The organism is Desulfobaculum senezii (assembly GCF_054657395.1).
Map to the genome: position 1 here is coordinate 57,672 of NZ_BAAHYU010000003.1, position 57,671 is coordinate 115,342.

The 57,671-nt window shown below is 60.1% G+C and carries 45 protein-coding genes and 4 tRNA genes (2 of these 49 cut by a window edge); 15 read left to right on the forward strand and 34 right to left on the reverse strand.

The annotated features are described in order from the left end of the window. On the reverse strand, nt 1-353 hold the 5' portion of the coding sequence (locus ACYQ2T_RS09410; protein ID WP_459900155.1) for a hypothetical protein. 70 nt of this gene lie to the left of the window's left edge; the window shows 353 of its 423 coding nt (coding positions 1-353); its start codon is at nt 351-353; its stop codon lies off the left edge, out of view. A gap of 81 nt (nt 354-434) precedes the next feature. Here ACYQ2T_RS09410 and ACYQ2T_RS09415 point away from each other — a divergent pair, with 81 nt between their 5' ends. The 4 genes from ACYQ2T_RS09415 (at nt 435) to ACYQ2T_RS09430 (ending at nt 4,841) form a co-directional block, all read left to right on the forward strand. Continuing rightward, nucleotides 435-1,346 (forward strand): ParB/RepB/Spo0J family partition protein, encoded by a 912-nt coding sequence (locus tag ACYQ2T_RS09415; RefSeq protein ID WP_404844055.1) that lies wholly within the window; start codon nt 435-437, stop codon nt 1,344-1,346. Nucleotides 1,347-1,414: 68 nt separating this feature from the next. After that, complete coding sequence (rfaE1, locus tag ACYQ2T_RS09420) at nt 1,415-2,452, forward strand: D-glycero-beta-D-manno-heptose-7-phosphate kinase (protein WP_459900157.1); 1,038 nt, start codon at nt 1,415-1,417, stop codon at nt 2,450-2,452. Nucleotides 2,453-2,986: 534 nt separating this feature from the next. Next, a complete protein-coding gene (locus tag ACYQ2T_RS09425) occupies nt 2,987-3,910 on the forward strand; it encodes an IS110 family RNA-guided transposase (RefSeq protein WP_459898067.1) in 924 nt (307 codons plus the stop codon). A 406-nt stretch (nt 3,911-4,316) separates the two neighbouring features. Further along, nucleotides 4,317-4,841: a chemotaxis protein CheD gene (locus tag ACYQ2T_RS09430; protein ID WP_459900159.1), complete on the forward strand. Its 525-nt coding sequence runs from the start codon at nt 4,317-4,319 to the stop codon at nt 4,839-4,841. Here ACYQ2T_RS09430 and ACYQ2T_RS09435 read toward each other — a convergent pair. The 6 genes from ACYQ2T_RS09435 to acs all read right to left on the reverse strand — a co-directional run bounded on the left by ACYQ2T_RS09435 (nt 4,838) and on the right by acs (nt 11,125). Beyond that, nucleotides 4,838-5,227 (reverse strand): DnaJ family domain-containing protein, encoded by a 390-nt coding sequence (locus ACYQ2T_RS09435; protein WP_459900161.1) that lies wholly within the window; start codon nt 5,225-5,227, stop codon nt 4,838-4,840. The genes ACYQ2T_RS09430 and ACYQ2T_RS09435 overlap by 4 nt on opposite strands. A gap of 567 nt (nt 5,228-5,794) precedes the next feature. After that, nucleotides 5,795-6,493: an amino acid ABC transporter permease gene (locus tag ACYQ2T_RS09440; RefSeq protein ID WP_459900163.1), complete on the reverse strand. Its 699-nt coding sequence runs from the start codon at nt 6,491-6,493 to the stop codon at nt 5,795-5,797. A gap of 1 nt (nt 6,494) precedes the next feature. Next, nucleotides 6,495-7,256 (reverse strand): amino acid ABC transporter ATP-binding protein, encoded by a 762-nt coding sequence (locus ACYQ2T_RS09445; RefSeq protein ID WP_459900164.1) that lies wholly within the window; start codon nt 7,254-7,256, stop codon nt 6,495-6,497. Beyond that, nucleotides 7,256-7,969 (reverse strand): amino acid ABC transporter permease, encoded by a 714-nt coding sequence (locus tag ACYQ2T_RS09450; protein WP_404844049.1) that lies wholly within the window; start codon nt 7,967-7,969, stop codon nt 7,256-7,258. The genes ACYQ2T_RS09445 and ACYQ2T_RS09450 overlap by 1 nt, the downstream gene beginning before the upstream one ends. Nucleotides 7,970-8,063: 94 nt before the next feature. Next, nucleotides 8,064-8,816, reverse strand: a complete 753-nt coding sequence (locus ACYQ2T_RS09455) for an ABC transporter substrate-binding protein (RefSeq protein WP_459900165.1) — start codon at nt 8,814-8,816, stop codon at nt 8,064-8,066. A 323-nt stretch (nt 8,817-9,139) separates the two neighbouring features. Continuing rightward, nucleotides 9,140-11,125 (reverse strand): acetate--CoA ligase, encoded by a 1,986-nt coding sequence (acs, locus tag ACYQ2T_RS09460; protein WP_459900167.1) that lies wholly within the window; start codon nt 11,123-11,125, stop codon nt 9,140-9,142. 245 nt (nt 11,126-11,370) lie between these two features. On the opposite strand from acs, the gene ACYQ2T_RS09465 reads away from it, so the two are divergent. Then, nucleotides 11,371-14,142 (forward strand): bifunctional acetate--CoA ligase family protein/GNAT family N-acetyltransferase, encoded by a 2,772-nt coding sequence (locus tag ACYQ2T_RS09465; RefSeq protein WP_459900169.1) that lies wholly within the window; start codon nt 11,371-11,373, stop codon nt 14,140-14,142. A gap of 633 nt (nt 14,143-14,775) precedes the next feature. Here ACYQ2T_RS09465 and ACYQ2T_RS09470 read toward each other — a convergent pair. The 7 genes from ACYQ2T_RS09470 to ACYQ2T_RS09500 form a co-directional block, all read right to left on the reverse strand. After that, nucleotides 14,776-15,237, reverse strand: coding sequence for a pyridoxamine 5'-phosphate oxidase family protein (locus ACYQ2T_RS09470; protein ID WP_459900171.1), 462 nt, complete (start codon nt 15,235-15,237; stop codon nt 14,776-14,778). A 324-nt stretch (nt 15,238-15,561) separates the two neighbouring features. After that, nucleotides 15,562-15,945, reverse strand: a complete 384-nt coding sequence (locus tag ACYQ2T_RS09475; protein WP_404844044.1) for a 4Fe-4S dicluster domain-containing protein — start codon at nt 15,943-15,945, stop codon at nt 15,562-15,564. Nucleotides 15,946-15,959: 14 nt separating this feature from the next. After that, entirely contained in the window at nt 15,960-17,036 is a 1,077-nt protein-coding gene (locus tag ACYQ2T_RS09480) for a hydrogenase large subunit (RefSeq protein WP_459900172.1), read from the reverse strand. A 9-nt stretch (nt 17,037-17,045) separates the two neighbouring features. Beyond that, a complete protein-coding gene (locus ACYQ2T_RS09485; RefSeq protein WP_404844042.1) occupies nt 17,046-17,417 on the reverse strand; it encodes an NADH-quinone oxidoreductase subunit C in 372 nt (123 codons plus the stop codon). Nucleotides 17,418-17,432: 15 nt separating this feature from the next. Continuing rightward, nucleotides 17,433-17,879: an NADH-quinone oxidoreductase subunit B family protein gene (locus ACYQ2T_RS09490; protein WP_404844041.1), complete on the reverse strand. Its 447-nt coding sequence runs from the start codon at nt 17,877-17,879 to the stop codon at nt 17,433-17,435. 3 nt (nt 17,880-17,882) lie between these two features. Next, a complete protein-coding gene (locus ACYQ2T_RS09495; protein WP_404844040.1) occupies nt 17,883-18,737 on the reverse strand; it encodes a respiratory chain complex I subunit 1 family protein in 855 nt (284 codons plus the stop codon). Then, entirely contained in the window at nt 18,737-20,626 is a 1,890-nt protein-coding gene (locus ACYQ2T_RS09500) for an NADH-quinone oxidoreductase subunit 5 family protein (RefSeq protein WP_459900174.1), read from the reverse strand. The genes ACYQ2T_RS09495 and ACYQ2T_RS09500 overlap by 1 nt, the downstream gene beginning before the upstream one ends. A gap of 226 nt (nt 20,627-20,852) precedes the next feature. On the opposite strand from ACYQ2T_RS09500, the gene ACYQ2T_RS09505 reads away from it, so the two are divergent. Next, complete coding sequence (locus ACYQ2T_RS09505; RefSeq protein ID WP_459900176.1) at nt 20,853-21,128, forward strand: hypothetical protein; 276 nt, start codon at nt 20,853-20,855, stop codon at nt 21,126-21,128. A 953-nt stretch (nt 21,129-22,081) separates the two neighbouring features. On the opposite strand, the gene ACYQ2T_RS09510 is transcribed toward ACYQ2T_RS09505, so the two are convergent. From ACYQ2T_RS09510 to ACYQ2T_RS09545, 8 genes are all read right to left on the reverse strand, one after another. Further along, nucleotides 22,082-22,157: transfer RNA gene (locus ACYQ2T_RS09510), tRNA-Phe, on the reverse strand. Nucleotides 22,158-22,274: 117 nt separating this feature from the next. Further along, nucleotides 22,275-23,111, reverse strand: coding sequence for an outer membrane beta-barrel protein (locus ACYQ2T_RS09515; RefSeq protein ID WP_459900178.1), 837 nt, complete (start codon nt 23,109-23,111; stop codon nt 22,275-22,277). Between the two features lie 92 nt (nt 23,112-23,203). Then, entirely contained in the window at nt 23,204-24,373 is a 1,170-nt protein-coding gene (locus ACYQ2T_RS09520) for a M23 family metallopeptidase (protein WP_459900179.1), read from the reverse strand. Nucleotides 24,374-25,617: 1,244 nt separating this feature from the next. After that, nucleotides 25,618-26,394: a tetratricopeptide repeat protein gene (locus ACYQ2T_RS09525; protein ID WP_459900181.1), complete on the reverse strand. Its 777-nt coding sequence runs from the start codon at nt 26,392-26,394 to the stop codon at nt 25,618-25,620. Next, on the reverse strand, nt 26,384-28,861 hold the full coding sequence (gene gyrA, locus ACYQ2T_RS09530) for a DNA gyrase subunit A (RefSeq protein ID WP_459900183.1): 2,478 nt from the start codon (nt 28,859-28,861) through the stop codon (nt 26,384-26,386). The genes ACYQ2T_RS09525 and gyrA overlap by 11 nt, the downstream gene beginning before the upstream one ends. Nucleotides 28,862-29,008: 147 nt before the next feature. Continuing rightward, a complete protein-coding gene (gyrB, locus tag ACYQ2T_RS09535) occupies nt 29,009-31,408 on the reverse strand; it encodes a DNA topoisomerase (ATP-hydrolyzing) subunit B (protein WP_459900184.1) in 2,400 nt (799 codons plus the stop codon). After that, on the reverse strand, nt 31,408-32,565 hold the full coding sequence (gene dnaN, locus ACYQ2T_RS09540) for a DNA polymerase III subunit beta (protein WP_404844032.1): 1,158 nt from the start codon (nt 32,563-32,565) through the stop codon (nt 31,408-31,410). The genes gyrB and dnaN overlap by 1 nt, the downstream gene beginning before the upstream one ends. 118 nt (nt 32,566-32,683) lie before the next feature. Next, entirely contained in the window at nt 32,684-34,003 is a 1,320-nt protein-coding gene (locus tag ACYQ2T_RS09545) for a DnaA ATPase domain-containing protein (protein WP_459900186.1), read from the reverse strand. A gap of 255 nt (nt 34,004-34,258) precedes the next feature. Between ACYQ2T_RS09545 and ACYQ2T_RS09550 the strand changes: the two genes are divergently transcribed. Further along, nucleotides 34,259-35,434 carry a homocysteine biosynthesis protein gene (locus ACYQ2T_RS09550; RefSeq protein ID WP_459900188.1) on the forward strand — a complete coding sequence of 392 codons (1,176 nt, stop codon included), beginning with the start codon at nt 34,259-34,261 and terminating at the stop codon, nt 35,432-35,434. Further along, nucleotides 35,374-36,207 carry an ATP-dependent sacrificial sulfur transferase LarE gene (gene larE / locus ACYQ2T_RS09555; RefSeq protein WP_459900190.1) on the forward strand — a complete coding sequence of 278 codons (834 nt, stop codon included), beginning with the start codon at nt 35,374-35,376 and terminating at the stop codon, nt 36,205-36,207. Before ACYQ2T_RS09550 ends, larE begins: the two co-directional genes overlap by 61 nt. Before the next feature lie 74 nt (nt 36,208-36,281). Here larE and ACYQ2T_RS09560 read toward each other — a convergent pair whose 3' ends face one another. From ACYQ2T_RS09560 to ACYQ2T_RS09570, 3 genes are all read right to left on the reverse strand, one after another. Beyond that, complete coding sequence (locus tag ACYQ2T_RS09560; protein WP_459900192.1) at nt 36,282-37,178, reverse strand: RluA family pseudouridine synthase; 897 nt, start codon at nt 37,176-37,178, stop codon at nt 36,282-36,284. A gap of 25 nt (nt 37,179-37,203) precedes the next feature. Next, nucleotides 37,204-38,238, reverse strand: coding sequence for a TRAP transporter substrate-binding protein DctP (dctP, locus tag ACYQ2T_RS09565; RefSeq protein WP_459900194.1), 1,035 nt, complete (start codon nt 38,236-38,238; stop codon nt 37,204-37,206). 168 nt (nt 38,239-38,406) lie between these two features. Further along, the gene (locus tag ACYQ2T_RS09570) at nt 38,407-40,092 is read right to left on the reverse strand and encodes an FG-GAP-like repeat-containing protein (protein WP_459900195.1); all 1,686 of its coding nucleotides are present in this window, start codon (nt 40,090-40,092) and stop codon (nt 38,407-38,409) included. Between the two features lie 282 nt (nt 40,093-40,374). On the opposite strand from ACYQ2T_RS09570, the gene ACYQ2T_RS09575 reads away from it, so the two are divergent. Then, nucleotides 40,375-41,670, forward strand: a complete 1,296-nt coding sequence (locus tag ACYQ2T_RS09575; protein ID WP_459900196.1) for an NOL1/NOP2/SUN domain family protein — start codon at nt 40,375-40,377, stop codon at nt 41,668-41,670. A 734-nt stretch (nt 41,671-42,404) separates the two neighbouring features. On the opposite strand, the gene ACYQ2T_RS09580 is transcribed toward ACYQ2T_RS09575, so the two are convergent. Beyond that, nucleotides 42,405-43,574 (reverse strand): THUMP domain-containing class I SAM-dependent RNA methyltransferase, encoded by a 1,170-nt coding sequence (locus ACYQ2T_RS09580; protein ID WP_459900198.1) that lies wholly within the window; start codon nt 43,572-43,574, stop codon nt 42,405-42,407. Nucleotides 43,575-43,785: 211 nt separating this feature from the next. On the opposite strand from ACYQ2T_RS09580, the gene ACYQ2T_RS09585 reads away from it, so the two are divergent. Beyond that, on the forward strand, nt 43,786-44,550 hold the full coding sequence (locus ACYQ2T_RS09585; protein WP_459900199.1) for a class I fructose-bisphosphate aldolase: 765 nt from the start codon (nt 43,786-43,788) through the stop codon (nt 44,548-44,550). A gap of 98 nt (nt 44,551-44,648) precedes the next feature. Here the strand turns inward: ACYQ2T_RS09585 and ACYQ2T_RS09590 are convergent, their stop codons facing one another. Continuing rightward, the gene (locus ACYQ2T_RS09590) at nt 44,649-46,439 is read right to left on the reverse strand and encodes a chloride channel protein (RefSeq protein ID WP_459900200.1); all 1,791 of its coding nucleotides are present in this window, start codon (nt 46,437-46,439) and stop codon (nt 44,649-44,651) included. Nucleotides 46,440-46,442: 3 nt separating this feature from the next. Beyond that, complete coding sequence (locus ACYQ2T_RS09595; protein ID WP_459900201.1) at nt 46,443-47,384, reverse strand: bifunctional riboflavin kinase/FAD synthetase; 942 nt, start codon at nt 47,382-47,384, stop codon at nt 46,443-46,445. 191 nt (nt 47,385-47,575) lie between these two features. On the opposite strand from ACYQ2T_RS09595, the gene ACYQ2T_RS09600 reads away from it, so the two are divergent. Beyond that, a tRNA-Leu gene (locus ACYQ2T_RS09600) sits at nt 47,576-47,662 on the forward strand. A 64-nt stretch (nt 47,663-47,726) separates the two neighbouring features. Here the strand turns inward: ACYQ2T_RS09600 and ACYQ2T_RS09605 are convergent. The 6 genes from ACYQ2T_RS09605 to ACYQ2T_RS09630 all read right to left on the reverse strand — a co-directional run bounded on the left by ACYQ2T_RS09605 (nt 47,727) and on the right by ACYQ2T_RS09630 (nt 54,317). Next, entirely contained in the window at nt 47,727-50,252 is a 2,526-nt protein-coding gene (locus ACYQ2T_RS09605; protein WP_459900203.1) for a Lon protease family protein, read from the reverse strand. Between the two features lie 17 nt (nt 50,253-50,269). Further along, the gene (locus ACYQ2T_RS09610; protein WP_459900205.1) at nt 50,270-50,674 is read right to left on the reverse strand and encodes an Hsp20/alpha crystallin family protein; all 405 of its coding nucleotides are present in this window, start codon (nt 50,672-50,674) and stop codon (nt 50,270-50,272) included. A gap of 736 nt (nt 50,675-51,410) precedes the next feature. Then, nucleotides 51,411-51,497: transfer RNA gene (locus ACYQ2T_RS09615), tRNA-Leu, on the reverse strand. A gap of 102 nt (nt 51,498-51,599) precedes the next feature. Further along, on the reverse strand, nt 51,600-52,040 hold the full coding sequence (locus tag ACYQ2T_RS09620) for a hypothetical protein (RefSeq protein WP_459900206.1): 441 nt from the start codon (nt 52,038-52,040) through the stop codon (nt 51,600-51,602). Between the two features lie 379 nt (nt 52,041-52,419). Continuing rightward, nucleotides 52,420-52,506: transfer RNA gene (locus ACYQ2T_RS09625), tRNA-Leu, on the reverse strand. Nucleotides 52,507-53,123: 617 nt separating this feature from the next. Then, the gene (locus tag ACYQ2T_RS09630) at nt 53,124-54,317 is read right to left on the reverse strand and encodes a class I SAM-dependent rRNA methyltransferase (RefSeq protein WP_459900207.1); all 1,194 of its coding nucleotides are present in this window, start codon (nt 54,315-54,317) and stop codon (nt 53,124-53,126) included. A gap of 387 nt (nt 54,318-54,704) precedes the next feature. On the opposite strand from ACYQ2T_RS09630, the gene ACYQ2T_RS09635 reads away from it, so the two are divergent. The 4 genes from ACYQ2T_RS09635 to pyrE form a co-directional block, all read left to right on the forward strand. Beyond that, nucleotides 54,705-55,088 (forward strand): rhodanese-like domain-containing protein, encoded by a 384-nt coding sequence (locus ACYQ2T_RS09635; protein WP_404844014.1) that lies wholly within the window; start codon nt 54,705-54,707, stop codon nt 55,086-55,088. A gap of 617 nt (nt 55,089-55,705) precedes the next feature. Beyond that, nucleotides 55,706-56,002 (forward strand): FmdB family zinc ribbon protein, encoded by a 297-nt coding sequence (locus ACYQ2T_RS09640; RefSeq protein WP_404844013.1) that lies wholly within the window; start codon nt 55,706-55,708, stop codon nt 56,000-56,002. Nucleotides 56,003-56,096: 94 nt separating this feature from the next. After that, a complete protein-coding gene (purB, locus tag ACYQ2T_RS09645; RefSeq protein WP_459900210.1) occupies nt 56,097-57,389 on the forward strand; it encodes an adenylosuccinate lyase in 1,293 nt (430 codons plus the stop codon). A 3-nt stretch (nt 57,390-57,392) separates the two neighbouring features. Further along, nucleotides 57,393-57,671, forward strand: partial view of an orotate phosphoribosyltransferase gene (pyrE, locus tag ACYQ2T_RS09650; RefSeq protein WP_459900212.1) — the start only. The gene runs 282 nt beyond the window's last position; 279 of the gene's 561 nt are visible here — the first part of the coding sequence; its start codon is at nt 57,393-57,395; its stop codon lies beyond the right edge, outside the window.

The following is a 57,671-nucleotide window of genomic DNA, read 5'->3' on the forward strand; positions in this document are numbered from 1 at the left end:
ATGCGGGACGAACACTGCTGGCACTCAAAGGTGACCAACCCGCCAAGGTTCGCCGCCTTCAGGCGGAACACGCGGGGGTCGTCGCTCTCCCAATCCTCTGTGGAAGCACCGCAGTGCTCGCAGTGGACTTTGCCATCAGGAGGATACGGAAAGTCCCAGTACTCCTTGAGCATGTTCAAATCGTCAACCGGCTCAGGAATAACCGCATCCTCAAAACATTCCGGATACAGCTTGTGAAGAAGCGGCTCAATGTGCGCATCCAGGCTGTTCCAAAGTTCAGGACTCATCCACACGCCAAGGCTCTTGCCCTTGTCGTCGTAGAGAAACTTTACGTTATCATCAAGACGGGACATGGTTCCTCCATAGGGGGTATGTTGTGACCAGCAAATGCCAAGTGATGTATTGCAACCCCCGCAATGTCAAGGAGTAGGAATATGGCTGCACTGCAAAGAGGACTCGGCCGCGGCCTGGACGCACTGCTCTCCGGCTTTCAGGAAGATATGGAAGCACCGGAAGTCGTCCTCGTCCCCATTACCAAAATCCGAGCGAATCCCAACCAGCCGCGACGCGAATTCGAAGACGACGCGCTGGAAGAATTAGCCGCCTCCATTCAGGCAAACGGGGTGCTGCAACCTGTACTGGTACGCCCCATCGATGAGGAAGGCCAGCATATGTACGAGCTCGTCGCCGGTGAACGCCGCTGGCGCGCCTCGCAAATCGTTGACCTGACGGATATTCCCGCCATCATTAAGCGCATCTCCGACGAGGAAAGCCTCGCCATCGCGCTTATTGAAAACCTTCAGCGTGAGGACCTCAACCCCATCGAAGAGGCCCTCGGCCTGAAGCGACTGCAGGATGAATTCGGCCTCACGCAGGATGACCTCGCGAAGAAGGTCGGCAAAAGCCGTCCCGCCATCGCCAACCTGCTGCGCCTGATCCAACTGCCACAGGCCATTCAGACCGATATTCAAAAAGGCCTCATGAGCGGCGGCCACGGGCGCTCGCTCCTCGCCATCACCGACGAGGACGCACAGGAAGCCCTGCGCCAGCGCATTCTGGACGAAGGCCTCTCCGTGCGCGAATGCGAGGCCATCGCCGCTTACTTCAAGCGCACCGGGCATCTGCCCGAGGCCACCGGCACCCCCAAGGCCAAAGGCAAAAAAGGCCAGCCCAAGGAAGTGCTCCCGGTCATCACCGAGCTGAATACCAAGCTCAAGGAGACGCTGAACCTCAAGGTCAACATCTCCGGCGACACCGAGAAGGGACGCCTTACCGTCTCCTACAGCGATCAGGAAGAGTTCCTCTCCCTGATGCAGCGCCTCGGCCTCGACGTCACCCTCGATTAACTCCACCGGCCCGGCCAGAACCACACGTTCCAGCCGGGCCAGTTTTTGCCCCAGAGCATAGATTACACATGAACGACACCACGACCATTTCCCCAGAAAGCCTGCTTCATGCCCTCGACGCCATGGCGCACAAAAAGGTCCTCATCGTCGGAGATCTCGTCCTCGACCACTACGTCATGGGCGCCGTCGGGCGCATCTCCCCAGAAGCCCCCGTCCCCGTCGTCGAAGTCGGCAGCGAACGCTACATCCTCGGCGGCGCAGGCAACGTGGCGCGAAACATCAAGACCCTCGGCGGCCAGCCCGTCATCATCGGCGTCTGTGGACGCGACGCCGAAGGCGACCTCATGACCAGCCTGCTGCAACAAGACGGCATCACCGCACGCACCGTCTGCGACGACACGCGGCCAACAACCAAAAAGACCCGCATCATCGCCCAGCAGCAACAAGTCGTCCGCGTCGACTGGGAAAACGCCGCGCCCGTCTCCGAGGCCGTGCTCACCCAGCTCATGGACTCCCTGCGCCATGAAGCCGCAGACGCCGAAGTCATCATCCTCTCCGACTACGGCAAAGGCCTCATTACCGACGTGTTCATGCAGCAGCTGGGCGCCATGCTCAGTGCATTGCCCCGTCGCCCAAAAGTGCTCGTCGATCCCAAGATGCGCAATTTTCATCTCTACAAGAACGTCGACCTGCTTACCCCAAACACCAAGGAAGCAGGCGAAGGCGCGGGCTTTCCCATCACCACCCAGCCCGAAGATACCCTGCGCGCCGGTCGCGCCATCTTCGAACGCCTCGGCAACAAAAACCTGCTCATCACCCTCGGCGCCGACGGTATGGCGCTCTTCGAGGGCCCGGGCCACGTTCGGCGCATCCCCACAGCCGCGCGCCAAGTGTTCGACGTCACCGGCGCAGGCGACACCGTCATCGCCACCCTCGGCCTCGCCCTCGCCGCAGGGCTCGACCTGCTCACCAGTTGCGTGCTCGCCAACTACGCCGCAGGGATGGTCGTCGCCCAAGTCGGCACCGCCGCCGCCTCTGCCGATGAACTCCGCGCCGCACTCCAAGACTACGACGACACCCCCGTCGAGACATGGCTTGATGAGTAACAGCAATTACTGCTCGCGCATTAAAGCCGCCGCACTGCCTACAGTGCCGCGGCTTTTTTCTTTCGCAGCGCCAAGCTGCCAGCAGCAATCGCCAGCCGAAGCGACAAACCCATTTTTTGCCGCCTCACGCGGATGCTGTGGCGCTTTTACGTTGCTCGCAGGGCGTAGGTCATATTTTTTCAAAAAACGCTTCATTTGCGCCCGTCGCAGTGGGGGGCAGTGCGGGTGGTGAATGCGTTCGCCCCTCCCTCATGGGGAGCGGTGGGCGAACGGGGCGCGAGGGGCCGGGCTTTGGATGCCTCCGGCGGCTTAAGGGCTACCGCCCTTGTATATTGACCCTCAAGCCAAAGGCGGAGAAAAAAGAAAGCCGCCTCCATGACTGGCATGAAGGCGGCTGTTGCGGCAGACCGTACGCCCTTGAGTTACGAGCTCGTTCTTAAGCTGGGTCGCCGCAATATGTAGTACAAACTCGAATGATTGTTAGAGCACAAAGCTCGAATTTGCAAGGAAGAGTGAACTACGATGAAACGCACCATGGGCATTGACGTATCGAAGGCCAAGCTTGATGTCGCCATTTCTGGTGACGACAGCACGTCCACTGTTGAAAATAACCCTTTGGGTTTTCAGCAAATCGTTGAGACGGCAGAAGCGCATAATGTTGAGCTCGTCATCGTGGAAGCGACAGGTGGATATGAGTCTGACGCCGCAGATTTTTTGATGGAGCAAGGCATTCCCGTCGCTGTTGTGAATCCTCGCCGTGTGCGTGACTTTGCCCGGAGCCTCGGAGTGTTGGCGAAGACGGATCGTATTGATGCTCTTGTTCTTGTTCAGTTTGGGGAAGTCGTCCCTGTCCGGGAAAATCAAAAAGTCCGGGCAACTCAGCGTAAGCTGGAAGCTCTTGTTAACCGTCGCCGGCAGGTCGTCGAAATCCTTTCCCGGGAGCGCGTTCGCTTGCAGCGAGCTTCGTCTGATGTGCGCCCTTACATTGAAGACGTTATTGCGACTCTGAGAACGCAAGAAAAGAGCTTGTCACTTGAAATCAAGAAACACATTCTCAGTGACAAAGATTTTTGTGACAAGGCAACTTTGCTTGAAACCATGAAAGGGATTTCGTCTGTAACCTCTGCGACTCTTCTTGCTTTCTTTCCTGAGTTGGGGACGTTAACGCCGAAGCAAGCAGCTTCTCTGGCAGGCCTGGCTCCATTCAACAGGGATAGCGGCAAGAAAACGGGGCAACGCTGCGTTTGGGGTGGGCGAATAAAAGTACGTAGCGCCCTTTACATGAGCGCAATCTCAGCGACTGTCTGGAACCCTGCAATTCGAGCCTTCTACCAGCGTCTTTGCGATGCGGGCAAACCTAAAAAGGTCGCCCTCACTGCCTGTGCAAGGAAGCTTCTCGTGATTTGTAATGCGATTTTACGGACGGGAAAACCTTGGGATCCTGCACTTAACGCTTGATTGCCAATACGATTGCTTAAGAATCCCTTTTGCGCACAGGCCGGGTGCGTGTGGAAGGGGCGGTCGTCACCCCTGTACGGCTCTCGGGGCTGTGTCTGTTTTTTTGGGGGTGGGGTATGGAGGAGGGGGCTACGCGGTGAGAATCCCTGTTTGGAATGTGAGAATGAAAAGAGACATGGCAGGAGGCCTCGCCTATCCACCCCGTATTTTTCGGGCGGCTTCCGCCCGAAAAATCCTAAGGATTGTTAAGGAAATTATTTCCTTAACCCGCCGGAGGCCCTCTTCTTTCTTCCCCCTTAGCCCTGTGCCTATGCCTCACCAAAATTTGATTGGTCACATGAAGGCGCGGTGTTATGCTAAAAAGTGACGCATTTTGTGGTGTTCACATCTGACCTGGAAGGGTGCGGTGTTTCGGAGTCTTCTGGAGCGGTATCCCGGGCTGACATTTCACAACCTTGGGGTTGGTGAAGGGATGGCGCTGTGTGAGCAGGCAGCGGTGACGACGGTTTTGGGATCGTGTGTTGCTGTCACGCTCTTCTGCCCGCACATGCGTTGCGGGGGGATATTTCATGCGCTGTTGCCAACGCGTGGCGAGCGCAGTGTCCGCCGCGAGGGCGATGTGTATCGGTTTGCGGACGAGGGAACGCATCGGCTCATTGAGGAGATGGTCAACCTTGGTTGCACAACGTCGAATCTGGAGTGCAAAATGTTCGGCGGCGCAAACTCGTTCTTTGCGGACCAGTACGCCGTCGGCACCCGAAACGCAGAAAACGCTCTCAGCGTCCTCCAGCGTTACGGCATCACCCCCAAGGCGCAGGACATCGGTGGCGTTCGCGGCAGGAAGCTCTTCTTCCTCACGCACACCGGAGAAGTCTACCTGAAGCGCCTCACAGGCTCAGCCGAAAACGACGCGGCAATTGAGGAAACCTAGTCGCTGTCCTTCTTCGGCACGCTGACGCGCTGCACAATCTCGTTGTAATAGTCGTCCTGCACCTTCAAGGACATGGACCGGGACGCCCCAAGGCGGCTCATCAAGTAATTGAGCTTGCGCATCTGGCGGCAGCGCTCCTGCTCGTCCTCGGCATGGTGAAGCAAGTCCGCCGTAGACCGAATATCCCGCTCCGCGTCCACCTCCGGCGGCAGATGCCCGGAATTCTTGAGCACCTTGTACGCCATGCGCAGGTCCTCCGGCACCATGGAATCATCCTCAAACACCAACGGCTTGCCCTTGCCCGCAAGGTCATCAAACTCGCCGCGCTCCTGCGCCTCGCGAATGCGCTCCTCCGCAAGCTGATCAAACAACGCAAATACACTCATCGTTCCATCTCCTTCCTGCGCAGGATACCCATCACTGCGGGGGTTGCCAAAAACCTTTTTGGGCTTTTGGGCCATGACTTTTTTGGGCCTGCGGCGGCTTTCGGAATGGGGAAAGAGGGCCTCCGGCGGGTTAAGGAAATAATTTCCTTAACAATCCTTAGGCTTTCTCGGGCGGAAGCCGCCCGTGAAATAGGGGTGGGCGGAGGAGATCTTCTGTCTTATCTCTTTTCTTTCTTGCACATTCCCAACAGGGATTCTCACCGCCCATCACACAACGCCAAAGCCCCCCCAAAAAAATTCTCCATCCACACGGACGAGAGCTACACAGGGGTGACGACCGCCTCATCCACACGCTCCCGGCCTGTGCGCAGATGGGATTCTTAAGGGCGGTCGCCCTTAAGCCGCCGGAGGCCCCACAAGCCCGGCCCCGTACGCCCCACATTCGACCACGACCACCCCTCACCTCACCCCGTCCAGCCACCGTTAGCGGACCGCATCTCTCCACCAATAAAAAAGCCCGCAACGCCAAGACGTTGCGGGCTCCCTGAGAAAAGGGCAGTGCCCCGGCTAGTCGCCGGTGGATATGGCGTTGAAGCCGGGGATGGAGGTGCGTTTTTCGAATTCACGCAGCCCCCATGTAGCGAGGGTGACGAGCAGCAGATAGTAGAGCCCGACCACGGAGAACACCTCGATATTGCGCCATGTGGCCTTGGCGATCTCACGGCCCATGCCAGTAAGGTCGTTGACGGTGATAATGGACGCCAGCGAGGAGTATTTGATGAGGTAGATAATTTCGTTGCCACAGCCGGGCAGAGCGCGGCGCACGGCCTGCGGGAGCACGATGTGGACGACGGTCTGAAAGGGCGTCATGCCGAGGGCTTCGGCGGCTTTAAGCTGGCCGGACTTAATGGACATGAGGCCCATGCGTACATACTCGGACTGATAGGCGGCGCTGCACATGAAGAAGCCGATAACGGCGGCCTCCATGGGGTCCAGCACGAGGCGGAAGCCCCCTACGGAGATGTAGGGCAGGGCGAAGTACCAGAAGTAGAGCTGCACGACGAGGGGCGTCCCGCGGAAGATGGCGACGTAAACGTCGGCCAGCCAGCGCAGGGGACGCGGACCGTAGACGCGTATGGTTCCCGTGAGTACGCCGAACACGACGCCAAGGGCCGACGCGGGGATGATCAGCTTGAGGCTGACCAAAAGCCCAACGTTCAGGCCCGGAACGACGCGTTCCATAACGAATTGCAGGAAAGCGTCCATGTTACAGGGTCTCCCCGGTCAGTTCGTTGATCTTGGAGCAGAACTCCTGCGTGCGGGAGGCGGAGCCTGCGCCGAGTAGCTCTGCGGGGGAGCCGTGCTCAATGATTTCACCCTGCTGCATGAATATGAACTCATCCGCAAGCTGGGAGGAGAACGTGATCTGGTGGGTGGCCATGACCATGGTCATGCCGTTCTGCGCAAGGTCGCGAATAACGGCGAGCACCTCACCGATAAGCTCGGGGTCAAGGGCGGAGGTCGGCTCGTCGAGGAGGAGCACTTCCGGGTCCATGGCAAGGGCGCGGGCGATGGACACGCGCTGCTTCTGGCCGCCGGAAAGCTGGGCGGGATACAGGCCTGCACGCCCGGCAAGGCCCACGCGTTCCAGCTCGGCCATGGCGCGGTCGGTGGCTTCGCGCTTGTTCATGCGGCGCACTTTGGTCAGGGCGATGCGCACGTTCTCCATGGCGGTAAGATGATCAAACAGGTTGAAGTCCTGAAAGATCATGCCCACTTTTTGCCGGTAGTCGTTAAGCACCTTGCGGTTGGTGTAGTCCACTTCCTCACCACTTAGCCAAAAGCGGCCGGTATCGGGCGTGATGAGAAAGTTCATACACTGGAGCAGGGTACTCTTGCCGCCGCCGGAGGGGCCGATAAGCACCTTGAGGGAGCCGCGCCCCAGCTCAAGGCAGGCGTCGCGCAGAACGTGGTTTTCGCCGAAGGACTTATTGAGTCCTTGCACCTTTAATATGACAGAATCAGACATTAGAAGGATCCCTCCCGGGAGTAGCCCGGAATCCGTACTTTCACTTCAAGCCGACGCAGGGCCTTGAGGCCGAACCACGTCAGAACAAAGAACAACAGCCCCGCAAACACGGCGAGCGGCAACGGCTGATGCGTTGTGGACGCCACGGAGCGCGTTCTGGACATCAGTTCCATGACGCCGATGACGAACGCCAGGGCCGAGTCCTTGAGAATGATGGAAAATTCATTGGACCAGCCGGGAATGGCCAGCCGGAGCGCCTGCGGCAAAATGATGGACACGATGGCGTCGCGGTCGGACATGCCGAGGGCGCGGGCGGCCTTGAGCTGGCCGGACGGCAGCGACTGAATGGCTCCGCGGAAAATCTGGGACTGGTATGCGCCGCTGGTGAGGCCCAGCACAATGACGGCTGCCGCAAACGCGCTGTCGAGGCCGATGGCTCGCAGGGCGGGGAACACTTCCGTCAACGTGGCGAGAATGCCGAAATAAAAGAGGTAGAGCATCACCAGAATGGGCACGCCGCGAAACAGCCAGACATACAGCCCAACAAGGCGCCGCACCGGGCGCGAGCCGTACACGTGCCCCACAGCCATGGGGATGCCGAGGCACAGCCCAAGGGCCAGCGCACCAATAACAAGACCTGCCGTCCACCAAATGCCGGACAACAGGTACGGAAGCGCATCCAATATCGCAGCGAATGCCTTGGTAAAATCCATAGTCGTATCGCTTTGTTAAAAAGGAAAAAACCGCCCGGAACGGTCAACGGGACCGATACCATCCGGGCGGCTCAAAAGTGAGAACGTTTTCAGGCTAGTGGATGTTCCACTTGGCCTTCAGCTCTTTCCAGTAGGGATCGGCCATGAGCAGCTTCAGACCTTCGTTGAGCTTTTCGCGCAGGTCGCCGTCGGTCTTGCGGACGGCGTAGCTGTACACTTCGCTTTCAAGGTCAAAGGTGCCGCAGATGTGGTAGGGCTGATCCTTCATCATCTCGTAGGCGATGGTGCTGTCCATGGCGGAACCGTCAATGCGGCCGATGGGCAGGTCCTGCATGGAGAGGTCGGTGGAGTCGTACTTTTTCACCGTAAAGTCCATGCCGTCCTTCTTGGACAGGGCATCAAGATAGGCGGCGGTGTTGGTGCCACGCTGCACGCCAACGGTCTTGCCGGAGGTCAGGAAGTTTTCCAGATCGCCCTTGATGTTGTCGCGCACCACGAGCACCTGCGTGACTTCGTAGTAGGGGATGGTGAAGTCAACGACCTTGGCGCGCTCCTTGGTGGCGGACATGCCACACGCGATAAAGTCGAGCTTTCCGGCGTTAAGCGCGGGGATGATTCCGTCCCAGTCCATGGGCTGATGGCGCACTTCAAAGCCCATCTTGTCGGCAATCCAGTTCACGGCGTCCACATCGAACCCTGCGGGATCGCCGTGCTTGTCAACGTAACCGAAAGGCGGAAAGCCAAAATCGATTCCATTGACGTAAACTTTGTCGGCAGCGATGGCGCCGCTTGCAAGCATCAGGGTCAACATCAGGCCAAAAATACCAGCAATAAGCTTCTTACCCATGGTTTCCACTCCTTTTGTGCCCGCATACCCCCCGGGCAACTGAACAGTTATCCACTCCCTCAATCCCGGTTCTGCGTAGAAACCGGAACTCTTGCGAATACCAAACCAGTGCAGGTCGGGCAAGCCCGAATAGTAGGGGCAAATTGGGACGGAATCACAAGGTGATAGTGGCCTGACAGACCAAGGCGAGGCCGAACGGCGTAGGGTGGCGACCGGGTAGCGGTAGGGCGGCACACGAGGCGAGCGGCGCCGGCCCCCACAACATGCGAGGGCCGGATGCCCTATGCATCCGGCCCTCAATGCGGGAGTGCTGCTGCCTCGCGCTAGGCGAGCAATTCGTCGCGACCTTCCAGCAGGTCCGTGATGACACCGGGGTCGGCAAGGGTGGAGGTATCGCCGAACTCGTCGGTGATGCCTGCCGCAATCTTGCGCAAAACCCGGCGCATGATCTTGCCGCTTCGGGTCTTTGGCAGTTCGTCGGCGAACTGGATGACCTCTGGTGAAGCGATGGGGCCGATCTCCTTGCGCACCCACCCGCGCAGTTCGGCCATAAGCTCATCGGTGGGTTCCGAATCCGCGGTGAGGGTGACGTAGGCGTAGATGGACTCGCCCTTGATTTCATGCGGCATGCCGACCACGGCGGCTTCGGCCACGGCGGAGTGCGCAACGATGGCGGACTCGATTTCGGCGGTGCCCATGCGGTGGCCGGAGACGTTGATCACGTCGTCCAAACGCCCCATGACCCAAAAGTAGCCGTCATCGTCCGTCCGCGCGCCGTCGCCGGACTCGTACATGCCGGGGAAGCGCTCGAAGTAGGTGCTCTTAAAGCGCTCCGGATCGCCGAAGACGCCGCGGAGCATACCGGGCCACGGCTTGCGCACCACAAGGTGCCCGCCTTCGCCGGGGCCGACGGGCGTGCCCTCGGCGTCAACGATGGCGGCGTCCACACCGGGCAGGGGCCGGGTGGCGGAGCCGGGCTTGAGGGGAGTCGCGTAGGGCATGGCGGAGATGAGAATGCCGCCGGTTTCGGTCTGCCACCATGTGTCCACGATGGGCAGATTCTTTTTGCCGACGTTCTCGTAGTACCACATCCATGCCTCGGGGTTGATGGGCTCGCCAACGGACCCGAGGATGCGCAGGGAGGACATGTCGCGCTTGTCCGTCCACTCCGTGCCCTCGCGCATGAGGGCGCGGATGACGGTGGGCGCGGTGTAGAAAATGTTGACCTTGAACTTCTCCACAATCTGCCAGAAGCGGTCCGGCGCGGGGTAGCTGGGCACGCCCTCAAACATCAGCGACGTGCCGCCAAGGCACAGCGGGCCATACACGATGTAGCTGTGCCCGGTAATCCACCCGATGTCGGCGGTGCACCAGTAGACATCATCGTCGGTCAGGTCGAAGACGTGCTGCATGGTGCTGGCGGTGTAGGTCAGGTAGCCGCCCGTAGTGTGCACAACGCCCTTGGGCTTGCCGGTGGACCCGGAGGTGTAGAGGATGAACAGGGTATCCTCGGCCTCCATGTGCTCCGGCTCGCAAAAGCCCTGCACGTCCTCGGCGGCCACTTCCTCGTGCCACCACGAGTCGCGGCCGTCGGTCATGGAAATGTCGTTGCCCGCGCGCTGCACCACAACGCACTTCTTGACGGTGGGACATCCGGCAAGGGCTTCGTCGGCGTTGGGCTTGAGGGGAATAGTGCGCCCTGCGCGCAGCACAGCGTCGGCAGTGACGAGCACTTTGGCCTCGCAGTCGTTGACGCGGTTTTGCAGGCTGATGGCGGAGAAGCCGGCAAAAACAATGGAGTGCATAGCCCCGATGCGCGCGCAGGCCAGCATGGCAATAGCCAGCTCCGGCACCATGGGCAGATACAGCGCCACGCGGTCGCCCTTGCCAACGCCCATCTTACGCAGCACGTTGGCGAACTTGTTCACCTCGGTGTGCAGCATCTGGTAGGTGAACACGCGCACGTCCTCGTCCGGCTCACCCTGCCAAATGATGGCGGCCTTGTTGCGGCGGCCATTCTTGATGTGCCTGTCCAGGCAGTTGTAGGCGACATTCAGGGTGCCGCCTTGGAACCACTTGATGTCCGGGGTGTGGAAGTCATACTCCAACCCCTTCTGCGGCGGCGTGAACCACGAAATGAGTTCCTGCGTCCGCTTCATCCAAAAGCCCTCGGGGTCATCCATGGATGCGGCGTACAGCTCTTCATATTCCTTCATGGACGCGACCCACGGCGTGCCGTCCCCGCGCTGGAAGGGTTCAAAGAGCCTGTTTTCCTGCATCATGCTTTCAATCTTTTCCTGATCAGTCATATGCACTCCCTTGCTCTGGCCTTGAAAAAAGACAGTCCGCGGCATGTGTGGAGACCGTTGCAGCAGTTCGGACTCCATCGTTTATTGAATACACGCTTTTATAGGCCTTGAGAATTTCAGTGGACATGTTTTTTTGGTAAACGGCAGAAAAGAATGGTATGAGCGGAACTTAGAGGCTTCTATCGGCCACCGCCCGGCGGTCGGCGGTCAAACACGACAGGTGAACGGAAAAGAGCGTAGCCACGATGAACCTGACCAATCTGCACACCATGTTCCGGCCCAACTCCGTCGCCGTTATTGGCGCAACGGATACGCCCGGTACGCCCGGCGCGGTCATCCTGCGCAACCTCAAGGACGGCAAGTTCATCGGTCCCATTATGCCGGTGCACGAATCCCTCTCGGAAATAGCCGGACTGCCTGCTTTCCGCTCCATCGACACGCTCCCCCTGACGCCAGACGTGGCCATCATCTGCTCCGCGCCCGAAACGGTGCCGGACTATGTGCTCCAGCTGGGACACCGCGGTGTGGCCGGGGCCATCATCCTCGGCACCGGCTTTGCGGACCTGCCGCCGGACGCCCACCAAATGCTGGAAGGCGCCATTCTCAGCGCCGCCCGGCGCACGGACCTGCGCCTCTTGGGCGTGGGGAGCATGGGGTTTCTGAACCCCATCATCGGCATCAACGCCAGCCTTGCCCACTGCGACGCCCAGCCCGGGCGCATTGCCTTTGTCACCCAGTCCGACTCGCTGTTCACCACGGTTCTGGACTGGGCGCACGTGCGCAATATTGGCTTTTCACAATGCATTTCCCTTGGCACACGGCTGGACTTCGGCTTCGGCACGGTGCTGGACTTCCTCAACGCGGACCCGCACACCCGCGCGGTGCTCCTGTACGTGGAGGACATTGAAAACGCGCGGCACTTTATGTCCGCCGCGCGGGCCACATCGCGCAACAAGCCCGTGGTGGTCATTAAGGCAGGGCGCACGCCGCAGGCCGCGCGCGAAATGGCGCGCTTTACCACCCGCGCCCTTGGCGCGGACGCGGTGTACGACGCCGCCTTCCGCCGCGCGGGCATGCTGCGCGTCTCGGACACCGAAGCGCTGTTCGACAGCGTGGAAACCATTGCCCGCTCCAAGCCCTTCAAGGGCGAACGGCTGGCCATTGTGGTCAACGGCCTAAGCCCGGGCCTCATCACGCTGGACCGCTTTGTGGAGGGCGGGGGAGAGCTGGCGGAAATCGCGCCTGAAACGCGGAACAAGCTGGCCGAATTGCTCGTTGATGAACCCATGCCCGGATGCCGCGCAGAAGGGTGCGTGGGCAATCCCGTCAACATTGCCGCCAACGCACCGCCAGAGCGCTACGCCGATGCGCTGCGCATCCTCCTCAAGGCGCCCGGCGTTGACGCCGTGCTGCTGCTGCATTTCCCTTCGGCCCTTGTGGACGGCAAGGAAGCGGCGCAGGCCGTGGCCAAGGCCGCCAAACGCGCCAAACGCCTTGTACTGACCAGCTGGGTGGGCGGCGCAAACACCGAGGACGCACGCGAAGTCTTCAACGAAGCGGGCATCCCCGTCTACTCCACGCCGGACAAGGCCGTCCGCGCGTACTTGAACCTTGTGCACTACCGCCGCAACCAAGACATGCTGGTGGAAACCCCTGCCTCACTGCCGACGTCCTACCAGCCGGAGACGAGCACCGCCCGCCGCGTTATGCAGGCCGCGCTGGACTCCGGGCGCGACAGGCTCACCGTGCCCGAGGCCATGGACATCCTTGCCGCGTACCAAATTCCCGTCCCGGAAACACGCCTTGCCTCCACGGCGGAGGAGGCCGCAGAAGCGGCGGAGGCCATTGGCTTCCCCGTTGCGCTGAAGATTCTCTCCCCGGACCTTGTGTGCAAGTCCAAGGCGGGCGGCGTGGCCCTCGACCTCGACACCCCGCAGGCCGTGATGGACGCCGCGCGCGCCGTGGCCTACCGCGTGTGCTCGGCGCAGCCGGAGTGCTGCATCTCGGGCTTTATTGTCCAGCGCATGGGCCGCAGACCCCGCGCGCACGAGCTGTATATCCATGTGGGCACGGACCCGGTCTTTGGCCCGTATATCAGCTTCGGGCAGGGTGGGGCGGAATCGGAAATCCTTGCGGACTCCGCCGTGGCGCTGCCGCCGCTGAACATGACCCTCGCCAAGGAACTCATCTCGCGCACCTTTATCTGGAAGCTCCTGCAGGGGCACGCGGATCGGCCAGCGGCGGACATCGACGCCCTGTGCCTGACGCTGAACAAGGTCTCGCAGCTGCTCATCGACCTGCCGGAAATCACCTCCATGGAAATCAATCCCCTGTTTGCCGACGAGCAGGGCGTGCTGGCCCTTGATGCCGACGTGGTGGTGCACGAGGACGAAGAGGAAACCGGCACCGCGCGCCTTGCCATCCGCCCCTACCCGCGCGAGCTGGAGGAATGCATCACCCTCAAAAACGGCATGCGCATCACCCTGCGCCCCATCCGCCCGGAGGATGAGCCAGCGCACTGGGACTTCCTGTCCAAGCTCTCCATCGAGGACATCCGCTACCGCTTCTTCGGCCATATCCGCGAACTGCCGCGCTCCGAAATGATCCGCCTGACGCAAATCGACTACGACCGCGAAATGGCCTTCATTGCCTCGCGCGAGTCCGACGGCGACGCGCCGGAGACCCTTGGCGTGGTGCGTGGCATGACCAAACCGGACAACTCCGCCATGGAGTTTGCCATTATCATCCGCTCGGACATCAAGCGGCAGGGGCTGGGGCGCATTCTGCTGGACAAGCTGGTGCGCTACGCCACCTCGCGCGGGACCAAGGCCATCATCGGCGAAGCCCTGCTGGAGAACAAAGGCATGGCAGGCCTTGCCGCCGCCCTCGGCTTTGAGGTGACCAAGAACTATCAGGACGACGTTTTTTCCTTCAATATGCCCCTTGTGCGGCCGGAAGACGATGACGGCGAACACGAACCCGGCGACGAGGAGAAAACCCCGGAGCAGGGCGACTAGGCGCATCTACACCCTCGGCTGCTGGGCCACAGGAGGTCCGCCATGTCGCGGCGGGAGCCCTTGTATATTGCCCCCCTGAGCCAGAGGCGGAGAAAAAAGAAAGCCGCCTCCATGAATGGCATGAAGGCGGCTGTTGCGGCAGACCGTAGGCCCTTGTCACAGCGCCAGCGGATTCCTCTGAGCGGCACGCCTCCATCCTCACCCAGCCCATGCCGCCGCATATGGCGCCACCGCTTGCCGCACCACACGGTCCCACCGTCCCGGGCTTCCGCCGTTTCCCGCCCCTTTTCTCTAAAAGGGATGACAGAGGGCAGGCACAGCCCCATTTCTCCGCCGCGCGCAGGCGCGGTCCGCTCCTACGCCTCGCCCCCAACCGTTTCTTCGCCGCTCTTCTCTTGAAGCGGGAACACGGGTCGCCCAAGCCTCTTCTCCTAAACAGTCACACGCCATCCTCCCGGCAAAGCCCAGGGACGCCCCACAGCAAACAGGCTATCAGCCCATGCCACGCCTGGTTTCCCGGCCGCTATGGCGCATCCTTTTCACCCGCGCATCGTCCAGACAAAACACCGCCCCGTCCCGCCACTGCATGCAGGGCGAAACGGGGCGTTCTGTGTACTGGGGCTATCGCGTAGGCTACGTGCTAGACGCGGCCTCACGCGGCGGTTCAAGAGCGTAATGAAACTGCTCGGCAACGCCGGACAACAGCTGGAAGGACGCAATATCCACGCGGAAGACAACGCAGTCCGGCTGGCTGAGAAAGTGCTCCAGCCCCGGATTGACGCGTTCCAATTCCGCGGCGGCCTTGGCGCGTTCCTGCGGGTGGTCCACGGCGCTGGCCGTCCCGCGGACCGTGAGCGCCTGAATGCGCGAGCGGTCGTCAGGGGACTTGAGGCGGGTATCCACAAGCAGGCTCACGGCAGGGCTCTGCTGGATATTCCGCCACTTGGCGCTGTCCTTGGACGTAACAAGGTACATGGCGCGGGGCGGAATGGGCACAACATAGGTCATCAGCGAGGTGTGCGGGCCATCAGGCCCAGCTGTGGCGAGGACGCACAGGGAATGGCCGGTGAGCACGGCAACACAGTGTTCAAGCATAGCGGGGAACCTCCGGTGGATGCAGGGCAGCGGAGCCGTCTGGACCATGGCACATGCCGCCACACTACAGGGCATGCGGGGCCTTGGCCGCCAATCACGGCGCGGCGTGGGAGAGGGCGGGATAAAGCGCTTTGCGCGCCCCACAGCACCCCGCCACACGCGCCCGCCGCGGCCACGGCGGTCCAGACACGAGGAGCCTACCACACTCCGGTGCAGGAGCGAAACGCCCCGGACAAAAAGCTTGCCCATGCAAACAACGCGGCCCCTCCTGCGCGTACGCGGGAGGGGCCATGTCGTGTCGACAAGACGACCACAGGGAGGCCGTTACGAGACCTTGGGGTCAGCCTTGGGCGCCGCCTTTTTCTTGGGCTTGGGCGGCGTTCCCTGCATATTCACCATCGCCTTTTGGGCGGCGGGCTTTTTATGGTCGTTGGTCATGGACAGGCTAGACACGGGACAGCTCTGCACGCAGATGCCGCAGCCTATGCAGGCATACGGGTCCAGGTCCCACGTTCCGGCCTTGCGGTCCACGGTGATGCACTGGGACGGGCACTTCTTGGAGCACAGGGTGCAGAAGGTACACGTCTCCATATTGTTCACCAGTTCGCCGCGGTATTTCTTAAACGGCTCGCGAACCTCAAAGGGATACAGGCGCGTGGCCTTTTTGGTGAAGAGGTTCCTCAGCACTGTCGGCGTCATATTCATCATAGCGGTGTCCTCCGTTATCGTTCCGTACACGAGATGCACGGGTCGATGGACAGAACCACGACGGGTACATCCGCCAGTTCAATGCCGCCCACCATGGCGAGCAGGGGCGGAATGTTCGCGAATGTGGGGGTGCGGATGCGCACGCGGTCAAGGTACTTCTTGCCGCTGGCCTTAATGTAATAGAGCAGTTCGCCGCGGGGCTGTTCCGTGCGGTGCACGATTTCGCCCTCGGGGTGGCCCTTGAATTTCGTAGCCAGATCGCCCTCAGGCAGGCGCGAGATGGCCTGACGCACAAGGTCGATGGACTGCAGCGTTTCATCAAAGCGAACCGCGCTGCGCGCCCAAGAGTCACACTCCGTGTAGACCACTGGCTCAAAGTCGATGCGGTCAAAGCACTCGTACTTGAGCTGGCGGCAGTCCTGCGCAATGCCGGAGCCGCGCAGAGTCGGGCCGCATGCGCCGGTTTCGATGGCCATTTCCGGCGTCAGGACGCCCTTGCCAACGGTGCGGGACTTCACGGTGTAGTCGTTCAAAATGGTGTTGGTCAGCTCGCGGATGGCCTTTTCGGCCTCGTCCAGCTCGCTGAGAATCCAGCGGCACTGCTCGGGAGACAGGTCCTGACGCACGCCGCCAACCACGTTCACGGACACGATAACGCGGTTGCCCGCGGTGGCTTCGTTGATATCCATGATCTTTTCACGGATTTTCCAGAACTGCTGGAACAGCGCCTCAAAGCCGAAGGCATCCGCAAACAGGCCCAGCCACAGCAGGTGGCTGTGCATGCGGTGCAGCTCGGACCAAATAACGCGCAGATGCTGTGCGCGGTCCGGCACTTGCAGCCCAAGGAGCTTTTCGAGGCATTCGCAGTAGGTCATGGCATGGATGCAGGAGCAGATGCCGCACACACGTTCCACCACCTGAATCATCTGGTGGTAGTCGCGGATCTCGGTCAGCTTCTCCAGACCTCTATGCACAAAACCCAGTGCGGGTACAGCTTCCGTCACAATTTCGTCTTCGACCACCAGCTTCAGGTGGATCGGCTCCGGCAGGACCGGGTGCTGGGGACCGAAGGGGATTACCGTCTTGGCCATGTCGAATCCTTACTGTTTGGTGATCTTGACGTTATTGGTCAGGGGAACCTGCGTGGTGGATATTTCTTCATCCAGCAGCAGCGAGCGGTTGAAGTCCAGCACCAGCCCGTCGAAGTCGAGGGCGAACTGGTCGCGCATCTCGTTTTCGGAAAGCATGGCGCAGAAGTAGATGCCGCTGATGCTGGGCACGGGTTTGGCCTTTTCGGCCATCATGCGCAGGTTGACGAGCTCCAGGTCCTTGTCCATGTGGTAGAGGATGTCCACAGTGTCGTCGTCCACCTCGGTGCAGGACATGGCGACCAGCCGGTAGCCGTCGTTCTTGAGCATCAGTATCTCATTGGCGACGGTCTCTTTCGTGACCTCTTTCAGATTCTCAATCACAGCTTTCTCCTGAGACTATGCCTTCTGGGCTTCGACCTTTTCGGCGAACTTCTGCAACCCCAGCACAACGCCATCAATGATGGCTTCCGGTTTGGCCGGACAGCCGGGTACGTAGACATCAACGGGGATGACCTTATCAATGCCCCCCAGCACGTTGTAGCACTCGCGGAACACGCCGCCTGTGGTGCCACATGCGCCAATGGCGATAACCGCCTTGGGGTCGGGCATCTGGTCATAGATGTTCTTGAGAACCTTCTTGTTGCGGTGGTTGACCGTGCCCGTCACAAGCAAGATGTCAGCATGCTTGGGGTTGCCCACGTTGACGACGCCAAAGCGTTCCACGTCGTACAAGGGGGTCAGGCAGGCCAGCGTTTCAATATCACAACCGTTACAACTCCCGCAGTCGAAGTGCATGATCCACGGGGACTTGATGCGCGACTTCTCGATGAATGACTTGATCATGACTTAACTCGCGGCGTGCAGCCAGATGAGGTTCACGAAGGACATGGCCAGGCCAACGCTCCAGACGTACTTGAGCATCCAGCGCCAGGTCATGCGGGCCATAGTGTTGTCGATGACGATTTCCGCAAAGTACACCGCCACCAAAAGCAGACCCATGCCGTACCAGCTGGTGGTCCAGAACAGGGCGCAGATGCCAAGGACAAAGATGGTTTCGTACCAGTGGGCCAGCTCGATCAGGCCAAGGAACGGGCCGGAGTACTCAGTGAGCACGCCCTTCACCAGTTCCTGATGGCCGTGGTGCGAGGTGGAGAAGTCAAAGGGCGACTTTCTCAGCTTAATGGTCAGCGCGTAGCCCAGCACGATGAACATGAGCGGCAGCTTGAGCAGCAGAGGCTGCTGCGTCGCCATGATGTCGCTGATGTTAAAGCTGCCCGTCACCATAAAGATGCTGACGAACACGAGGATGAGCAGCGGCTCGTAGGTGAGCACCTGAATCAGCTCGCGCTGGGCGCCAATCTGCGAGTAGGGCGAGGGCACACTCATGGCGCCCATGACAAGGAACACCGCGCCAATGGCCTGCACGAAGAAAATCAGCAGCAGGTCGGACTGGACGAAGAAGAGCACCACGGACAGGGCAGCGGCCACAAGGTACACCCACGCGCAGAACACCTGCCACACGTTGGCAACCATCTTCTCCTTTCCAAACAGTTTGGCCACATCGTAGAAGGCCTGCATGATGGGCGGTCCCTGCCGGGACTGAAACCATGCCGTGACCTTGCGGTCCAGACCGGCGATGAGGCCGCCGATAAGCGGCGCAACAACAAGACCAATCAGTGCGAGTATGATTTTCGTGATCATTACAGCGCCCCTCCCATCATCAGCACGATCAGGGCGATGGCGGCAATGTTGACCGGCGTGGTCAGCACATTCTCGCCGAAGACCGCATTCATGTAATAGTTCCCAGCCTCAAGCTTCACCGGCGCGTTCATGGGGCCGTTGAAGGTGGCGTCCTTGATGTCGCCAATCTGCAGGCCGCCCATGTAGGCCGCCGTCGGCTCGATGGTGCGGGCCTTCTTGGCCGCGCGCAGGGCGTACAGGAAGCCCGCGCCAAGGATGAAGAACAGGGGGTATACCGCAAACGCGCCCATAGGCCCGGTGAGGATGCCTCCGGCGCTCTCAAGGGGCGGCGCGGAGAACAGCGGCTGCACAAGGCTGGAGTAGATAACCGGAGCAGCGAGGGACAGCACCACGGCTGCGCCCGCCAGCAGGGTCAGCGGCATGCGGATGAAGGTTTCCTGACGCTCCGTCGCGGGCTTGTCGGCGCCAGCGGTGGACAGCATCATGCCGGCCCAGCGCGCCCAGTAGATAACGGTGAGGGCAGAGCCAAGGGCCATCATCACCACCACGAACAGGTTGCCCGCCGCAGACTCAATGGCCAGCCACTTCGCCAGCAGCACGCCAAAGGGCGGCAGAATCATGGTCAGGATGCCGATGACGGCAAGGATGGTGGTGCGGGGCATGCGGTTGTACAGGCCGCGCATGTCTTCGATATCGCGGGAGCCGATTTCCTGCTCGATGGTGCCAACGCACAGGAACATCAGCGACTTGGACACCGCATGGAAGATGATGAGCAAGATGGCCGCCGTCAGCGCCGCGGGGGTGTTGATGCCCGCACAGGCGATGATGAGGCCAAGGTTGGACACCGTGGAGTAGGCGAGAATCTTCTTGCCGTTGGACTGGCTGATGGCCAGCGCGGCGCAGGCCACAAAGGTGAAGGCGCCACACAGGGCTACGCCGTCGGAGACGAAGCTACCCGCAAACGCCGGAGCGATGCGCAGAACCACGTACACACCGGCCTTGACCATGGTGCTGGAGTGCAACAGGGCGGAAACCGGAGTGGGGGCGACCATGGCGCCAAGCAGCCAGCTTTGGAAGGGCACCTGCGCGGCCTTGGTGAACCCGGCCAGACAGATAAAGGCCAGCGGAATCATCAGCGCGCTCACGGCAGGTCCGGCAGCGATAATCTGCTGCAGGTCCAGCGTTCCGGTGACGTTGTAGGCCCAGATCATACCGATGACGAAGGCGACGCCGCCAAGGCTGTTCATCCACAGGGCGCGCACGCTGTTGCGGATGGCAATCTCGCTGCCGTCATGCCCGATGAGCATGAAGGAACAGAAGGTGGTGACCTCGAAGAAGAAGTACAGCCACATGATGTTGTTGGCGAGGACCAAGCCGTTCATGGCGCCAAGGAAAAGAATCATGAACATGAAGAAGCGGGGCTGTCTGGACGTCTCCAGATGCAGATGCTCCTCGTGCTTGTTCATGTAGGGGATGGCGTAGATGCAGATGAGCGAGCCGATGATGGAGATAACCAGCACCATCACCAGCGAAAGCTGGTCGGCATAAAACGCCGGAACCTGCGCATGGTCCACCACAAACAGCTCAAAGATGGCCAGCAGCACGATCTGCGTGACGGTAAACACCTTGATGAGCAGGCTGTTGTGTTTGAATGCGTAGTACAAAATAAGGAACAACAGGGCGAAATCCGCCACCGCGACCAGCGTTCCCCAGCCCGCTGGCGGGCTATAGGTGAACGTCCCCGCCGTAAGCAGGGCGATGGAGGCGACGGCCAGAATGCCGCCCATACCCGTAACGACCAGTGACCGGACAAAACTTGCACGCAGGAACATGCACGCAATGCCCGCCACGAATGGAAGAAGAACAAGAAGCACTAACAGATTGGACATGACGACCTCTTTTAAAATGTTCCGCCAATCGTATCCCACAGCCAACCCGGCCTCCCACTGACCGGGACAAGTCCTTGAAATCTCAACTTTTAAAGATTTCTGGCTCCCTTGTTTATGACATGAACAGTTACAGGTCAACAAAAGATTAGAAATACAGCGGTGCGTCAACGTTGTTTGTATGCTTTTACACGCATTCAAGATGTTGCAATTGTCAAGAGGAGGAATCTTGCTCAATTTCATGCACAGTTTTCCACGCGAAAAGAACGCCGCAGCGGCAACAGGAAATCGGCGCACCTTTCTCTTGGTCGCGCAACCAGCCAAACATGAGAAAATATCGGACACACAAGGCGAAACACCGCATTCCAAGCAGTTGACTGAATATTCAACCAACACCAGCCGCAAACGCCAATTTTCCGAGATGCGGCGCCAGCAGTGTCATCCAGCTGACACTTTATTTTTGAAAAAGCGTGCTGGGTTTGTTGTGGCCGATATACAGAGATAAAGGGATGCAAGAACTCTTTTCGCATTGTGACGGCGTTCACAATCTCCGTCGATACGGAAAGGGCAACGCTTTTTACGAGCACAGTGCATTCAGAGTAACGTCATCGGAAACAGAACGGGGATTTCTGCGTGCAGGGCCTTTTTTTTTAAAATTCCCGTCATCAGACGCAAAATACGGCGCCAGAACCCTTACGGATAAGTATAACTGCTCACGCAAATACAGTGAGACGCAGCGGCAAAGCATCGCAGGCAACACCACACAACAGACATTGCGCAGAGATGTATATTTTACACCACAGAACCATGCCAAGAAATGCAGTGACGGAAGGGCGCAGCGCACCAACACAGCCACACGGCACGGCGTCCAAAATGTCGCAAAGAGGGGGAAGGAAGCCGGGAAACAGACGCCCTGAACAGAAGCACTGCCCCCCCCTGAGCAAGGGGACACCACTGTCCGGGACCAGAGGAAACAGCGCATGGCGGGGGAGCACCGAGTCCCGCGCCGGGAGCCTCTGTCCACTGCCCGGCGTCATAACGACGCGAGGGGGGAGGGAAGGAGGACACAAGACTGGCGCAGCACCGCCTCCAGCGGCCCGCACAGACAACAGCCAAAGCACAAAGAAGAGGGAAGAGTGGAAGGTACGCACACCGCGGAGCGCGGTCAGGGCGGACAGAATCGGCAAACAGGGGAGGGGACAGCGTCGCACATCACGCGACTGAGAACATCAGGCGCACCATACGGGACCAGAAAAGGAACATCGAGACAAAGCGGCAGGAAAGGGCGGGGCGGAACACGCCCAGAGGCAGGGGAGCGTCACAGCGCTCCATACCGCCAGAACGCAGCAGAACGAGAGAACTCCCCGGCGCAAAGCGCCGACATCACACGGGACGGCAAGGCGGGCACAGGGCAAAGAAAAAGCCTCCGCGCTTTCACGCGGAGGCATATTCTCTAAGTGGTGCCACGGCACAGAATTGAACTGCGGACACGGGGATTTTCAGTCCCCTGCTCTACCAACTGAGCTACCGTGGCCCCCGTCGGAGATGAATACCTAGCCAAACTCGATTTGGTTGGCAAGCACTTTTTGAAAAAAATTTGGAATTCATGGCCCCAGGGGCGCGGTAACGCGGGGATATTCCCCGAAAGGACCTAGAAGCCCACCATCACAGCCACCCCAAACACCCGCATGGTGTTCTGCGGCTCCACCACAGTCCCGTCGGCACTGCCCGTAATCTCCAGCGTGGCGGTGTCGGATTCTTCCACATCCCAATAGCGATAATACGGCTCCACGGAGACGCTCCATCCCTCGCCGAGGTATTCGGCAAAACACGCGGCACGCACGCCCCACGCGTCAAAAGCGTCCTGCTCGTTGGTGGGGTCATTGTAGCGCGCGTCGGCCTGACTGAGGTGGCTCTTCACGCGTCCGCCCCAAAAGAGGTCGTATTCCCCGCGCAAACCAAAGCGCCACTCGCCGCGCCGGGTGGCAAGCTCCGCGCCGACAGGCGTATACAAGTAGCGGATTTCGCGCTCGTAGCCGCCGTCGCCTTCGATTTCATCGAACCAATAGCGGTAGCCAAGGCCGACAAAGGGCGTCAGTGCCCAGTCACTGAGGGGAATGTCGTACCCGACAAGAGCGCGCAGGTGGAACATGGAGTCTTCGGTGTCGCGGGTGATGGGCGTGCCATCCTGATACTGGCCATCATAGTCCAGCCCGCCGCCGACGTACTCCATTTCGCCGCGCCCCATCCATCCTGCCGAGCAATGGTAGGTGCCGCGCAGGCGGATGCCGTGCAAACTGCCCGTCTCCTTCATGACCCCCGGCTCTCGGTAACGCACATTGGCGTACACATAGCCAAGCTCCACGGTATTGCGCAGGGCAGGGTGCAGCGCCGGGTCGGAGGACTCCTCCTGCGCCAGAGCGGGAGAGGCGTACACAAGACAGAGTAAGACCAGCCCCAAAACACCACCACAACGAAAGCGATTCATGGCCACCTCCTCGTGATCCGGACGTTTCCGTTCAGAATACCACAGGGAGGCACCATGCGCCCCGGAAAATGCACGGGCAAGGGTCAATTCATCTACATATGTGCGGAAAAGCGGGAATCATTGTGCGCAAGACGGGTGGTCCCCATCCGCACACGGGAGGCAATGACGCGGCGGCGCAAATAGCGCATCTCGCGCCGGGTGAGGTCGCGTGAGGCCAGGGAGCGGTTGCCCCTCGGGTTCACCAGCCTGCCGTTCTTTTTCAGACGGAAATCAAGATGTGGTCCTGTGGCGTAGCCCGTGCTGCCCACATAGCCAATCACCTGCCCCTGCACCACGCGGTCGCCAACGGCGATATCCTTGGCATAGGCAGTCAGGTGCAAATACAGCGACTCGTAGCCGTCCTCATGCTCGATAGCAAGATAGCGCCCGGACTTGCGGTCGCGCCGCATGCGGTCGATGCGGCCATCGCTGGTGGCATAGACCGGCGTTCCGCGCGGGGCGGAGTAATCAATGGCGTAATGGGGCTGCCAGCGCTTTGTCACGGGATGCAAACGGCGCGAAGCAAAGCCCGACGCCAGTTCATAGGTTTCCAGAGGCGCACGCAGGTAGGGCTGTAAATTCTTGCCGGCGGCGTCGAAGTAGGACGCGCGGCCATCGGGTTCATTCTTGAACCAAAACGCCTCATAGGCGGTGTCCCCGCGGAAGAAGGCCGCCGCAAGGATGCGACCATACCCAATACACTCGCCGCGGCGGTACTTCTTCTCCACCAGCAGGGTGAAGGTGTCGCCTTTTCGGACCTCGCGCCACGCATTGAAGCGGAAGGCAAAAATATCAGCCAGACGCAGGGCCAGCCCACGGTCTCCGCCCGCATCGCGCATGGCGGCGGTGAAGGCGCGGCGCTGGCGCACCTCGCCGTGCATGGTTTCCTCCACCACATCAATGGGCGTCTTCTGCACACTGGCGGAAAAGCCCGCATCTTCGCGGGTCACCAGCAGGTATTCCCATTCGTCAATATCGTAGCGGAAGGAGTGGAATCCCTCAGGACCGGACTGCACGCGGTAGGTCTGGCCGGCCCGGAGTTTGGTCAGCGGAAAGACGCCCCGGCACTGTTTGGACAGGTCGTAAATTTCAGGCGGGGTGAGCACGTCGCCAAGCAAGGAGGATACACTGTCGCCGCTGCGCACTGTGCCATCGCGCACCGTCACAGCATCACCGGTGGCGGCGGGGCGCTGCGCCTCGCCGGCGTGAACGGAAAGCGGCATACCAGCCAGCAACAGGCCGCACAGTACACACGCCGCAACGACGTACCGGAGAAATCCTAACTCAGCTTGGGGGCTTTGGTGCATCATCCTCTCTGCTACTTGGAAGGGGGTGGCGCGCCAGTACGGCGCAGGACAGGTGCCTGTACTCGTCTTCACGGATTCTGTCACCCCTTGCCGGGGGCGGATATCCGCGAGGGAGCAGCATTCCTTGTGCTATTTCAGGGAGTTTTGGCGGTACAAAGAATTTCAGAGGGATGAGGCATGAAAAGGGTCCCGTTTCGCAGGGACAAAAAACAGGTGACGGCCGGGGTGTCGCCGGCCCCGGCCGTCACAATCGCAAGAAGGAGGCTTCTATCCAATAAACCAAGGAAGGTTTGATATCTCGTCGGTGCGGCGGCCGAGAGGGTCGTATGCATTTTCCGCCGCCGCACCGCTAGCACGGTAGAGAACAAAGAGAGCTTGGGAGGTGGCTATGGGAAGGCTTTTCCCGTCGCCTTCTGTCTTCTCTGTATCAACCTTCGTGCCAAACACGATTTACGTGCAAAATCAGTGTGTTAGCAATTTGCGTGAAATTTTCTCAAGTATTTGGGTGCACAAGACTGCACATATAATGTGCAAACATGTGCAACACCGTGCACAGACTGACTGCACAACCACCTCACATCACACATCCTTTTCACCACAAGGCCAGCCCCCGGCCCTTCGCGGCGCGCTGCCCCCCCCATCAGCACATTCTCACCCACGCCCGGACCGGATGTGCGCTTTGTTCATAAACACAACAACATGCTCTTTTTCTTGGGGAAATTAGTAACATCATTTCTTGGAGGGCAGGGCCGCGTCGCCTCACGTCCATGCATACGAGCACCTTATCCCAAACAGCCCCAGTGCGGCCTTGCCCCCATTGTTCCCCGGCCGCGTTCCCGCCTCTTCATCTACTCCAGAGGTGCCAAGGACGGCGAATGTGCAAAGTGTTCCTAATTACACTAACATCCTAAAATATATTGTAAAATAAGAAACATTTTCCACATTCCACCCGATATTCCACTGCAGTCCCTCAAGGGAGGGATGGACCTTTGCCGCGCCGCAGGCTTCCGGTTTCACCGCAACGGCGCAGTCCCCAACAAAGCGCGTCACTTCCCGCCAAACGCCGCCGCCCAGCGCCCGGCAACAGCCCACACAAAAAGCCGCTCAGGCGAACCTGAGCGGCTTTGAATGGTCTTCTCTGAAGTCCCACGGGGATGAAGCTATTTTGACTCCAACAACCCGATGCGCGTCTCAATGACTTTGGGGTTGGGGTACGTGGTGCGGATGGAGGAGAACAGCTCCAGCGCCTTCTCCCGCTCGCCCTGCGAAACGGCAATCTCCGCCAGCAGGAACGTGGCGCGGGCGCGCAGTTCCTCTGGCGCAGCCTGCTGCGCACGGACCTTGTGCAGCCACTCCCGGGCCTGCTCGTTGTTCTGGAGCAGGGAATAGGCCTGCGCCAGTTCATACATGCAGGTGGCGCGGGGCGCGTCAGCAGGGGCATCCTGCACGCATTGCAGCATGGCGTCGCGCGAGAGGTCATACCGCCCCTGATACTGGTACACCTTGCCAAGGTTGAAGGAGATTTCCCACAGCCTGTCCGGGTTGCCCGCATTGGCGGCAAGGGCGTGCTGCCACGTTTCCGCCGCCTTATCCCACTGGCGCATGCGCATATACACATCCGCAAGCTGCCGCGTCAGCTGCGCGGAGCGCTCGGGGGCATCCGAGAACTCCAGCAGCATAGCCTCCAGCAGTGTGGCGGCCTTGCGCGGCGAGTCATTTATATCGAGACAGATGTCCAGCAGCCGGTTCCAGACCTTCCACCGCGCATCGCCCTGCGGCGAGGATTGCAGGTAGTTCTGGTACAGGTTCTCGGCCTGAACATAGTTGCCCTGAGCGTATTCCCGGTCGGCGCGGGACAGGGTGGTGTCCTCCGCCTGTGGAGAACACGCCCAGAGCAGACACGCCAGCACCAAGGCAATGGCGGTTTTAGTCTTCATTCTTCCGTGCTTCATCAATCTGCTTATCGCGGACGATGTCGAAGCCCACCACGTGGCCGTCATCGGCCATGCTGACAAGGCGCACACCCTGCGTGGCGCGGCCAACCTTGCGGATTTCACCGGCGCCGATGCGGATAACCTTGTTTTCGGACGTCAGCATAATGATGTCGTCGTCCTTTTCGACCATGATGGCCCCGATGAGGGAACCGGTCTTGGGCGTGGTGCGCATGGTGATGATGCCCTTACCGCCACGCGTCTGCAGGCGGTAGAGGTCAAGGCTGGAGCGCTTGCCGTAGCCCTTTTCGGACACGGTCAGGATGTCCTTGTGTTCATCGGGCGTCACCACAACACCGGCCACAACGCGGTCGCCGCTGCGCAGGGCGATGCCCTTCACACCAGCGGTGCCACGGCCCATGGCGCGGGCGTCGGCAACGCTAAAGCGGATGGCGTAGCCATGCTGCGTCACCAGCACAATCTCGTCCTCGCGGCCCACGTCCACAACCTGCAACAGGTCGTCGCTTTCGCGGACGTTGACGGCAATAATGCCGGTGGAGCGGCAGTTGGTGTACATCTCCTGATGCGTGCGCTTCACCATGCCCTTGCGGGTCACAAACAGGAAGCTCCTGTCTGCGGCAAAGTCGCGCACGGTCAGCGATGCCACCACGTACTCGTCCTTATCCAGCGGCAGCAGGTTGGCAATGTGCATGCCCTTGGCCGTACGGCTGCCTTCGGGAATCTGGTGCACCTTGAGGCGGTGCATCTTGCCCCGGTTGGTGAACAGCAGGATGTACTGGTGGTTCGTGGTGACGAGGAAGTTCAGGATGAAGTCCCCGTCCGAAGTGTGCACGCCAAAGATGCCCTTGCCGCCGCGCTTCTGGGCGGAATAGTTTTCCATGGCGGTACGCTTGATATAGCCGCGCTCGGACAGCGTGATGACCACGTCGGCGTCGGGGATGAGGTCCTCGATGTCGATGCCGGACAGGTCGTGGTCGTCGATGACGGTGCGGCGCGGGGTGGAGTAGGTCTTCTTGAGGGCGTCCAGCTCGTCGCGGATAACGCCAAGAAGAACGTCTTCATTCTCCAGAATGCTCTTGAAGAATTCGATCTTCTTGAGCAGCTCCCCGTATTCCTCCAGCAGCTTTTCGTGCTCCATATTGGTCAGACGCTGCAGGCGCATGTCCAAGATGGCCTGGCTCTGCACGTCGGACAATTCGAACTGCTCCATGAGCGCCTGCTTGGCGTCCTGAGCGGTTTTGGAACTGCGGATGGTCTTGACCACGGCGTCGATATTATCGAGCGCAATGCGCAGGCCTTCCAGAATATGGGCGCGGGCTTCGGCCTTTTTGAGGTCAAAGCGGGTGCGGCGGATGATGACCTCGCGGCGGTGCTCAAGGAAGTGGGCCAGAATGTCCTTAAGGGTGAGCAGCTGCGGGCGGTTATCCACAACGGCCATCATATTGAAGCCAAAGGAGGATTCCAGCGCCGTGTACTTGTACAGGGCGTTGATGACGATGTCCGGGATGGTGCCGCGCTTGAGGTCAATAACAATGCGGATGCCGCGGCGGTCGGATTCGTCACGCAGGTCGCTGATGCCCTCAATGCGGCGCTCATGCACCAGCAGGGCAATCTTTTCCACGAGGGTGGACTTGTTCACTGCGTAGGGAATCTCGGTAATGACGATGGACTCAAGGCCCTTGCCACGGTCCTCAACGGCGAGGGTGCCGCGCATCTTCACCGAGCCACGGCCCGTGGTGTAGGCCTCGGTCAGGCCTTCGCCAACGTAGGCCACGCCGCCGGTGGGGAAGTCCGGGCCCTTGATGAACTGCATCAGGTCGCGGGACGAGCAGGACGAGTGGTCCAGCAGGTACAGCAGCGCGTCGATGAGCTCGCCAAGGTTGTGGGGCGGAATATTGGTCGCCATACCAACGGCGATACCCGCGGAACCATTGAGGAGCAGATTCGGCACCTTGGTGGGCAGAACCTCGGGTTCCTGCAGGGAGTTATCGTAGTTGGGGCGGAAGTCGACGGTGTTCTTCTCGATATCCGAGAGGAACTCACCGGCAAGGCGGGACATACGGGCTTCGGTGTAACGCATGGCGGCGGCGGAGTCGCCGTCGATGGAGCCGAAGTTACCCTGTCCATCCACCAGCGGATCGCGCATGGAAAAGTCCTGCGCCATACGCACCAAGGCGTCGTACACAGCGGAGTCGCCATGGGGGTGGTATTTACCGATGACGTCACCAACAACACGGGCGGATTTCTTGTACGCCCTGTTGTAGGTGTTGCCGAGCTCATGCTGGGCATACATGATGCGCCTGTGCACGGGCTTCAGGCCGTCGCGCACGTCCGGGATGGCTCGGCCGATAATGACCGACAGCGAATACTCAAGGTATGATCGCTGTATTTCCTGTTCAATACTGATTGTCGGGTTTTCCACGCTTCTCCCTCGCAAGCTTGCCGGAGCCATGCTCCGGGCGGGGATTAATCCGGGGAGCCGCCCACCCGCCAAAGCGGGGCGGGCGGTCCTGCCGAAAAACTGTCATCCCTGCGGCGGCGCAAGGTGCGCCGGGCAGGTGTGTCATGGCCATGCCGCGCAAATGCGCAGGGCGTGGCCTTAGATGTCCAAGTCGCCTACAGCCAGTGCGTTGCGCTCAATAAACTGGCGGCGCGGCTCCACCTGATCGCCCATCAGGTCCGAGAACAGCTCGTCCGCCTCGGCGGCGTCGTCCACGGTGACCTGCAGCATGGTACGCTGCTCGGGGTTCATGGTGGTTTCCCACAGCTGTTCGGGGTTCATTTCACCCAGGCCCTTATAGCGCTGGATGTTGATGCCCTTGTGCGCCTCGGCAAACACGGCGTCCAGCAGGTTGAAGATGCCGGAGATGGTGTCCGTGGTGTCCTTTTTGACCAGCTGGAAGTCATGGGAACCGCACTGGTCCATGACGGCGGCGAAGCGGTCATAGCTCTGCTTGAAGATTTTGGAGTTGAAGAACTCCACGCCAATGCGCGTGCGGTGGCCCTTGCCGTTGTCAAAGATGACATAGCGGCGGCTTTCCAGCCCATCGTCGGAGAGTTCCAACTCGGCAGAGTAGCCGCGCTCGCCGATGTAGGCCTTCAGCGTCTCAAACTCGCCGTTGTCGAGGGAGGCGGGGGTCAGCTTCACGTCAAAGGCGAGCAGCTTGTGGAACAGGTCCTCGCCAATGCCGAGCTGTTCGGCCTCAAGGGTCTTGTCGCGCAGGAAGTTAATCTTGTTCATCAAGCGCACCAACGTCGCGGTGCGGAACACGCGCGGCTCGTCGCAGCCCATGGAGTGCACTTCGATATCGCCGGCGATGCGCTCCAGCAGGTAGCCGGCGTATTCGCCCTCATCCTTGATGTACTTCTCAAACTTGCCCTTGTGCACGCGGAAGAGCGGAGGCTGGGCGATGTAGAGATAGCCATGCTCGATAAGCTGCGGATAGTGGCGGAAGAAGAAGGTGAGCAGCAGCGTCCGGATGTGCGCGCCGTCCACGTCGGCGTCAGTCATGATGACGATTTTGTGGTAGCGCAGCTTGTCCAGTTCAATCTCGTCCTCACCCTGACCGATACCAGCGCCCATGGCGGTGATAAGGGCCTTGATTTCCTTGTTGCCAAGCATCTTGTCAAAGCGGGTGCGCTCCACGTTCAGAATCTTGCCGCGCAAGGGCAGGATGGCCTGAATGCGGGGGTCGCGTCCCTGCTTGGCAGAGCCGCCGGCGGAGTCGCCCTCAACGATAAACAGCTCGGACTCCTCGGGCTTCTTGGTCTGGCAGTCCGCCAGCTTGCCGGGGAGGGAGTTGTCCGACAGCGCGCCCTTGCGTCGCACAAGGTCTTTGGCCTTTCGCGCGGCTTCACGGGCGCGGTGGGCGTCCACCACCTTTTCGATGATGGCGCGGGCGTCCTTGGGATTCTCCACAAAGAAGGTGTTCAGCTTGTCGTACACCATGCCGGACACAAGGCCGGAGACCTCGGAGTTGCCAAGTTTGGTCTTGGTCTGGCCTTCAAACTGCGGCGCGGGCAGCTTCACACTGACCACAGCGGTCAAGCCTTCGCGCACGTCGTCGCCGGAGAGCTTGGCCTTGAGCTTTTTGGGCAGGTCCGAGTTCTGGATATAGGCGTTGATGGCGCGCGTCAGAGCGGACTTGAAGCCCATCAGGTGCGTGCCGCCTTCCTTGGTGCGGATGTTATTGGCAAAGGTCAGCATCACTTCCTTGTAGGAGGTGTTGTACTGCATGCCAAAGTCGATGGAGATGCTCTCCACTTCCGCAGAAGCGGAAATCGTCTGGTGGATGCCCGTGGAGCCGGAGTTGAGGTCGGCCACGAACTGTCCAATGCCGCCGTCGAACTTGAACACGTCGCTGCGCTGGGTGCGCTCGTCGCGGAAGTCGATGGTCAGGCCGGGATTGAGGTACGCCAGTTCCTCAAAGCGCTTACGCAGCACGTCGTACTGGAACTGGTTCGTCTCGAAAATCTCTTCGTCCGGGCGGAAGCGGATCATGGTGCCGGAGTCCACAGCGTCGTCAATGTTCTTCAGCTGGGTTGCCGGAACACCGCGCTCGTACTTCTGGAACCACTTTTTGCCGTCGCGGCGGACGGTGACTTCCAAATACTCGGCCAGGGCGTTCACGCAGGAGACGCCAACGCCGTGCAGGCCGCCGGAAACCTTGTAGGAGTCGTTATCAAACTTGCCACCGGCGTGGAGCACGGTCATGACGACTTCAACGGCGGGGCGGTTTTCCTTGGGATGCATATCCACGGGAATACCACGGCCGTTGTCCATGACGGTGACGCTGTTGTCGATGTGCAGGTTGACGATGATGGTATCGCAATAGCCCGCCATGGCTTCGTCAATGGAGTTGTCCACCACCTCGTACACCAAGTGGTGCAAGCCGCGCGCATCGGTGGAACCGATGTACATGGCTGGGCGTTTTCGAACTGCGGACAAGCCCTCCAAAATGGTGATGCTTTCCGCATTATATTGCTTGGGCTGGGTCATTATTCGGTGCCTTCCTCGCTGTAATACGTTTCTTCCACGATCTTCATGGGCATGATGATGACCTGATATTCGGGATCGTCCTCGCCGCAGACGCCGCAAGGCCCTTCCGCGCCGGTCAGCTTGAAGTTCACCTTATCCGAGGAGAAATGATTGAGGATTTCGATAAGGTTGCGCGTGGGGAACGCAATTTTTTTCAGGTCGCCCGTGAAGTCGACGTCGAGGGATTCGGACGCGGTTCCGACGTCCTGTCCCTGACTGTAGATCACAAGTTCGCCGCCGAGCTGGAAATACGCGCAGCGGTTGTTCTCGGTATTGAAAATGATGATGCGCTCAAGGGCATCAATGAGTTCCAGACGGTCCGCCGTCATCTCGGACACGCCGTCCTCGGCAATCTTATCGAGGAAGGTGTGGTAGTCCGGATACTGGTAGAAGGACAACGGCAGGCTGAAGGTCTCCTTCTTGTCCGCGGTGCGGAAGAAAAGACGCTTGTTGTCGATGTTCAGCTCAATCTCGTCGCCGGAGAGCCACTTTTTCAGTTCCACCAAGTACTTTTTCTGAATGAGCACGCCGCCGTCGGGGAGCATGTCGCGCAGGTCGTCGTGCAAAAAGCGCAGCATGGCGAACTGATGGCCGTTCAGACCGCAGGACTCAATATGCTGCGTGGTCTTGTCGGGCATCAGGCTCAGGCAGGCGATGGCTTCCATGGTGTCTTCATCGCTGATGCAGTAGGCGGTCTTGTCGATGAGTTCCTGCAGAAAATCCCCGGCCCAGAACACAGAGTTCTCCTCGGGGAATTCCGAAAAGTTCTGGAACCAGCTTTTTTCGTTGGTGGGCAGCTTGTATTTGCGGCTTCCCTGCTGGATGGAAAGGTGCTGGCCCTCGTCGTCCGCCTTGAGGGTAATCTGTCCCGGAGGCAGCTTGCGGATGAGGTCGTAAAAGGACCGTCCCTGCACGCCTACAAGGCCTTCCTCAATGATTTCTGCCGTATAGGTGCCGCAAAATTCCAAATTGGAGTCCGTGGACATAATGCGCAGGGCGCCGCCGTCCACCTTCAGCCAAATGGTTCTCAAAAATGCCGCGCCGGTCTTGGCGGGAATGATGCTTGCCGACTTCTGCAGGCCTTCGATGATGTCATCCCGGAACACCTTCAGAAACATCGTCTTCTCCTTGCGTGAAAACTGAAACAAATATCGCGGCCGCAAACTGTGCGGCAGCCACTCGTAATCTTCCGTCCGGCCCGCTGTCGGGCTGGTATATTGTGCATGACCACGACCGTTAGTCGTCCGCGAGACAGCGCTTTCGCAGTGTCTCGACCTGGTCCTTGAAGTGCACGTCTTCGGCCATGAGGGTGCGCACCTTCTTCACGGCGTACAGCGCCGTGGAATGGTCGCGCCCTCCAAACTGCCGCCCAAGGGCGGGGTAGGAGGTCTGCAGGATGTCGCGGCTCAGGTACATGGCCACCTGCCGCGCCCGCACGATGTTGTGGTGCCGCCTTGCGCCCTTCAGGTCGCTCAGGCTCAGGCCATAAAAGGCCGCCACCACGTCAAGAATGGTTTGCGGGTCCACGTCCCCGCGCGCGCCATCGTCCGACTGGGCGATGATGCGGTCAAAATCACTGTCCGAAAACTCCGTACTGACGAATTCCTTGTACGCGTAGAGCTTTAAAAGCACGCCCTGCAAAAACCGCAAATCCGTAAAGCGCTGCGCCACGGTGAGCTGCCGCTCGCGCGACAGGCCCAGCTGTTTCTGACGACAAAAGCGCTCCACACAGGCAATGCGCACTTCAAGGTCCGGCTCCGCCAGCGCGACGATAAGCCCCCACTCCAGCCGCGACTTGAGCTTGGGGTCAAGGAAGTCGTAGGAGGGCAGGTTGCCAAGGCACCCAAACACCATCTGCTTGCGGGCGTCGTAGAAGCTGTCGAACAGGGTCAGGATCTCACTCTGGAAGTCCCTGTGGCCCTTGAGGAGGTGCAGGTCGTCCACCAGCAGGAAGGTATAGCCGCACACCTGCGCCCGGGCCTTCATGGCGTCGCCGCCGCATTCGCCTTCGTAGAGGTGGAGCAGATCCTCGACGGAGCCGAAGAAGACGTTCTCGCGCCCATGATTGCGGGCCAGCTCGTTGGCCATGGCCTTGAGCAGGTGCGTCTTGCCCGAGCCGCTGGGGCCGCAGACGATGAACGGATTAAACGTTGGGTCCGTCTGTTTGGCCACCTCCCGCGCGGAGATGATGGGGAAGGCGTTTTTGTTGTTCTGCACAAAGCTGGAAAACGCGAATTCGCGCCCGAAGGGGTAATCCAGCGTGCGCACGTCGTCCTCGCCGGCGGCAGGGGTCTGCGCCGCCTTGGCCGAACTGCCGTTGGTCCCGTAGCGCAGACGCACGGGCGCGGCAAAGAACGCATGCAGTTCCTGCTCAAAACGCTCCTGATGACTCCCTGCGAACCACTGCGAAAAAAAGGCGTGGGGAAAGACCACGGACAGCTCTGTCTGCTCGCTGTTCATCGTGAGTCGCAAGGGGTCGTACCAGCGCCGGAGCTCATCCGCGGAGTGGTTTTTCAGCAGATGATCGCGCAAAATGTTCTTCAATTCGGAATCCATTGGTGTCCGGTCTTTGCGAGGGAAAAAAGTCCACAACAAAGTGTGTTAAAAAAGAGAGAAAAATCGGTGTGTTGCGGACGTGTTCGCTGCTTCGAAAAAGTATGGGCCGTTATACCGCAAAACACCGCCAAAGCCAAGGAAAAACCTAGTATCCAAGCGGCTTCCCGCGCTTTTGCACACAAATTTGCATTGCCTTCCATTTCAGAATCGGCCACGATTGCCGCTTACGTGATTTTTCAGCATAGGAGAAGCCCAATGAGTCACTCTCATGAAGTGAACAAGACGCTTAAGGAAATCAACGAAAAGATTCGCAAAGGCAAGGCCGTCGTCCTCAATGCAGAGGAGATGGTGGACGTGGTGCGCAAGAAGGGGAAAGTCGCCGCGGCCAAAGAAGTGGACGTCGTAACCACCGGCACCTTCTCGCCCATGTGTTCCAGTGGTCTGCTGTTTAATATCGGCCAGAAAAATCCGCCCACCATGCGCACGTCCAACGTCTGGCTGAACGACGTGCCCTGCTACGGCGGTCTGGCGGCGGTGGATTCCTACCTCGGCGCCACCGAGCCCACCGAGGACGACCCGCTGAACAAGGTCTATCCCGGCCAGTTCAAGTACGGCGGCGGCCACGTCATCGAAGACCTTGTCCGCGGCAAGGCCGTCCACCTGCGCGCCACGGCCTACGGCACGGACTGCTACCCCCGCCGCGAGCTGGATAAAAACATCACGCTGGCGGACCTGCCCTTTGCCGAACTGCTTAACCCGCGCAACTGCTACCAGAACTACAACTGCGCGGTGAACCTGACCAGCCGCCTCATCTACACCTACATGGGGCCGCTCAAGCCGGGCGGGCGCAACGCCAACTACGCCACCGCAGGCCAACTGAGCCCGCTGTTCAACGACCCGTACCTCAAGACCATCGGCCTTGGCACGCGCATCTTCATCGGCGGCGGCGTGGGCTATGTTCTTGGCGCGGGCACCCAGCACGACGCCGCGCCCAAGCGCAACGAACGCGGCATCCCCATGACCGGCGCAGGAACCCTTATGCTCAAGGGCGACCTCAAGAGCATGGACGCCCGCTACGTGCGCGGCGTTTCCATCACCGGCTACGGCTGCTCGCTGGCCCTTGGCGTTGGCATTCCCATCCCCATCCTCAACGAGGACATGGCATGGTTCACCGGCGTCAGTGACGACGATATTGATATGCCCATCAGGGACTACGGGTACGACTACCCCAACGGCCTGCCGCGCATTCTCAAGCACGCCAAGTTCTCGGAACTGGTCAGCGGCGAGATTGAACTCAACGGCAAAACCGTGCAGACCGTCCCCCTGACCAGCTACAGCCGCTCCCTTGAAGTGGCGAACGAGCTCAAAAAATGGATCGAAGACGGAACATTCCAGCTCACCGAAGCGCAGGAAGAGATTCCCTCCTCCTAGACGACGTTCCGGGGCGCCTGCGTGCCAAAGCGCAGGCGCTCCTGACGCATATCCGTTCGGCCGCCCCGGGCACCATTGCGGTGTCCGGGGGGCTGGACAGCCGCCTGCTCTCCCATGTGGCCAAGCACCTTGGCGCGGCCATGACCTGCCTGCATATCTCCGGCCCCCACCTGACGCCCGATGAATCCGCCGCCGCCCGCGCGTGGCTGGAGGACCTTGGGCTGCCGTTTCATATCATCACCGTGGACCCACTGCGCGTTCCAGGTGTGGCGGACAACGGTCCTGAGCGCTGCTACCACTGCAAACACCACCTGTTTACCGCCGCGCGGAGCGCCGCCCCCAAGGGAGCACTCCTTGACGGCACCAACGCCAGTGACCACGGCGAATACCGTCCGGGCCTGCGCGCCCTTGCCGAACTGGGCGTGCGCAGTCCCTTTGCCGAAGCAGGCATCACCAAGGACGACATCCACACGCTGGCGCGCGCCCTGAACCTCCCGCACCCGGACCAGCCCGCGCGGCCCTGCCTGCTCACGCGGTTTCCCTACGGCGTGCGGCCAACACCAGCGCTTCTGGACCGCCTTGGCGCGCTGGAGGACCGCCTAACCCGCGAAGGCTGGACAGACTTCCGCGTGCGCGTGGAGGAGGGCGGCACACTACGCCTGTACGCCCATCCCGCCAACGCCGGCCGCCCGGTGCCAGAGCGCCTGCCCGTCACCTTCACCGCCGCCGTCAGCGGCCACTTTGACCGCGCCAGCGGCCTCGGCAAAAAATAAGGCGCGCCCGGCCAAGCCGTCACGCGCCATCGCCCGCGAAAGGTCTCCCTTTTCGCTCCTGCATGGTCCGTCCTCTACACATCAAGCTCGCGTACATCATCCGGCATGTGGCCGCCAACGGCAAAGCGTCCGGCCCAGTCCGGGTCGCGGCGCACAAAGGTCTCATCCCACGCTAAAGCCCAGGCATGCAGCAGCATGCGCTGGTTGCCCCGGGATGTACCGTATTTGCCGTCCCCCACAAGGGGATAGCCGCGCCCGGCAAGCTGCACGCGAATTTGGTGCATACGCCCGGTGAACAGCCGCACGCAAAACAGCGTCGCCGCGCCATCGGTGTACAGCGACAGGGCGCGGGCGTGGGCGTCCTTGCCCGTACCGGTGCGCACCTTCTCGCGCCCGGGCGCGCCGCTGCGCTCCATGGTGTCGCGCATGGTTAGGCGCGTTCCCGCCGCGCAGGCGCCCTCTGTCCAGCACAAATAGTATTTCCCCAGCGTATGACTCTGAAAAGCCTCCTGAAGGTGCCTCAGGGCCGCATAGGTTGCACCGCAGGCCAGCAGGCCCGAGGTGTCGCGGTCAAGGCGATGGGCGGGAGTGGGAGTAAACGCCGCGCCCGCATACTGCGCCTTGAGGCGCTCGGTGACGGCGTCGGCATGTCCGGTGCCGGGCTGCACAGGCAGGCCGGCGGGTTTGACGATGACCAAGACGCCGCCCTCATCGTACGCCACAGGCAGCGCAGGCCCGGCAACTGAGGGGGCTGGAGCATCATCAAGGCGGATGGGCGGCACGCGCACCACCTGCCCGGCGCTCACGCGGTCAAAGGGCTTTTTGCGGCCCCCATCAACGCGCACCTGCCCCTTGCGCACAAGGCGCATAAGAAGAGAGCGGGGCACATTCCCCAAACGGCGCTGGAGAAACTGCAGAAGCTTCTGCCCGGATTCGGCGTCGGACACGTCAAGATGCTGTACGGGTGGCATGGGGCGGTCTTAGCGCAACTGCGCCTCAAGGAAAAGAGGGGATGTACGCGCCATAGCGCTTGCGGTTTTTGGCCTTGAAGTGGACCACATCGCGCACCATTTGGCTGGCGGGGTATCCGGCGTCGCGGGCGCGGCTCATCCACCGGGTAACGCCAACGTCCAAATTCACACGGGTATCGCGCAGGTCGGCTTCCGGCCACACAAGAAACTGCACCTGATGGCGCTTCACCGCCCAGCTTACGGCCTTGCGGGTATGGGCGTCCACGTACTGCCCGGTCCACACCGCATGCTCGCGCGAGAGGTCTTCCATCACCTGCTGCACCGCCTGCGGCAGGCTTTCCCATACCGCGCGGTTCATGACCACGACAAAGGGATACACGTGCAGGTTCAGCGCCACCTGATATCGGCAATACTCGGCAAAATTCATATCCATGAGCACATCCAGCGAGGACAGCACGCCCTTGACCGTGCCCTTGTGCAGGGCGTCGCCGGTCATGGACATGGGCAGGGAGACCGGCACCCCACCAAGGCGGCGGATAATATCAAGGCCGTTGCCAATGGCGCGCACTTCAAGGCCCTCAAAGTCCGCAAGGCCCCGCACGGGCACCTTGCTCATCAGGCAACTGGGCCCGGAGGTGAACACCGTGAGCACCTTCACGGACTGAAACTGGGCCGGTGAATAGCGCTGGAACATATCCCAAAACGTCGCACAGGCCACCGTGGCGGAGGTGAATCCAAGGGGCTCTTCAAACAGGGTGCACACCGGCGTCTTCTGCTGGGCAAAGGGGAGGGAGATGCACCCGATATCGGCCTTCCCTGCGGCCACAGCCTGCTGCATATCCCCGGCGCCGGCAAGGGTCGCTCCGGGGTAGGTCTCTATTTCCACAGCGCCCTTGGTGCGCCGCTCCACCTCATCGGCCCAGCGCTCCATCTGGATACACGGGAACGTGGAGGCCGGGGGCGAATTGGCATAGCGCAGGCGGAGAGGCTCCGCCAAAACTGGCGACGACAACGCCATACAGACCATAATGCCAAGAACAATCCGGACCACAACGCGCACGGGCACACTCCCTGCTATGCATGACACATATTTCCGCCCACCATACCACGCCCAGCACGCTAAGGAAAACCGTCCGGGCAATATTCCCCCGCGGCACGCTGGGAAACAAAAACAGCCCCCGCGGCATGTGCTGCGGGGGCTGATGGGTGCCATATGGCGGGAGGCGGCTTACTGCTCGCGCTCCACCGGGGTGGCCGGATCCATTTTGGTCTGGTCGAGGGGGTAGCTGATCACCATGGCCTTGCGCTGACCAAGGCCGGAGTGGCCGGGGTAGGTGTTCAGGGCGACGTACAGGTCGCGCACGCCGTCGTTGTTGATGTCGGCCAGACCGTAGTCGCACACGGTGCCCTTGATGCGGCGCGTCTTCCACGACAGGCTCAGACCCACACCGTCCCAGAACAGGGAGTGGATTTCGCCGTTGGGGAAGAAGCGGTAGCGCTCGAAGAACTGCGCGGCCACGGAGATGTTCTTGTTGACCAAAATCTCCCAGCTATCGTTGCCATCAAGATTGGTGGGAACAAGGCGCAGGGGGATGTAGTACATGTTGGTGTACTGGTCGCGGGCGGTGCCGAGGCCGCTCAGGGTATCCGGCAGTTCAAAGCCCAGCTGCGAACCGGCAAACTGATCCAGAGACGTGTACTGCAGTTCGTTGCTGGGCGTGTACACTTCAATCTGGTCCTGCTTGTTCACCAGCAGCAGCTTGTGGCCGTCTTTGGTGGGCAGGTAGGCGATGTTGAAGACGTTGGCCTTTTCAGGCACGGCCACGCGCTTGCCCAGCTGGAACTCGCCGCCCATGCGCACCATTTCGTGGATGGGGGAGTCAAAGGTCCGCAGGCGGCCGGCCTTCTGGCCGATAAGCACGGGGGAGAACGTGGGCGGCATGCGCACCACGTGCATGAAATAGGGCAGATCTTCGGCCACAGGCTTCAGGGCCTGACCGTCGAAGTGGTAGATGTAGGAATTGGGGGTATTGCGCCCGTTGCGGCTCATGGCGGAGTCGAGGTCGTGCTCGTACACGCCGGAGACCACAATTTCCTGCACGCCGTCCCTATCGGTATCGATGAGGTTCACGTTCAGGAGTTCAATGCGGCGCGAGGGGGTCACCTCGGCCAGCAGGCGCAGGCGGCCGCGGTCGTAACGGTATACGGACAGGGTGTTCTTGCTGATGAACAGCATTTCATTCTGGCCGTCGCCGTCGGGGTCACCGGCAACCATGCCCTGAGCGGTAAAGCCAAGGCGGGGGCTTCTCCAGCGTCCGGGTGTATCGGAACCGCCGGAGTAGCGGAACTGCGGATTCAGGTAGAACTGCTGTCCGTCCTTGCGCTCGTTGAAAATGAGCTCGGGGTTCATGCGGTTCACGGGCTGCTGGGCCGCCTGAGGCGCGGGAGCCGGGCGCTTGAAGATGCGGTCGTTGATGTCGCCGGCCATGCCTTCAAGGGCGGGAATCAGGCCGCCGATGTCGGTCTGCACGCTCTGCGGCCAGGCGGCGCCGTCGTTGTGGGACACGCGCACGTCCACGCTGCACTGCTCGCCAACCATGGTCACACTGCCCCAGACGAGGTAGTCTGCACCAAGGGCGCCAAGGGCCTTGGCGGCGGCTGCGTCGGAATCGGGAGCGCTGTTCACCTTGGCGGCGACGTCGTCCTTGCTCATGGGTTCAAGATGGTCTTCCCAGCTGAGGCGGGAAATCATCATGTCCTGAATGCCACGGCTCAGGTACTGGTACTTGTCGGGACCATTGATGGCGAAGGGAAGGACCGCAAAGGTCTTGGCCAGTTCCGCAGCCATAGCCTGCCCGGGCAGGAGGATGGCTACCGCCATGAGAAGGGTCGCCAGATAACGCACACAACCCATGAATTTCAGCTCCTTGAAAGAAAAGATTGCAAAAGCGCGGACTGCGGGCCAAGCCGGCCCCGCCTCCGCACGATGGTGTCGTTCAGTATGGTCTTCATTTCCAGTTCGGAAAGGAAGACCTGTGTAGCACCTTCTGCGTAAGGACGCAAAATCTAACTTTGTCCATGCAGAACATGGGCGCGGACCACCCGGTGGCCCCCACCTTGCGCTTGCGCTTTGGGCGCGCAGTCCGTAGGTTCCGAGGCTTTGAAAGCCGTACATCAACCCTCGACAACACACACCATGGCAGAATCAACCACCATTCCCACCACGGACGCCAAACGGACCTTCCGCTTGGCCTGTCCCCAGCAGGACCGTCAGCTTGCGCTGGATCTCCTGCACGCCGAGGGCTACCGGTTTGCGCCGGAGCCGTTTTCCGATGTGGCCTACCACCTTACCGAGGAGCCAGCGCCCCTTGGTGGCAGCCTCGCCAACACTTTTGGCCTCATCTACATTCAGGACAAATCCAGTATGTTGCCGCCCCTGTATCTGGACCCGGCCCCCGGGTCGGCAATTCTGGATATGTGCGCCAGTCCGGGCGGAAAGACAAGTCTTTTATCGCTTCTTGTGGGGCCGGAGGGCTTTGTCATCGGCAACGAGCCAAACCGCTCGCGCCTTGAAACCCTGCGCCGCAACCTGCACCGCATGAACGCGGTCAACGCCGCCACGTGCTCCTTCCCCGGCGAGGAACTCCCGCTGTTGCCCGGCTCCTTTGATGCCATCCTGCTGGATCCGCCGTGCTCGGGGTGGGGCACCGTCAATAAAAATCCCAACGTCATGCAGATGTGGAGCGAGGACAAGACCGAACCGCTGGAACGCCTGCAGCGTGAACTGTTGCGTACCGCCGTGGATCTTCTCCGGCCCGGCGGGCGGCTGATGTATTCTACCTGCACCACCAATGCACGCGAAAATGAAACCCAGGCCGATTTCGCCATCCGCGAGTTGGGCCTGACCCTGGACCCGTTGCCGCATCCTCCGGGTTTTCAGGTGGACGCGCCGACCATGGCGCACCTTGAAGGCGTTCTTCGTGTGGGCGGCGGTCAAGAGGGCGGACAAGGATTCTTCCTCGCCCGGTTTGTGAAGCAGGAAGGCGGCGGAGAAGACCGCGCGCCTGTGCCGGACGGCAAGGGCGACTTTCCGGGGCGCCCGTTATCCCGCGCGGAACGTGACCTGTGCGCGCAGGCCGGAGCGGACCTTGCTGGATTGCCACCGGGAGAGGTCTACCGTTTTGGGGAGAATACCTATTTTCTGCATGAGCACGCGCTGCGCATTATTCCGCGTGCCATGCGCTGGCAGGGCTTCCCGGTAGGAAAGTTTGCGGGCAAGAAGTTTAAGCCCGATGCCCGTCTGCGCGCGCTCCTTCCCGGTGACGCGCAGCGGTTTGTGGATGCGCCGTCCATTGACGTTATTCGTCAGCTGCTGTCCGGCCAAAGTCTGACGGCGCCGCAGTCTGGGAAGTGGGCAGGCTTGTCGTTTCATGGGCGCCCTCTTGCCCGGCTTGCCGTGAAGGGAAAGCGCGTGTTGTGGTCTGACAGGTAACCGTGACGGTTTGTGGACCGTTTTGAGCGGGGCACTTCTTCGGGAGTGTCCCGTTTTGTTTTGCCCAAAGGTCATCGGTCCCTTTCATGGCCTGTCTTTGTCTTCGTGTCCTGTGGCATGACGAGATGTGGGGCGTTGACCATCATGGTGTTGGTTTTGGTGTTTCTGCGCTTTTGGCTGGGTTTGGTAAAAGCTTCTGGTGTCGTGTCGGGTGATATGCTGACGGTGCCTCTTGTGGCTTTTCCACTTTCGGCTTCTTCTGATTGCTTTTGACGCAGCGGTTGGATGCGCCCCGCCCGGTTTGGGACATCCCCTCTCTCTTCTTCTCTTCTTTCTTTTGTTTTGTTGTTGTGGGAGTTGGTCTGTTCGTGATGTTCGTTTATGAATTAACTTCCCTGAAAAATTGACTTTTCACGTGTTCTTTTCTGACGGGAATAACGACGCGCTTGTGACAGGGCCGGGCCGTTTGCCCAAAAGTGTGTTCGTCGTGTCGTTTTCGTGTTCACGAATGTTCGTAACCTGTTTGTCACCCTGCAGCCCTTGCGCCGGGCGGGTTGCGCTCCTGTTTTGGACCTGACTTTTGGAAAGTTACGAACATGGGGCTTTGGGGGGCGGATTGGGGGCGCAGGGCAGAATGTTCAAAACGTGAGCGCCCTTAAACCGCCCGGCGCAAGGGCAAAAAAAAGCCCGGCTCAGGAGCCGGGCTGGAGAGGACGCACGCGGGAAGACCTCGGTCAGGAACGCACCTTGCGCGTGCCTGCATAGAGGTCATAGACAAAGAGGCGGCACTCGATGCGGCCATTGAACAGCTGGATGCGGCGGCGGGTGCGCAGGCCGATGCGCTTGGCAAGGTGCATGTTGCCCGTGAAGACCGCTCCGGTGTAGCCTTGGCACGACTGTTTGAACATGTCGCCAATGGCGGTGTAGATGGGCTCCAGTTCGCGCTCGGAGCCAAGGCGCTCGCCGTATTCGGGATTGAGCAGGATGCAGTCCCCTTCGGTGGGCGGGGGGACGGTGGTGCGGCGGAAGTCGCACACGTCAAATTCGATGGCGCGCGCCATGCCCGCGGCCTCGGCATTCTTGCGCGCGGCGGCCACGGCCTTGGGGTCAATATCCGTGGCGATGAGACGTCCGGTTGGCGCCGTGCGGCGCTTGAGGGCGTCTTCGCGCATGAGGGACCATTCCCCGGCGTCGTACCCGGACACGTGCATAAAGGAAAAATTGTCGCGCAGAAGCCCCGGCGCAGTGTTGGTGGCAAGCAGGGCCGCCTCGATGGCAAGGGTGCCGCTGCCGCACATGGGATTGACGAAATGCGCGCCCGGCTTCCACTGCGTGCCAAGGATGGCGGCGGCCGCCAAGGTTTCGCGCATGGGCGCGCGGTGGGGCAGCTTACGGTAGCCGCGCATGGACAGCGGTTCGCCCGTGGTATCAAGGTATAGGGTCACGCTGTCGTCGTGCCAGTACAGGGAGACCACGGCGCGGCTTCGGTCCGGGCCGGAGTCCGGACGGCGGTCCTTGTGTTTGAGGATGCGGTCCACTATGGCATCCTTGGTGCGCAGGCCGGCAAAGCGGGCATCACGCACCGCCTCGGTGCGGGCGGAGGCCACCACGGAGACGTACCCGTCCGCGGGGATGATATCCTCCCACGGCAGGCGCGAGACCTCGCGGTACAGCGCGTCCGGCGAATCCGCGCGGAACTGCGCCAGTTCAAGGAGCACGCGGTGGGCCGTGCGCAGGTGCAGGTTCAGGAGCATGCAGTCCGTGAACGTGCCTGTGGTTTCCACGGCGGCGGGGCGCTCGGCCGTGACGTCAAAGCCCAGCTGGACCAGCTCCTCGGCGACAAAAGGCTCTACAGCCTTGGCGCAGGTGATCAGTATGGTGTGTTCCGTTTCAAATATGCTCATGGCGACTCCCTTGCGCATGTGGCGCGTTGGCGGAACATAGGGTACACCTGCAACGCAGGCAAGTCTGCTCCCGCAGGCCGGGAGCGCGGCGCACCGGAAAGGGCGGTGTGAACCGTGTTCGTTTTTGCCATAACTTTCTTTTATCATTGACGCTTTTGTGTGTTCCTTTTCTCCGGAACACGCAGGGCGAAAACTCAACAACGAGGTGGATATGATTGGAACGACCCGACGGTTGCGGCGGCTGTTTCACACCCGGACATCACGCTCGGTCATCCTGCCGCTGGACCATGGAGCAAGCGACGGCATGCTTCAGGGGATCGAAACCTTTCCCGAACTCCTCGCGGGCGCAGCAACCCTGCCCGTGCAGGGCGTGGTGCTCAATAAGGGCCTCGCCCGGGCCAAGGCCGCAGATGTGGAGCCGGAGACGAATCTTATTATCCAGCTGTCTGCCGGAACCAAACACGGCCTGCCCAACTACAACCAAAGCATTGTCTGCTCCGTAGAGCAGGCCCACAGGCTGGGCGCAGACGCCGTGTCCGTGCATGTGAATATCGGCAACGACCTTGAAGACCGCATGCTGCAGGAGTTTGGCACCATCACCGACGAGGCGCACCTCCTTGGCCTGCCCGTTATTGCCGTGATTTACGCCCTTGGCGGCCAAATTGTGAACGAGCTGGACCCCAGCCTCATCGGCCACTGCATCCGCCTTGGCGGCGAGCTTGGCGCGGATGTGGTGTGCGTGCCCTATTCCGGGGACGCCGCATCCTTTGCCCACGCCGTGGAGCAGTCCCCGGTGCCGGTGCTGGTGACGGGTGGCCCGGGCCAGCCGGATTGGAAGTCTTTCCTTGCCATGATTCAGGAGGCCCTAGAGGCCGGCGCGTCCGGCGTCGCCATTGGGCGCAATATTTTCCAGCATGGCGAGCCTATGAAGGCCCTTGCCGCTGTGTGCGAGGCTGTGCACGGCGCAGGCGAATAGTGTGCGCCGCCCACGGGCGGCGGATGATGAAAAAAACGGGGCGCGGCCATGTGGCTGCGCCCCGTTTTGCGTGTGGGGGAAGGGCTGGCGCGCTCGCGCTAGCTTGTGGCGATGGTGATGGCGTTCTTGTAGGCATTGAACACGTCTTCGCGGTTCAGGATGCCAATAATCGTGTGCGGGGATTCCGGGTGCACCACGGGAATCTGCCCGTAGTCGGTATCCACGAACTTCATGAGCGCGGTGTACAGGTCGTCCTTGGGGACGAGGGTTGCGGGCTTGCCCGCGAGGTCGCGCACCACGATGAGGTCAAAGAGGCAGGTTTCGTACAGCACCTTGCGGACGTCCTTCATGCCCAGCATGCCCGTAATGGCGCCCTCGGTGTTCTTGATGGGGAAGTAGAGCTCGTTGGTGCCGACGATGATGTCCGTCAGCGCCTTGAGGGTGGTGCCTTCCTCCAGTGTGGTCACGCGGCCGGGGCGGAAGTAGTCCTTCACGTACAGGCCCTCGAGGACATTGATGGTCATGTCCTCAATATGCGCTGGTGACTCAAACTTGTTCTCCACCTGATTTTCGTACAGCGAGGTCTTTTTGCCGAGGACAATGCACACCACGCTGGCCAGCATCAGCGGCGCAAGCAGGCCGTAGCCCTGCGTCAGCTCGCAGACCATAATCATGGGGCCGATGGGGGCATTGGCCACACCAGCAAAGAAGGCCGCCATACCCACCAGCACGTAGCCGCCGGGCTGGGTGACAATATCCGGGAAGTACTTGTTGGACAGAAAGCCGATAAAGCCGCCGCTCATGCCGCCAACAAACAGGGCCGGGGCAAACATGCCGCCGCTCATGCCCGACCCGATGGTCACGGACGTGGCAAGGGTCTTGCCCACAAGGATGGCCAGCATGATGGAGACGGCCAGCTCGCCCTTGATGGCGAGTTCCAGCCAGCCGTAGCCGCCTGTCAGCAGCTGCGGGAACATCATGCCCAAAAGGCCCATGGCCAGGCCGCCAAGCCCCATGGCCCACATCAGGCCCAGCTTGAGCGAGAGCGGCTCAAAGACCTTAAATTTGATGAATTCAAAGGTGCGGATGTAGAACCATCCGGTGAAGGAGCAGAAAAAAGCCATCAGCACATAAAAGGGCAGTTCCAGCGCATTGGTGAAGTGGAACTCGGGGATGCCGAAGATGGGGGTTGTGCCGAAGAAGAGGGAAAACAGGGAATAGGCGATAACAGAGGAAATGACGGCAGGCAGAACGGCCTCTGATTCAAAGTCTTCCTTGTAGATGACTTCAATGGCGGTGAGTGCGCCGCCAAGGGGTGCGCGGAAAATCGCGCCGAGGCCGCCCGCCGCACCTGCAAGCAGCATGATGCGGCGCTCCTTTGTCGTCAGCTTGAATTTGTCCGCGATATAGCAGCCAATGGTCGCGCCCATCTGCGAGATGGGACCTTCGCGGCCGGCGCTGCCACCGGTAACGATGGTGAACATCGCGGTGACGCCTTTGATAAGGCCCACAAGTGGAGGGATTTTCCCTTCCTTATTGTGGAAGGCGTTGATGGTGGCGTCGGTGCCGTCGGTGCCGCCACCAACGGAGTCCGGGATAAAGCGCATGATGAGCCAGCCGGACGCAAGACCCACCGCTGTGGTCATGATGGGGATAAGCCAGGGCCGGAAGGCACCGGCCGGGCCGTGGAAGATCTCTTCGCCCGCGGGGCCGGGAAGGGTAAAGCCCGCAAACTGATGGATGAAGACGAATTTCAGATATTCCACGCCCGTAAAGAAGAGTACGGCGGCAAGCCCTGAAAAGACGCCCACGCCCAGTGACAGACCTATCCAGCGCATGGTCTGGCCATGGAACATGGAGTAGAGCGTTTTTATGGTTTTGGTAAACATGGCTTACATTTGCGCCTCGGAGCTGGCAAGGATGGTCCGCGCCAGGTTGATGTCGTGTGAGATTTGGTCCATGAGCTGCTGCAGATCGTCGAATTTCTTTTCCGAGCGCAGGCGCTGGACAAAGCTGACCGTCAGGTCCTTGCCGTACAGGTCCTTCTCAATGTCCATGATGTGGACCTCGACGGAAACCGCGTCGTTCCCAAAGGTGGGGTTGTAGCCGATATTGGCTACAGCCGGACGCGTTACGCCGTCCACCATGGCCCAGCAGGCGTAGACGCCAAGCCCGGGCGACAGTTCATCCACCAGCTTCAGGTTTGCGGTAGGAAAGCCCAGCAAGCGGCCGCCGCGGTTGGCGCCGTGCTGGACGGTACCGGTCACGGTGTAGAAGCGCCCCAGCAGCGGTCGCGCGTCCCACACATTTCCGGCCTGCACGAGGTCGCGGATGCGGGTGGAGCTGACAATGGCGTCGCCGTGCATATAAGGGCCAACGCGCTCCACGCCAAAGCCGTACTTGTGCCCAAGGGCGGTGAGCATCTCGTAGTTGCCCTTGCGGCCCTTGCCAAAGGCGTAGTCGTAGCCGATGACGAGTTCCTGCGTATTCAGGCCGTCCACGAGGTACGTGTGCACAAAGCTTTCCGGATCCAGCGCCGCCATGTCGCGGGTGAATTCCAAAACCACGCACAGTTCAATGCCCATCTCGCTGATCAGCTGAAGCTTTTGGTCCAAGAGGGTGATGAACGGCGGGGTATTCGTTGCGGTGAGAACCCGCAGGGGATGCGGGTCAAAAGTGATGGCAACAGATTCCTGATGGTTTGCCCGCGCTTTGTCGCGCGTTCTGGCCAGCAGCTTCTGATGCCCCTTGTGGACCCCGTCAAAGTTGCCAATGGTGACGCACGCGCCACGCAGGCTGTCTCGGATGTCCTCTATGTTGCGGATGACGATCATGTGGGTGATGCCTTTTGAGTCTAGGGATATGATGAGGGCATGTGCTACCCCAAATCAGCATGTCGTTCAAGCCGTGAAACATCTGTGAAGAAAGCAGTTTTATAACTGCCCGAAAAAATGGACAAAAAGAAACGTAAAAAAAGTACTTGCAAAACCCAGCGCCCCCAAGCTATACAGGCCGTCCACCGAGTGCCGAAGTGGTGGAATTGGTAGACACGCTAGGTTCAGGGTCTAGTGAGCGTTCGCTCGTGGGAGTTCGACTCTCCCCTTCGGCACCACTCAAGAAAGTAAGGCTTCCAGCATTATGCTGGAAGCCTTTTTTCGTTGCGCGTCCCTTTCCCCTTATCCGTTCCCCGGCCCTCCGGGGTCATCGGGGGAGTCGGGTGGGTCTTTTTTTGTGCGGGATTTGCCCTTGCCGTTGTCTTCGTCGTCCTTGCCGAATTTTTGCAGTTCCTCGGCCAGCTCGCGCAGTTTGGCATCCACAAGGCCGTAGATGGTGGTTTTTGGGTAGGTGCCGTCTTTTTTGCGTTTTCCGGCGCTTGTGCCTGTCAGCAGTTCGATCCCTTCGTCAATGTTCTCAACGGCCCAGACGTGGAAGTCACCCTTGTCGATGGCCTCCACAACATCCGGGCGCAGCATCAGGTCCTTCACGTTGGCGCGGGGGATCATCACCCCTTGTTCGCCGGTCAGTCCCGCGTGCTTACAGCACAGGTAGAAGCCTTCAATCTTTTCATTCACGCCGCCAATGGGTTGCACCTCGCCGCGTTGGTTTACGGAGCCGGTCACCGCGATATCCTGCCGCAGGGGCTTGCCCGACAAGCTGGAGAGCAGGGCGTAGAGTTCCGTGCTGGACGCCGAGTCCCCGTCAATGCCGCCATACGATTGTTCGAAGGTGATGGAGGCCGTGAGTGACAGGGGTTTGTTCTGCGCAAAGGTATGCCGCAGGTACCCGGACAGGATCAGCATGCCCTTGTTGTGCGTCGGCCCCGAGAGTTTGGCTTCCCGCTCGATGTTGATAATGCCGTCGCGCCCAAGGGACGTTACCGCCGTGATGCGCGAGGGTTTGCCGAACATATAATCGCCCATGGAATACACCGCGAGGCCGTTCACCTGCCCCACAGCTTTTCCCGAGGTGTCCACAAAGATGGAGCCGCGGTCGATCATTTCCTGCAAGCGTTCTTCAATTTGGTTGGTGCGGTAGATTTTGGCGCTGAGCGCCGCGTCCACGTGCTCCGCCGCAACCTTATCTGCCTCAGCCTCCTGCGCAAAGAAGTTCGCTTCCGCCAGCAGGTCCGCAAGCACGGGGAAGGCCGTGGTCATTTTTTCCTGCCGTCCCGCCATGCGCACGGCCTGCTCCATAATGCGGCACACGCCGGAGGCCTCGAAGTGCCGCAGTCCTTCCTTTTCCTGTTCCGAGCGGATAAACCGCGCCACCTGTAGGATAGTATCCTCGGAGCGGTCCATGGAGGACTCGTAATCCGCGCGGACTTTGAAGATTTTTTCCATGTCCTCGTCGTAGTAGCGCAGCAGCGAGTAGATGCGCGCGTCCCCAAGGACAACGACCTTTACGTTCATGGGGATAGGTTCAGGCTTCAGGCCCGTTGCCGTCAGGAAGTAGTACGGGTCGTAGGTTTGGATTTCGATTTCTTCGGTCTTGAGCGAGCGTTTCAGCGTCTGCCACACGCCCGGCTCCATAATCGCGTCCAGCAGGTTGATGACAAGGTAGCCGCCGTTGGCCTTGATGAACGACCCCGCCTTGATTTTCGTAAAGTCCGTCCGCCAGCCGCCGCCGGGTTCCATAATGCGCTCAATGGATCCAAACAGGTTCCGGTAGGTCGGGTAGGATTCGATAATGACCGGCGGCCCTTCCAGCTCGCTATTATCCACCAGCAGATTCACCTTGTACGGGCGCAGCAGCACGTCCGGCGAGGGCGCGGCCATCATCGGAATGGGCGGTGCCCCCTGCGGCGCCTTGGCGCCAATCATGCGCAGTTCATCCAGCCGTGAGGCCATATGTTCCAGCATGGCCTCGCAATACGCTTCCACTTTCTCGCCCGGGAATTCTTCCTTCACGGGCTTCAGCAGGTCCTGCGCCAGCGTCATGAACATCAGCCGGTCCACTTCGTCGTGCTTTCGCGACACATCCTTTTGCAGGCCGCGCACCTGCTGCACGATGAAGTCCAGCTCCTCTTTGAGCTTGGCGCGCCGCTCCTTCAAGTTTTCAAATTCCTTTTTGGGGAAGCGGCCATTTTCCACCATTTCCTCAAGCTCGACCAGCCGCTTGGGTTCGCCGTCCACAAGCGGCAGGATGTCCGGGCGCTGGACCGGGCCCATCTGCATATTCACGACCACAAGGTCCGTGTCCTTCACCTTGTCCTCAACATCCTTGTAGAACTCACGGACCTTTTTTTCGTGCGCCTCGTGGATGGCGTTTTTCCGCGCGATGTATTCTTCGCTCTCAAAGAGCTGCGGCAGGTCGCGCTTCAGGGTGTCCAAAAACTCCTCAACCGCCTTTTTGAACTGCGCCCCCTTGCCCGCCTGAAACTGGAGCAGGAGAGGGGCTTCCTGCCGTTTAAAGTCGTTGACGTAGCACAGGTCCTCCGGCGGCTCGTCCTTGCGGGAGAGTTCCTTCAGCAGCTTTTTGACCGTGGTTAAGCGCCCACTGCCCGACGCGCCAGTGACAAAAATATTGTAGCCCTTTTTCGTCATGCCCATGCCGAACCGGAAGGCCTCCACGCCCCGCTTTTGCCCAATAATGTCCTGATGCGGCTCAAGGTCCGCCGTGGAGGAAAAGGGCAGCGATTTGGGCGCCAAGGTCCAGCGCAGTTGGTCGGTCGGCACATGAAGGGAGTGCGTTTTCGAAGCCATGCGAACCTCCGTGGCGGTTAGGAATCGGAAATAGTGATGCGTTTGGCTGTGTCGGGAGTGCGGCGGACAAGGGTCACGGTCAAAATGCCGTCCACAAAGGACGCGTTTACCGACTCCGTGTCCACCTCGTACGGCAGGCGCATCTTGCGATGCGTCGTGGTCGTGTGCTGGCCGGTGTGCTTGTGTGCAGAGATGCCAAGCAGCGTGCCCGTCAGCGTGATGTCAATGTCCTCAATGGAAAACCCCGGCAGCGGCAACGTTATAAGCAGCCGTTCCGGGCTCTTGCGCATAACCATGCCATCATCATGCAAGCAGGAGATGTCCGGAATGCCAAGGTCCGTGCAAAAACTCTCGAACAAGCGGTCCATGTCCTCTTTCAGGCGAGCAAGTTGCCTGTCACTCCAGATGCGTAGGTCAGGCATTGCAGTCCTCCTTCACCGGGGCAGAGTGCGTTTTATGCCATGTGCAGTATGGATACTGTTTGCGTAACGCTATCATACTCCTGAAAAAGGGCACAAGAAATCGTGGCTGAAAAAAAGTCCGGAAAGACAAGAAGGGAGGCGGGGCGAGGCTGAGGGGGGCGCGAATGCGCGGCAGAAGAGAATATCTCCGATGGCTCAAGGACTCCGCCCTTGAGAATCCCGAGTGCGGTCATGACTGGTGCGTGTGGAGGGGACTGCTGGGACCCCTGTGAGGCTCCCGCGGGTGGGGAAGTTTTTGGGGTGAGGCTTGGTGTGTTGGAAAGTGGGGGGGGCGTTCTTGGAAGATGTGAGAATGGGGAACGGGGCAGGGCTGAAAGGTAGCGTTTTTGTTGGCGTGGCGCGAATGCGAGGGGGGGAGAAAATATCTCCGATGGCTCAAGGACTCCGCCCTTGAGAATCCCGAGTGCGGTCACGACGGGTGCGTGTGGAGGAGACTGCTGGGACCCCTGTGAGGCTCCCGCGGGTGGGAAGTTATTGGGGTGAGGCTTGGTGCGTTGGCGAGGCCGGTGAGAATCCCTGTTTGAGGGGCTTCTTAAGGGCATCATTGCCTTGAGAAGCTCTGCTATCTTTACCTCTAAGGCCCTTCGTCCTTTCAGGGCGAACGACCTAAGACCTAAAGTCTGCGGAGCAAAAAAAAAGGCTTCGGGGTGGAACCGAAGCCTGAAGCACCAAAAGGTGGTGCCGAAGGGGAGAGTCGAACTCCCACGAGCGAACGCTCACTAGACCCTGAACCTAGCGTGTCTACCAATTCCACCACTTCGGCACGGGAGAAGGCTGTATAAACTTGCTGGCCGGGCTTTGGCAAGTCTAAATTGGCCATATTTTCAAAAAAATTGCCGAATGACCGTTTGCTGCGGGCGTTTGGCTACTGTTTGGTGTTGGACGCGGCTTCTGCTGCTGCGGTTGCCTTGGCGAGGTCATCGCGCAGGGCTTCGGCGACGTGGTCCTTGTAGGCGGTCAGCCCTTTGGAGTCGATACACGCCAGGGCGTCCTGCTCGGAGGAGATATCGGCAAAGCGCTTGGGGGAAGCCCAGATCAGATGAATCCCGGCGATTTTCTTGTCAACTTCGACCTGCGCTAGAATATTCGCCGTCTGAATCTTGCTCCGCAGGCTCTGGGGCATGCCGGGAATCTGGAGCAGGTGCTGTTTGGGGTAGAAGAGATAGCGGACAGCAATGGCCGAAGTGGAAAACGGCTCATTCTGAAACCCATCATCAACATCCAGCCCGCTTTCTTTGGCGGATTGAATCATATTGAAAATATCGGAAGCAATGCTCTCTTCGTAGCTTTTCGTGCTCTCATCCATATGGCAACTCCTCGTATAGTGAGACATACAGGGCTAAAACCGTCACCAGCAGGCATACACGCGCAGCACGGCCCCTGCAAGCGTGGGGATGAGGCGGGGGTGGTGTGTTGCGTTTTGTTCGTAATAAAGCATGGTATTTAAGGGAGATAAACACTTTTTGAACAGAAGGAATATGGAGGCGTGCGAATGACGTTTGGACGACAGTGAGAGGGAGCAGAGTCGTTGCGTTTTGTTTTCTTTTCTTCTTGCTTGGGGGGCCTCTCTGCGCAAGGGGAGCGGTTTGTCAGGGGAACGGAGAGGTGTTTTCGTGGAGGGGAGGGAGCTGACGCCATAGAAAAAGGGCTTCAACCAACTGGTTGAAGCCCTTTCTGCTGTCATATGGTGCCGAAGGGGAGACTCGAACTCCCACGGCCTTTCGGCCACTACCCCCTCAAGATAGCGTGTCTACCAATTCCACCACTTCGGCACGGGGTGGGCGGCGTTATCCGCCCGGAGAACGGGTGTATGCCGTATTTTCTGGTGGCTGGCAAGTGTCTTTTTCCGTCTTTGGCAAAAAAAGTGGGTGTGCGGAGTGGTTGCGGGTGGAGGCTTGAGACATGGTCAGTTGCTTGTGTTCACAAAAGATTGAAATATTTCGGGTGAATAGATCGATAAAGAACATTATGAACATCCGTTGGCTACAGGGGGCATAGCGGGCGTGTGGGCTTGGTTCTGGGGAAAGAGGGCGTCTGTGGTCGGTGCGTGAGGGGGCAGAGTTGAGCGTTGGGGTGTGGAGGGAAAAGAGGGGGCCGGTGGCGGGGCGGATGTCGGGGCTTCGTTCTGGTGTGAGCAGGGAGGGCAGGCTCTAGGGGCAACCTGTACCGGCAGAATCTGTTTTCTCTGTTCCCGGACCGAAGTGTTACCCATGTTCCGGGGGGGACAAGGCGACGACACGTCTCTCCGAGTCATGGGCAGCTCTACGCTATGAGTGAAGCGTTCTGGGGGAGGGCGAGGCTGCGTGGGGTCCGCGTGGGCTTGAGAAAATAAAATCCCCCCGGTTCCAGCGGAAGCGGGGGGATTGGTGGTGCGTGTACCCGGAGGGGGCTACTCGACGCGGACGGTGAAGCCCTTGAGGTAGCGGCTTTCCGGGAAGCTCAGAGCCGCAGGGTGGTCGGGGGCCTGACCGATGCGGCGGATGATTTGTGCTTTGCGCCCTGCATCAAGGGCAGCGCCGGCAACGACTTTTTGGAACAGGTCCGATTCCATGAGTCCGGAGCAGGAGTAGGTGAACAGGGTGCCACCGGGGCGCAGCAGGTGGAAGGCAATCAGGTTGATGTCCTTGTAGCCACGGCAGGCCTGCTTCAGGGAGCGGCGCGAGTCCACGAATTTGGGCGGGTCGAGGACGATGACGTCGAAGGTGCGGCCTTCCTTGCGGAAGCGGCGCAGCGCTTTGAAGACGTCGGCCTCCATGAATTCGGCTTTGTCCATATCGAGGCCGTTCACCTCGGTATTGCGGCGCGCCATATCCAGCGCAGCGCCGGAGGTGTCGATGTTGATGACGCTTTTTGCGCCACCAGCAAGGGCCCACACGCCGAATCCGCCGGTAAAGCAGAAACAGTTCAGCACGTCGCGCCCGGCGCTGTGCGCGCCGACAAGGCGGCGGTTTTCACGCTGGTCGAGGTAGAAGCCCGTCTTGTGCCCGTGGCGTACGTCCACAAGGAATTTCACGCCCAGCTCGTCAATTTCCACCAGCTCTGGCGGCTCTTCGCCTGTGAGTACGCCGGAGTCGCCTTTGAGGCCTTCCTTGCTGCCGCGCACGTCAGCGTCGGAGCGTTCGTACACGCCGCGTAGGCCGGGCAGGATGTCCATGAGGGAGGCGGCGATGCTGTGTTTCCAGTATTCCGCCCCTGTGGTCAGGAACTGACACACGGCGAAGTCGCCGTAGCGGTCGATGATGACGCCGGGCAGGCCGTCGCTTTCCGCGTTGACGATGCGGCAGGCGCGTTCTGGAATATCGGACCCCGGTTCGCGGCGCAGGGCGGCAGCGGCTTTGAGGCGCTCATGAAAGAACGCGTCGTCGATGGTGTCGGATTCCGTAAAGCTGAGGATGCGGATTTGAATTTGCGATTTGGGCGACCATGAGCCGTAGCCAAGAAAGTCGCCGTTTTGGGATTCGACGCGAACGGTCTCACCGGGAGCGGGATCGCCGTCGATTGTCTTTATTGCCCCGGAGAAGACCCAGGGGTGCCAGCGTAGCAAGGATTTCTCCCTGCCTTTTTTCAGTCGGATGTTTGTCATGCTGTAGAGGATACCACAAAGGAATTGAATGTTGTGCTCCAACCATGCGGTCGGCTGTGCCCACGTACCATCAAGATTGCGCTCGGCGCAAGGCGCTGGTGCGCCGCACGCATGAAGTGCGGCTTCTGGCGGGACTTTCTGTGGCACATCAGGGGGATGGAAGATGCGGAGGAGCGCTCTGCGGTGTGGCTGTGCGACGGTGCATTGGGCAATGACGTAGGATGTTCATTGTGTTCATAATGCGGATAATCGTCTGGTTTTATTGGATGAACAAGTGACATTCCGTCCGCAGCGCGCTATGACGGGGAACGTGTTGAGACAGATGGTCTTCGCCGCTACGGCGCTGATGCCGGAGGGGCTGGCCGTTGTAATCCTTAGGAGGACGGGATGGATTCGCTAGGAAGTTTGCTCAAGGAAATGGATTTTGAATTCTTTGCCACCGGACAGTACGGCATGGGCGTGGACGAAGCGCTCAAGGTCATCAAGAACGACCATTTTTTCTTTTTGGATGTGCGTGCGGATGAGGAAGTGGGCTGTCTGACGTTTCCCTTTGCCAAGCATATTCCCATTAATGAATTGCCCGACCGGCTGGACGAGGTGCCGCGGGACAAGTTTATCGTGCCGTTTTGCGCCACCATGTTCCGCGCGGCCATGGCCTATGTGTATCTGCTGGAGCAGGGCTACGAGGAAGTGAAGGGACTGAGTGTGGGGACGGACGTGTTCGCCTGCGCATTAAAGCCCGGGCCTTTGGCAAAAATCGTGTGCTGCTAGGTATGGAGAACCTCTCCGCCTGCCGATGAGAGTGTATGGGGCCGGACGTCTGGCGGCCCCATCCGATCCTGAAGGCCCGCCGACGTACTGCCCCCTATTGCCCGCGCCGCCATGGGCGGGCGCCCTCCCGCAGCACGGCATGGCAGGGCAAAGCGCGGAAAACTTGCGCCCACGGCATGTTTGCGCTATTTTCCTGTAATATGGGGAAAGAGCTTTCCGCGTGAGGCGCAGTGGCTGCCCTTTGGCAGGGGTAGGCCCACACAGCGGGGCCCCCAGGACTTTACAAGCTCCCTGTTTTGCGGGTAGAGCAACACTCTTGTTTTCAAATCGACATGAAAGGGAGGAATCCATAATGGCTCATAAGAAGCACGAGCGGAAGAAGGAACTCGACCGCAAGCGTAAGCGCAAGGCCGATCGCATCAAGACCCGCATCAAGGAAGCGAAGGCTTCTGCCAAGAAGTAGCACATTTCCGCGCGGTTGCCGGGCGGGGCGCCTCTTTGGGCTGCCCCGTCCAGCGCTTGCTCGCTGTATTTTTCAACGGGCGAAATCTTGACAACCTTGCGCGGCGTACTTACCGACTGGACACCATACCAGACGACCGCATGAGGTGATTTCAATGCCAATCTACGAGTATCGTTGTAACGACTGTAAACAAGTTTTCGAGGAGTGGCAGCGCAACTTCGACGACAAGGAAGTGCCCTGTCCCGTCTGCGGCGGCGCGTCGCAGCGACTCATCTCCAATACCAGCTTTGTCCTGAAGGGCAGCGGCTGGTATGTGACCGACTATTGCCAGGGCGGCAGCCACGGCAGCGCCAAATCCGACGTTGCCGGCGGTAAGGACTCTTCTTCGACTGAACCAGCCAAGAAGGACTCTGCCCCGAGCAAGGCCGAGCAATCTTCGCCGCAGGCGTAGCCGCGGCGCTAGGCAGCTATATGGCTGCCTTTTTTTTTGCGGAATTCCGGCCTCCTGCCGGTCCGACCACCATCTAACATCCGGAAATCGTGCAATGATCGAACGCTACACCCGCCCCGAGATGGGGAACCTGTGGACTCTTGAAAACAAGTTCAGGGTCTGGCTGGAAGTGGAGATTGCCGTGTGCGAGGCGTGGTGCCGCCTCGGTGTCGTCCCTGAAGAGGACATGAAGATCATCCGCGACAAGGCGGACTTTGAGCTGGACCGCATCCTCGAAATTGAGGAGCGCACCAAGCACGACGTCATCGCCTTTTTGACCGCCGTTGAGGAAAAGGTCGGCCCCTCCAGCCGCTTTATCCATCTGGGCTGCACGTCTTCGGACATTGTGGACACCGCCAATGGCGTGCTGCTGTCCCGCGCCGGTGCGATCATCGCGGGGGACATTGAGCGCCTGCTGGAGACCCTCAAGACGCTGGCCAATGACAATAAGGGCCGCCTCGCCATGGGCCGCACCCACGGCGTGCATGCCGAGCCCACCAGCTTTGGCCTCAAGATGGCGGGCTTCTACGCCGAGTTTAAGCGCCATCAGCAGCGCTTCCTTGATGCATGGAAGGGCGTGAGCGTCGGCAAGATTTCCGGCGCTGTGGGCACCTATGCCCACCTGACCCCGGAGCTGGAGCAGGTGGCCTGCGAGTTGCTGGGGCTGGATGTGGATCCCATTTCCACCCAGATTATCCAGCGCGACCGCCACGCGGCCTTCTTCACTGCCATTGCCCTGCTGGCTGGCGGCGTGGAGCGCCTGTGCGTGGAACTGCGCCACCTGCAGCGCACCGAGGTGCTGGAAGTCGAGGAAGGCTTCAGCAAGGGCCAGAAAGGCTCCTCCGCCATGCCGCATAAAAAGAACCCCATCTCTGCGGAGAACCTCACCGGTCTGTCCCGCCTGATGCGCACCAACGCCATGGCTAGCATGGAAAATATGGCCCTGTGGCACGAGCGCGACATCTCCCACTCCTCTGTGGAGCGCGTGATTATGCCGGACTCCACCATCCTCGCTAACTACGTGCTGAACCGCCTGAGCGGCCTTATCGCCAACCTTAAGGTCAACGGCCACAACATGGACCGCAATCTGCGCGCGTCCTATGGGCTGTACTTCTCGCAGCGGGTGCTCCTTGCCCTTATCGAGACCGGCCTTGAGCGCCAGAAGGCCTACGAAATGGTGCAGGGCGTGGCCATGCGCTGCTGGAACGAGCAGCTCCAGTTCCCGGAAGAGGCCCGGAAGGATGCCGAGATTTCGTCGCGCCTGAGCGCTGAAAAACTGGACGAAATCTTTGACCACGGCTATTACCTTCGTCATGAAGACCTCATTTTTAACAGGGTGTTCAAGTAAGCCATGAATGATCTGAAAAAACGACTGGCCAAAATCCTGCTGGAGAAGTCCTACATGGAGGGCGAGGTAACGCTCACCTCCGGCAAGAAGAGCGATTATTACTTCGACTGCAAGCAGACTGCATTGCATTCGGAGGGTTCATGGCTTATCGGTAAGCTGTTTTTGGAATTGCTGAAAGAGTATGATATTGATGGCGTGGGCGGCATGACACTTGGCGCGGACCCGCTTATCAGCGCGGTTACCGTTGTTTCCTATGTGGAAGGCCGTCCGCTTCCCGGCTTT

Excerpts from the sequence above, each read along its gene's own strand:
- ACYQ2T_RS09575 (WP_459900196.1), top strand. The coding sequence starts at position 40,375 with ATGGCAGAATCAACCACCATTCCCACCACGGACGCCAAACGGACCTTC.
- ACYQ2T_RS09495 (WP_404844040.1), bottom strand. The coding sequence starts at position 18,737 with ATGATCACGAAAATCATACTCGCACTGATTGGTCTTGTTGTTGCGCCG.
- ACYQ2T_RS09435 (WP_459900161.1), bottom strand. The coding sequence starts at position 5,227 with ATGAGTGTATTTGCGTTGTTTGATCAGCTTGCGGAGGAGCGCATTCGC.
- ACYQ2T_RS09545 (WP_459900186.1), bottom strand. The coding sequence starts at position 34,003 with ATGGATTCCGAATTGAAGAACATTTTGCGCGATCATCTGCTGAAAAAC.
- ACYQ2T_RS09580 (WP_459900198.1), bottom strand. The coding sequence starts at position 43,574 with ATGAGCATATTTGAAACGGAACACACCATACTGATCACCTGCGCCAAG.
- gyrB (WP_459900184.1), bottom strand. The coding sequence starts at position 31,408 with ATGACCCAGCCCAAGCAATATAATGCGGAAAGCATCACCATTTTGGAG.
- ACYQ2T_RS09480 (WP_459900172.1), bottom strand. The coding sequence starts at position 17,036 with ATGGCCAAGACGGTAATCCCCTTCGGTCCCCAGCACCCGGTCCTGCCG.
- ACYQ2T_RS09525 (WP_459900181.1), bottom strand. The coding sequence starts at position 26,394 with ATGAAGACTAAAACCGCCATTGCCTTGGTGCTGGCGTGTCTGCTCTGG.
- ACYQ2T_RS09455 (WP_459900165.1), bottom strand. The coding sequence starts at position 8,816 with ATGGGTAAGAAGCTTATTGCTGGTATTTTTGGCCTGATGTTGACCCTG.
- ACYQ2T_RS09500 (WP_459900174.1), bottom strand. The coding sequence starts at position 20,626 with ATGTCCAATCTGTTAGTGCTTCTTGTTCTTCTTCCATTCGTGGCGGGC.
- ACYQ2T_RS09560 (WP_459900192.1), bottom strand. The coding sequence starts at position 37,178 with ATGCCACCCGTACAGCATCTTGACGTGTCCGACGCCGAATCCGGGCAG.
- ACYQ2T_RS09570 (WP_459900195.1), bottom strand. The coding sequence starts at position 40,092 with ATGGGTTGTGTGCGTTATCTGGCGACCCTTCTCATGGCGGTAGCCATC.
- ACYQ2T_RS09450 (WP_404844049.1), bottom strand. The coding sequence starts at position 7,969 with ATGGATTTTACCAAGGCATTCGCTGCGATATTGGATGCGCTTCCGTAC.
- ACYQ2T_RS09515 (WP_459900178.1), bottom strand. The coding sequence starts at position 23,111 with ATGAATCGCTTTCGTTGTGGTGGTGTTTTGGGGCTGGTCTTACTCTGT.
- ACYQ2T_RS09440 (WP_459900163.1), bottom strand. The coding sequence starts at position 6,493 with ATGGACGCTTTCCTGCAATTCGTTATGGAACGCGTCGTTCCGGGCCTG.
- ACYQ2T_RS09630 (WP_459900207.1), bottom strand. The coding sequence starts at position 54,317 with ATGACAAACATCCGACTGAAAAAAGGCAGGGAGAAATCCTTGCTACGC.
- purB (WP_459900210.1), top strand. The coding sequence starts at position 56,097 with ATGATCGAACGCTACACCCGCCCCGAGATGGGGAACCTGTGGACTCTT.
- ACYQ2T_RS09465 (WP_459900169.1), top strand. The coding sequence starts at position 11,371 with ATGAACCTGACCAATCTGCACACCATGTTCCGGCCCAACTCCGTCGCC.
- ACYQ2T_RS09425 (WP_459898067.1), top strand. The coding sequence starts at position 2,987 with ATGGGCATTGACGTATCGAAGGCCAAGCTTGATGTCGCCATTTCTGGT.
- ACYQ2T_RS09415 (WP_404844055.1), top strand. The coding sequence starts at position 435 with ATGGCTGCACTGCAAAGAGGACTCGGCCGCGGCCTGGACGCACTGCTC.
- ACYQ2T_RS09610 (WP_459900205.1), bottom strand. The coding sequence starts at position 50,674 with ATGCCTGACCTACGCATCTGGAGTGACAGGCAACTTGCTCGCCTGAAA.
- ACYQ2T_RS09640 (WP_404844013.1), top strand. The coding sequence starts at position 55,706 with ATGCCAATCTACGAGTATCGTTGTAACGACTGTAAACAAGTTTTCGAG.
- larE (WP_459900190.1), top strand. The coding sequence starts at position 35,374 with ATGGATCGAAGACGGAACATTCCAGCTCACCGAAGCGCAGGAAGAGAT.
- ACYQ2T_RS09605 (WP_459900203.1), bottom strand. The coding sequence starts at position 50,252 with ATGGCTTCGAAAACGCACTCCCTTCATGTGCCGACCGACCAACTGCGC.
- ACYQ2T_RS09590 (WP_459900200.1), bottom strand. The coding sequence starts at position 46,439 with ATGTTTACCAAAACCATAAAAACGCTCTACTCCATGTTCCATGGCCAG.
- ACYQ2T_RS09595 (WP_459900201.1), bottom strand. The coding sequence starts at position 47,384 with ATGATCGTCATCCGCAACATAGAGGACATCCGAGACAGCCTGCGTGGC.
- ACYQ2T_RS09550 (WP_459900188.1), top strand. The coding sequence starts at position 34,259 with ATGAGTCACTCTCATGAAGTGAACAAGACGCTTAAGGAAATCAACGAA.
- gyrA (WP_459900183.1), bottom strand. The coding sequence starts at position 28,861 with ATGGCTCCGGCAAGCTTGCGAGGGAGAAGCGTGGAAAACCCGACAATC.
- dnaN (WP_404844032.1), bottom strand. The coding sequence starts at position 32,565 with ATGTTTCTGAAGGTGTTCCGGGATGACATCATCGAAGGCCTGCAGAAG.
- ACYQ2T_RS09490 (WP_404844041.1), bottom strand. The coding sequence starts at position 17,879 with ATGATCAAGTCATTCATCGAGAAGTCGCGCATCAAGTCCCCGTGGATC.
- ACYQ2T_RS09470 (WP_459900171.1), bottom strand. The coding sequence starts at position 15,237 with ATGCTTGAACACTGTGTTGCCGTGCTCACCGGCCATTCCCTGTGCGTC.
- ACYQ2T_RS09445 (WP_459900164.1), bottom strand. The coding sequence starts at position 7,256 with ATGTCTGATTCTGTCATATTAAAGGTGCAAGGACTCAATAAGTCCTTC.
- acs (WP_459900167.1), bottom strand. The coding sequence starts at position 11,125 with ATGACTGATCAGGAAAAGATTGAAAGCATGATGCAGGAAAACAGGCTC.
- ACYQ2T_RS09475 (WP_404844044.1), bottom strand. The coding sequence starts at position 15,945 with ATGATGAATATGACGCCGACAGTGCTGAGGAACCTCTTCACCAAAAAG.
- ACYQ2T_RS09585 (WP_459900199.1), top strand. The coding sequence starts at position 43,786 with ATGATTGGAACGACCCGACGGTTGCGGCGGCTGTTTCACACCCGGACA.
- rfaE1 (WP_459900157.1), top strand. The coding sequence starts at position 1,415 with ATGAACGACACCACGACCATTTCCCCAGAAAGCCTGCTTCATGCCCTC.
- ACYQ2T_RS09635 (WP_404844014.1), top strand. The coding sequence starts at position 54,705 with ATGGATTCGCTAGGAAGTTTGCTCAAGGAAATGGATTTTGAATTCTTT.
- ACYQ2T_RS09520 (WP_459900179.1), bottom strand. The coding sequence starts at position 24,373 with ATGCCGCTTTCCGTTCACGCCGGCGAGGCGCAGCGCCCCGCCGCCACC.
- ACYQ2T_RS09620 (WP_459900206.1), bottom strand. The coding sequence starts at position 52,040 with ATGGATGAGAGCACGAAAAGCTACGAAGAGAGCATTGCTTCCGATATT.